Below are 56,162 nucleotides of genomic sequence, written 5' to 3'. Positions count from 1 at the left end.
GACCCGTGGCGACATGTACGTCGAGGTCGGCGTCGAGACCCCGGTCAACCTGACCAAACGCCAGAAGGAGCTGCTCGAGGAGTTCGAGAAGGAGGGCAAGGGCAAGAAGACCAGCCCCGAATCCGAAGGCTTCTTCTCCCGCGTCAAGGAGTTCTGGGAAGACCTGACGGAGTGACGGCGGCTTCGGTCGGGCACTGATCCGCGATCAATCCTAAAGTCGTGGACGAGGACCATCCGAATGAAGGCGCACATCGTTCTGGCTCACCCGGAGCCGAAGTCCTTTAACGGACACCTGGCGGGCGTCACCGGGCGCGTGCTCGGGGCCGCCGGATACGAAGCCTCGCTGTCCGATCTCTACGCCATGGACTTCGACCCGCGCGAGGGGCCGCGGCACTACGGCACCCGCAAGGACGCGGCGGTGTTTCACACCCAGACCGAGCAGCGTTTCAGCGCGGACAAGGAAAGCCTGCCCGCGGACGTGAACGCGGAAATAGATCGCTTGGTCGGGTGCGATCTTCTGGTCGTGCACTTTCCGCTCTGGTGGTTCGGCATGCCGGCGATTCTCAAGGGCTGGATCGACCGGGTCTTCGTCTATGGCCGCATGTATCGCAGCACCATGCGGTACGACGCCGGCATCTGCGCCGGAAAGAGAATGATCGCCTGCGTCACCACCGGCGCGACGGAAGACAACTGCGCTCACGACGGCCGGGAGGGCGACACCCGCCTGCATCTCTGGCCGATCCTCTTCTGCTTCCGCTATCTGGGCTTCCAGGTCCTCGAGCCCGAGATCTTCCACGGCGTGGGCGGCGTCGCCTTCATCGAAGGCAAGGAAGGCGGCCTCAGCACCCTGGAGGCCTACACAGAACGCTGGGCGGCGGCGCTCGAGACGCTCTCCTCGCGCCCCCTGGTTCCCTACAACCGGGACCGGGACTTCGGCGAGAACAAGCGCCTGGTGCCGGGCGCTCCCGTCTACTCGCCCTTCATCCGCCACTAGCGCGGATCATGATTGGTCGGACCCACTCATGGTTCCGACCAATCATGTGAATCCGCTCTACATTCTAGAGTTAGAGCAGATTCACGCGATTGAATGGATCGCCCCGGGCGAGTCCATTCAATCACGATCTGCTCTGGCCGGACGCGGTCAAGCCCCCCTGCGCCGGCAGGTAGTCGTCTGACCACTTGAGCACGATGTTGTAGCTGATCGTGATCCGGGGCTGTTTGGTCAGGTTGGGGTGCACGAAGTGGTGCAGGAAGGCCGGCCACAGGAGAATCGTGCCGGCCTTGGGCCTCAGCGTGTACTCGGCCTCGATGTAGGGGTCCTGGCGGATCGCGGTCATGTTCACCGCGCCCCGCGGGTCGTAGAAGGTGATGCAGCCGGGGCGCAGGTCGCTGCGTGACCCGACCTCCGCCGGTCCCTCGGGCATGCTGACGTAGTAGGTGCCGCTGAGGTAGGCGTGGGGGTGGTTGTGGGCGTCGTGGTAGTCGCCCAGGCGGTTGACGTTGGCCCAGCCCTGGACCGTCCAGTTGATCGGGTAGCCGATGCCCAGGTGCTTGAAGTAGTCGATCGCGGTCTTGTCGATGCAGCCCTTCAGCCACTGGACCGCCGGGTGCTCCTGGGCGAAGAAGTTGCCCGCCAGATAGTCCGTGGTCATCTGGGCCCGGTCCCGGTCCAGCCGCTGGACCAGCTCGGCCAGGACCTGGTTGGCCGCCTCGTGGCCGGGCAGGGTCCGTTCCACGAAGATCGTCGGCCAGAGGCTGCGGAAGCCGCCTTCGTCGCTCCTTCCCGTCATGCCGTCGAGTGAACCCCGGCTTCGCCCGCCAGGCAAGGTGCGCCGCGGCGGCGGCCTTCCCTATTTTGTCATGCCCGGACTTGATTCGGGCATCCAGGGTTTGTTGGCGGATGCCCTGGATAGCCGGATCGAGTCCGGCTATGACAGATTGGGCAAACCAAGGGGGCCGGGGAGAGCATCATCATGACCATCGAGATCGGCATCGTCGGCTGCGCCGGGCACATGGGGCGGATGCTGCTTCGTTCCGTCCTCGAAACGGATGGCGCGGCGCTGGCCGGCGGCACCGAGGCGGCGGGCTCGCCCGCCCTCGGCCAGGACCTGGGCCTGCTGGCCGGTCTTTCCGCAACCGGAACGACCGTCGGCGAGGACCCGTCCGATCTTTTCGCCCGCGCAACGGCCGTGATCGACTTCACGGCGCCGACCGCCACCCGGCGCCACGCCGATATCGCGGCCGAAACAAAGACGGCGCTGGTGATCGGCACCACCGGAATGAGCGCCGAGGACGGCAAGGCGATCGCCACGGCGGCGGAACGAACGCCGGTCGTCTGGGCCGCCAACATGAGCCTCGGGGTCACTCTGCTGACCGAGCTGGTTCGCAGGGTCGCGGCCAGCCTCGACCCCGACTACGACATCGAGGTGGTCGAGATGCACCACCGGCGCAAGGTCGACGCGCCCTCGGGCACTGCGCTGGCGCTCGGCCGGGCCGCGGCCGAGGGCCGCGGCGTCGACCTGGAGGCGGTCGGCCAGCGGGTCCGCGACGGCCAGACCGGCCCCCGTCGGCGCGGCGACATCGGCTTCGCGGCGCTGCGTGGCGGCGACGTGGTCGGCGACCACACGGTGATCTTCGCGGCCGAGGGCGAGCGCCTGGAGCTGACCCATAAGGCCTCGAGCCGCGCGATCTACGCGCGCGGGGCGGTGACGGCGGCGCGCTGGGCCGTCGGCCAGCCGCCGGGGCTCTACTCAATGAAGGACGTCCTCGGCCTGTCCTAAGGTCAGACCGCCGGCGCCCTCGCCTCGACCAGGGCGCTGCGCAGGGCCTGGGCCAGCTCGAGCTTCTCGTCCGGCGTCAGGAAGGCGCCGATCACCAGGCTGCGGCCGTGGGACCGGAGGGTCAGCGGGCTGTTCAGCCGGGGCGGCTCTTCGATCATCACCTGCAGCCAGGTCGGCTGGAACTCCCAGCTGGCTTCCCGGCCCCGGTGGTCGACCCGGCGCACCTCGAGGCAGTCCGCCGTGAGGTGCAGGGACTCGTACATGCGGGCCTGGCGGTAGTTGAACCGGAAGGCCATGTAGATCAGCAGCACGTCGATGCCGAGGAAGCCGATCACCGGCCAGGCGCCGACCAGGAAGAACACCAGGCCGGCGCCGAAGCTGATCAGGCCAACCGCGGCCATCAGAATCACGAAACCCTGGGGCGGCAGGCTGCGGTGCGGCGTCATCAGCACGTCGAAATAGACGGGCGCGGCCTCTTTCTCGGCGTCAACTTCGGTCATGATCTAGATCAATATATAGAGCCCTAGGCGCCCGACAACAGCCCGTCGTGCCGCCGTACTTGGAGTTTACGTTCGCGTTGCTCGCCCGGTTCAAGGCCGGAATGCCTTGTTGCTCGACCGAGACGAGTGTCTAGATTTGCAGCATGAAGAAAAAGGACATCGCGGCGTTCTTCGACCGTCTCGCGGAAGCCATGCCCGCGCCCAAGGGCGAGCTCGAGTACGTCAATCCCTATACCCTGCTGGTCGCGGTCGCGCTCTCGGCCCAGGCGACCGACGTCAGCGTCAACAAGGCGACGCGCGGCCTGTTCCAGGAGGCGGACACCCCGGAGAAGATGCTGGCGCTCGGCGAGGGGCGCCTGAAGGAGCACATCAAGACAATCGGGCTGTTCAACACCAAGGCGAAGAACGTGATGGCGCTGTCGCGGATCCTGATCGAGGAGCACGACGGCCAGGTGCCGCGCGACCGGGCGGCCCTGGAAAAGCTGCCGGGCGTCGGGCGCAAGACCGCCAACGTGGTGCTCAACATCGCGTTCGGCGAGCCGACCATCGCGGTCGACACCCATATCTTCCGGGTCGCCAACCGCACCGGCTTGGCGCCGGGCAAGACCCCGCTGGCCGTGGAACTGGCCCTGGAGAAGGCCGTGCCGGCGGCGCGCAAGCTGCACGCCCACCACTGGCTGATCCTGCACGGCCGCTACGTCTGCAAGGCGCGCAAGCCCGATTGCCCGGCCTGTGTCCTGCGTGACCTCTGCCGCTTCAAGGCCAAGACCACGCTGGAGGCCGCGGCGCCCGCCGCGAAGGGCAAGAGGCGGAAGCCCGGCTTCGACTGGCACCGCGATCCGATCACGCGGCAGACACCGGTCACCGAGAGCTACAGGAACACCCAGAACGTCCGCCGTTTTCTCCAGTCGGTCTGCGGCGAGGACTTCGCCTTCGACCGCGCCTTCATGCGCTGGGTCAAGAACGGCAAGGACAAGACCATGGGCGAGGTCGCCGACGAGTGGCTGAGGCGTCAGACGCGGGCGGAAAGCCGCTGAGATCCTAGAGCGGATCATGTTTTGACGGAAACGCTTCGCGATTTCGACAAAGACATGTGAATCCGCTCGATATCGATCCGCTCTACAGAACGCAGCCCGGGCGGTGACGCTTTATTGAGTGGACATGACGGGCCCCGTCTGATTCCTTTCGCCGCGCCGCTTTCACCCCTTCTTCACCATTTGTTTAGAGCCGGATGACAAGAGACTATCCCCGACTCATGTCGCCCCGCCCCCGCGCAGCCATCTGGCGCCAAGTTCCGGGCGCGACGCTCTCGACATGGTGGACCAAACAGAGCCTGGCATAAGGATGGCGTTCGTCGACAAGCGACACAGCGATCACTTCCAGGGACCCCGCGCATGAGCAGATCGAGCACGCAGGTCCGTCGGCTCTGGGTGCCCCTGAAGCGCACGGCGTGGCGCTTCACGGCGGGCTGGCGGCCCTACCTCGAGGATCACGTCCCGGCCGAAGACCTCACGTTCTTGATGTACAAGAACGCGATCCCGTCGCTCGGCTTCTTCCTGATGCTCGGGCTCAGCGGGACCATCGCAACCCTCGGGCTCTTCGCGGACAGCGCGCCCGCGATCATCGGCGCGATGATCATCGCGCCGCTGATGGCCCCGATCGTCAGCGCCGCCTTCGGGATCGCCTGCGCCGACCGGAAACTCATCGTCCTCTCGATGCTGACCGTGGTCGCCGGTTCCCTGGTCGTGGTCGCGATCGCCTATCTCGGCGTGGAGTTCTTCGGGGTGCGGATCGCCGGCTCCGAGATTCTCGCCCGAACCTCGCCGTCCTACCTGGACTTCGGCGTCGCCCTCGCGGCGGGCTGTGCCGGCGCTTTCGCCCAGACCCGCCCGAGCATCGCCAACTCGATCGCCGGCGTCGCGATCGCGGTCGCTCTGGTGCCGCCCCTGGCGGTGACCGGCATCGGGCTCTCCCTCGGGAGCAAGGCGACCACCGAGACCGGGCTCTCGTTGAGCGAGTTCGGCCTCTACTCGGGCGGCGCCGACATCGCGGCCGGCGCCTTCCTGCTGTTCATCGCCAACTTCATCGGCATCCTGCTGGTGGCGGCCCTGGTCTTCGTCGCCCAGAGATACGGCAACTGGCAGAAGGCGCTTCTGCTGGTCGTCGGCATCGCCATCGGCTCCTTCATGCTCATGCCGGCGCTCGGCGGCGCGCTGCACGAAATCTACGTGGAGAACCGGGTCGTGCGCCTCTTCGTCAAGGGCGCGAGCCAAGACGCCGACGCCTTCTCCAATATGGCGATGGCGAAGATCGATCGGATCCACGTCTCCTACCGGGTCGGCGTCCTCTACGTGACGATCGACATGTTCGCGAGTCGGGAGAACCTGGAAGACGCGCAGGCGCGGCTCGACGAGTTCCGCCGGATCGTCGAGCAGGACATCGGCGAGCCCGTGGTCATCGAAGTGGACGTGGTGCCGATCGAGATCCTGCAGTTCCGCTCGGCGCCGTCGTTGCCCGAGTGAGCGGAGGCGAGGGGGCCTTTACCCCGCCGCGGAAAGCTGGCGAGCGCGCAGCAGTTCGTTGAAGCAGGACCGGGCGGCTGTCTTGTTGCCTTGGCTGTCGCGCGCCTCGACGTAGGTCACCGACTCGACGCCGTCGCGCTGGTAGAGCACCACGTCGAAGACGCAGGCCGGGCCCTGATATTGCCAGACCTGCGCCGGGGACTCCCGCCGGATCAGCTCGGGTTCGCCAAGGAGGGTGAAGATGCCCTGGCTTCCCAGGCCGATCAGGCGCTCCGGATCCCCGTCGAGGGCCGCCGCGCCGGTCCGGCCGCCGGTCTCGCCCGCGCCGGAGTCCCTCGAGGCCGCCTTGTTTTCCGTCAGCTTCGGCGGCACGGCTGGCACGGCGCTCTCGAAGTCGGCTCCGCGCTGATCGGACGGGCCGGACTCCGTGGCCGCGCAGCCGGCCATCAGCATCAGCCCGAGGGCGGCCGCGCCGAAGCGCCAAGGGGCGGTGCGGCTGAATAGCAGGGGTAAGCTCGAGGGTGCTTTCACGCCGGAGCCCTTTTCAGCAGAATCCATGGACGACGCAGTTTAGGTCCGAAAGCCCTTGAGAAAACCTAAAGCCGGCCCGGGTATCCCGCTTCGGCGCGATCTCAATTCACAAACTCCCAAACCCTTGATCACGGTCATCCTTCGACAAGCTCAGGATGAGGGTAAGTGATTGAAACATGTCGCCCTCACCCTGAGCTCGTCGAAGGGTGATGGTGCCAACGAGGCACCATTCCAGCATCCTGCTAGACGGCGCTCTTCCGCGGCGCCTCGGCTTCGGCGGGTTCCGCCCGGGCCTGCGTGCGTTGCGCCGGCTCCCGCGGAGGACTCTGACGCGCCGGCTCGGGCCGCGCCGTCGCCGTCCGCTGCTCCTGGGGCGCCGGTTCCTGACGCGCCGCCTCCGGCCGGACCTCTTCGCGCGGGGCAGGCGCTGCTTCGGCCTGGCCCGGCGCGGTTCGGCGCGCCTTCGCGCGGCCCGGCGCCTCGGTCAGTTCGTCGATCGAGCCGGACATCTTGCCGCCCCGCTCGACCTCCATCTCGTTGTAGCCCAGGGTGCCGACGATGTGCCCCGTGGCGCGCAGGAAGAGGCGGTCCGTGACGGTCAGATCGCCCTCGAAGCGGCCGCTGATCTCGGCCTGGGCGACCTCGGCCGAGCCTTTGAACACGCCGGTCTCGCCGATCTGAAGCAGGCGGCAGCCCTTGAGGTCGGCTTCGACCAGGCCTTCGACGACCAGCAACTCGCAGGACTTGATCTCGCCGGCCAGAGCGATGTCCCGCCCGACGACGAGCTTTCGGCTCTCGGTGGGCCGGCCTTGCGAGAACTCGCCGCGGGAACCGGGTAGCGCGTAGTCGGAGACGCGCCGCGGCGCATCGTAGGGCGCCGGCGACACGGCCTTCGTACGGGCCGAGGACCGGTCGGTCCCCGTTGCCTGTCCCGAGGCCGCGCCGGTCTTGCCGGAGGAGGGTCGCATATCTGTCTGCCTGCCGCTTGAAGCGTTCGGGGAGTTGCGCTTGCCGAACATGCCCTGCTCTTTCGTTTCGGCGTTGCCGCGGCGTTCCGGGTCCCGTGTCATGTCGACGCCGCGCCCCGCTGCCGCATGGTCTCGAAGAGGTGCACCATGAAACCGGTCGCGACGATCGGCGTGATCAGATTGATGATCGGCAGGCTCAGAAGAAAGGCGATAACAACCCCCGCAAGAAAAACCTTTCCGCGAAACTGCCGGCGCAACCTCGTGGAGTCCCGCGACTCCATTCGCCGTATCGACACCAGCTCGTAGTACTCCCGACCGAGAAGATAGCCGTTGAGCAGATAGAATACAAAAAGATTAGCTGGCGGCAGCAGCATCAGCACGAGGTAGAACGGCAGGGCCAGCAGGTTGAGCAGGATCGTCACGCCGGCGAAGCCCAGGGCGCCGCGCAGACTCTCCACCAGAGGTGGTTCCCGGGCTGGCGGCAGGCCTGGATAGTGCCGGCGCTCGACCGCTTCCGCGATGTCGTCGAGCAGGAAGCTCACCATGATCGTGGTGACCGCCGGGAATAGAAGAAAGCTGGCGATTAGCACGCCGGCGATCCCGGCCGCGGCGAACAGCCAGCTGACCACGTCGGCCAGCCAGGAGTCGCTGGCCAGCCAGTCGGACAGCGCGGACTCTGCCCAGGTCAGGCCCCACCAGGCGAGGATCCAGACGATGATGAAGAGGATGGCGGAGAAGACGAGGCCGCGCAGCATGACGCCGCGGAAGGCCGGGTCGGAAAGCTGGGCGAAGGCTTTGCTGAGGGCGGCGAACATGGCGTGCCTGATGTAGCCCGCGGTCGGCCGCCGGGCAAGAACGGAGAAGTCGCACGGCCGCGCGCGGGTCCTTGCCGCCGCGACACGCCGCATTATACTCCCGGCCGAGCCATCAGCCGATAACGGAACGCCATCATGAACGACCGCGCCGCCGACGTCGTCGGGATCGGGAACGCCATCGTCGACGTCCTGAGCCAGGCCGATGACGCGCTGCTCGAAGCGCAGGGCCTGCCCAAGGGCGCCATGACCCTGATCGACGGACCGCGCGCCGAGGCGCTCTACGGCGCCATGGGCCCGGCCCGGGAGATCTCCGGCGGCTCGGCGGCCAACACCATGGCCGGTCTGGCCTCGCTGGGCGGGCAGGCGGCCTTCATCGGCAAGGTTCGAAACGACCAGCTGGGCGGGATCTTCGGCCACGACATCCGCGCCGCCGGCGTCGCCTTCGACACGCCGGCCGCCACCGAGGGCGCGCCGACCGCGCGTTGCCTGATCTTCGTGACGCCCGACGCCCAGCGGACCATGGGCACCTTCCTGGGCGCCAGCGTCGGGCTGGGCCCCGAGGACATCGACGAGGAGACCGTGGCGGGCGCCAAGGTGACCTACCTGGAGGGCTATCTCTGGGACCCGCCCCGGGCCAAGGAGGCCTTCGTCAAGGCCGCCGAGGTGGCCCACGAGGCCGGCCGAAAGGTCGCCCTCACCCTGTCGGACCCCTTCTGCGTCGACCGCCACCGCGACGAGTTCCGCGACCTGGTCGACGGCCATATCGACCTGCTGTTCGCCAACGAGCAGGAGATCGCCTCGCTCTACAAGGTGGGCAGCTTCGACGAGGCGCTGGCGGCGCTGCGCGGCCGCTGCGAGCTGGCGGTCCTGACCCGCAGCGAGAAGGGCGCCGTGGTTCTGCAGGGCGACCACATCGAGTCCGTGTCGGCGGACGCGGTCGACCATCTGGTCGACACCACGGGCGCCGGCGACCTCTTCGCCAGCGGCTTCCTGTTCGGCTTCGTCAGGGGCAAGCCGGTCGGCGACTGCGCCCGCCTCGGCGCCCTGGCCGCCGCCGAGGTGATCTCCCACTTCGGCGCACGGCCCGAGCGTCCTCTGGCCGAGCTGGTGGTCGAGCGCGGCCTCTAAACAAGGGAACGGCGATGACCGACGCGGTCCGCAACCTGGCGATCATCGCCCACGTCGACCATGGCAAGACCACCCTGGTCGACGCCCTGCTGCGCCAGTCCGGCGCGATCCGCGAGAACCAGGCGGTCGACGAGCGGGCGCTGGACAGTAACGACCTCGAGCGCGAGCGCGGCATCACGATCCTCGCCAAGTGCACCTCCATCCTGTGGAACGACCTGCGCATCAACATCGTCGACACGCCGGGCCACGCCGACTTTGGCGGCGAGGTCGAGCGCATCCTCTCGATGGTCGACGGCGTCCTTCTGCTGGTCGACGCGGCCGAGGGCCCCATGCCCCAGACCAAGTTCGTCACCATGAAGGCGCTGGCCTTGGGCCTCCGCCCGATCGTCGTGGTCAACAAGGTCGACCGGCCGGACGGGCGGCCCTACGAGGTGCAGAACGAGGTCTTCGACCTCTTCGCCGCGCTGGACGCGAGCGACGAGCAGCTCGACTTTCCGACCGTCTTCGCCTCGGCCAAGCAGGGCTGGGCGATCCGCGAGCTGGACGGCGCGCGGGACTCGCTTGATCCGCTCTTCGAGGTCATCGCCGAGGTCGTGCCGCCGGCAGAGGGCGATCCCGAGGAGCCCTTCGCCCTGCTCGCCTCGATCCTCGACTACGACCCCTATCTCGGCCGGGTCCTGACCGGCCGCATCCAGGCTGGCCGCGCCAAGGTCAACATGCCGGTAAAGGTGCTCGGCGCCGACGGCCAGGAGATCGAAAAGGCGAGGCTGACCAAGCTGCTCGCCTACCGGGGCCTCGCCCGCACGCCGGTCGAGGAGGCCGAGGCGGGCGACATCATCGCCGTGGCCGGCCTGGGCGCCGCCACGGTGCCGAACACGATCTGCGCGCCCGAGGTGACGCAAGCGATCGCCGCGCGGCCGGTCGACCCGCCGACGCTGGCCATGACCTTCTCGGTCAACGACTCGCCGCTCGCCGGCAAGGCGGGCAGCAAGCTGACCAGCCGGGTGCTGCGCGACCGCCTGGCGCGCGAGGCCGAGGGCAACGTCGCGATCCGCATCGAGGAGAGCAAGGACAAGGACTCCTTCGAGGTCGCCGGGCGCGGCGAGCTGCAGCTCTCGGTGCTGATCGAGACCATGCGGCGCGAGGGCTTCGAGCTCTCGATCAGCCGGCCGCGGGTCATCTTCGAGACCGACCCGGCGAGCGGCCAGCGCCTCGAGCCCCTGGAGGAGGTCCAGGTCGACGTCGACGAGGCCTACTCCGGCGTGGTCGTCGAGAAGCTGAGCGAGCGCCGCGCCGAGATGACCGACCTGCGCCCCTCCGAGGGCGGCAAGGTGCGGATCACCTTCCTGGCGCCGTCGCGCGGCCTGATCGGCTACCTGGGAGAGTTCCTGACCGACACCCGGGGCACCGGCGTGATGAGCCGGCTGTTCCACAGCTACGGTCCCTACCGCGGGCCGATCCAGGGCCGGCGCAACGGCGTGCTGATCTCGAACAGCCAAGGCGCCGCCGTGGCCTATGCCTTGTGGAACCTGGAAGAGCGCGGGCCGCTCTTCATCAAGCCCGGCGCGGCGGTCTACGGCGGCATGATCATCGGCGAGCACAGCCGCGGCACCGATCTCGAGGTCAACCCGCTGAAGGCCAAGCAGCTGACCAACATCCGGGCCGCCGGCAAGGACGACGCCGTGCGCCTCTCGCCGCCGCGCGCCATGTCCCTGGAGCAGGCGATCGCCTATATCGAGGATGACGAGCTGGTCGAGGTGACGCCCGACGCGATCCGGCTGAGAAAGCGCCTCCTCGACCCCCACGAGCGCAAGAAGCAGAGCCGGCTCAAGGATGCCGGCTGACGCCATTGCGCGTTCTGCGTCCTCACCCTTCGACAGGCTCAGGGTGAGGGTGACTCTTATCAAAAAGTTCACCTCATCCTGAGCCTGTCGAAGGATGACCGTGGGCAAGGACTCCCTATCGACTCAGCAGCCGGCTGGCGGCCAGACCCGGAATTGGGGCGAGGCCCTCCGGGTCTATCGCCACCCGCGCGTTCTGGTGATGCTGTTCCTCGGCTTCTCGGCCGGGCTGCCGTTCCTGCTGATCTTCTCCACGCTGTCCTTCTGGCTGCGCGAGGCCGGCATAAGCCGGACCGAGATCGGCTTCTTCTCCTGGGTCGGCATCACCTTCTCGATCAAGGTACTCTGGGCGCCGGTGATCGACCGCGTGCCCCTGCCGCTGCTGACCGCCCGGCTCGGGCGCCGCCGCAGCTGGATGCTGCTGGGGCAGATCGGGATCGCTGCCGGCCTGGTCGGGATCGCGCTGACGGATCCCGGTGACCACGTCCTCCGGGTGGCGGCCTTCGCCTTTCTGGTCGCCTTCTCCGCCGCGACCCAGGACGTCTCGATTGACGCCTACCGGATCGAGGCGGTGGAGCGCGGCTACCAGGGGGCCATGGCCGCGACCTATCAGCTGGGCTACCGCGTCGCGCTGCTGGTCGCCGGTGCCGGCGCGCTCTATCTGGCGGAGTTCTTCTCCTGGCCCTTCGCTTACGCGGTGATGGCCGGCTGCATGCTGGTCGGCTTCGCCACCGTGCTGCTGATCAGCGAGCCCGAGGCGCCGGTCGACGCGGCGACGCGGCGCCGCGAGCAGGAGCTCTCGCGGCGCCTGGCCGGGGCGGCGGGCGGCACCTGGGCCGGCATCGCCGCCTGGTTCTCCGGCGCGGTGATCAGCCCCTTCGTGGACTTCTTCGTCCGCAACGGGCGCCTGGCGCTGGCGATCCTGGCGTTGATCGCGCTTTACCGCCTCAGCGACATCACCATGGGCATCATGGCCAACCCCTTCTACTACGACCTCGGCTTCTCGAAGTCCGAGGTCGCCAGCATCACCAAGATCTACGGCCTCGGCATGACCATCGTCGGCGCCTTCCTCGGCGGACTCCTGGTCGCCCGCTTCGGGATCGCCCGCCCGCTCCTGCTGGGCGCGATCCTGGTCGCCGCGACCAATCTCGTCTTCGCCTACCTGGCGACCGTGGGCTACGACCTGGAGCTCCTGGTGCTGACCATCAGCGCCGACAACCTGGCGGGCGGCCTGGCCGGCTCCGTCTTCATCGCCTATCTTTCCAGCCTGACCAACACGGCCTACACGGCGACCCAGTATGCCCTGTTCTCGTCGCTCTTCACCCTTCCGGGCAAGCTGCTCGGCGGCTTTTCCGGTATCATCGTCGACGCCCAGGGCTACGTCTTCTTCTTCAGCTACGCCGCGGCCCTGGGGCTGCCGGCGATCCTGCTGGTGCTCTTCGTCGCCCTGCGGCGGGCCGAGCGGGTAAGCGAGGCATCATGAGCGATCCGCGCATCGAGATCTTCGCCGGCGACATCACCACGCTGGCGGTCGACGCCATCGTCAACGCGGCCAACGAGCGCCTGGCGCCCGGCGGCGGTGTCTGCGGCGCGATCCACCGCGCCGCCGGCCTGGAGCTGGCCCGCGCCTGCGGAAAGATCGGCCGCTGCCCGACCGGCGAGGCGCGCATCACGCCGGGGTTCGAGCTCCCGGCCAATCACGTGATTCACGCCGTCGGCCCGGTCTGGCGCGGCGGCGGCGAGAAGGAGCCGGCCCTGCTGGCCGAGTGCTACCGCAATTGCCTGGAGCTGGCCCGGGAGAGCGGCATTGCCTCGATCGCCTTTCCGGCGATCTCGACCGGTATCTACGGCTTTCCCCTGGACCAGGCGACCGACATCGCGGTGACCGAAGTCGAGGTCTGGCTTTCCGAAGAGCAGGGTATCGAGCGTGTGATCTTCGCGGTCTTCGGCGATGAGGCGGAGCAGGCCTACCGGGCGCGGCTCGGCGCCTAAAGCTCCGGCCGGTCGAGCGCGTAGCCGGCGGAGCGCACGGTGCGGATCAGGTCGATCTGCTCCCCGGCGTTGATTGCCTTGCGGAGGCGCCGGATGTGCACGTCCACCGTGCGCAGCTCGACATAGACGTTGCGGCCCCAGACCGCGTCGAGCAGCTGTTCCCGGCTGAACACCCGTCCTGGATGCTGCAGGAGATGACGCAGCAGGCGGAACTCGGTCGGTCCCAGATGGACCTTCCGCCCGCCGCGCTCCACCCGGTGCGTCGAGAGGTCCATGATCAGATCCTCGAACACCAGAACCTCCGAGGTCAGGCCCGGCTGGGTGCGGCGCAGGGCGGCCCGGATCCGCGCGATCAGCTCGGCCGGCGAGAAGGGCTTGGTGACGTAGTCGTCGGCCCCGCTTTCCAGACCGCGCACCTTGTCGCTCTCCTCGCCGCGCGCGGTCAGCATGATGATCGGCGTGTCGCCCAGATCGGGCATGCGGCGCATGCGGCGGCAGACTTCGACGCCCGACATCAGGGGCAGCATCCAATCCAGCAGGATGAGGTCCGGCGTCTCCTCCTTGGCGACGATCAGGGCTTCCTCGCCGTCGCTCGCGGAGACGACCCGGAAACCTTCGCGCTCCAGGTTGTAGTGCAGGAGGGTGACGAGCGCGTTCTCGTCCTCGACCACCAATATCATCGGCTTCATAGCGGCAGAATATCCGTCCACTGTCGTTTCAGGTCCCTGTCTGCGGCGGGTCGATGCCCGCCAGGCTGGTGCTGTCGGCCACGGGGCGGTCGAAGGTTAGGGGCTCGCCCTTGACCAGGTAGTAGACGTACTCCGCCATGTTCGTGGCGTGGTCGCCCATGCGCTCGATGCTGCGCGCGATGAACAGTAGATGGGTGCAGGGCGTGATGTTGCGAGGGTCCTCCATCATGTAGGTCAAGGTCTCGCGGAACAGGCTGGTATAGAGCGCGTCCACCTCCTCGTCGCTGTTCCAGACCTCGATCGCCTTCTCGGCGTCGTGCTTCACGTAGGCGTCGAGCACCGTTTTGATCTCGAGCTGAACCAGCTGGGCCATGCGCGGCAGGCTGTGCACCGGCGCGATGACCGAGTGGCGCGCCAGGGTCCGCGCCCGCTCGGCGACGCTGCAGGCATAGTCGCCGATCCGCTCCAGGTTGTTGGAGATCTTGAGTGCCGACACGATCTCCCTGAGGTCGATCGCGACCGGCTGGCGGAGCGCCAGCAGACGCATCGCCATCTTGTCGATCTCATGCTCCATCTGGTCCAGCTCGCGGTCACGCGCCAGGAGCGTCGTCGCGGCGTCCGCGTCCCGCTGGACCAGGGTCTTGATCGACGCCGCCACCTGGCTCTCGGCGAGGCCGCCCATCTTGACAATGGCGTGGCGCAGATCTTCGAGCTGGTTATCGAAGGACCTGACGATGTGTTCGTTCGCTTGGCTCATCGGCTGCCTCGGATCCTAACCAAATCTGCCCGTGATGTAGCCCTGGGTCCGGTCATCCTTGGGGTTGGTGAAGATCTCCTCGGTATTCCCGTGCTCCACCAGGGTGCCCAGGTGGAAGAAGGCCGTCTTCTGGGATACCCGCGCCGCCTGCTGCATCGAGTGGGTCACGATGACGATCGTGAAGTTCTCCCGGAGCTCGTCGATCAGCTCCTCGATCTTGGCGGTCGCGATGGGGTCGAGCGCCGAACAGGGCTCGTCCATCAGGATCACGTCGGGGCTGACGGCGATCGCCCGCGCGATGCAGAGGCGCTGCTGCTGGCCGCCGGACAGACCCGTGCCCGGCCCGTCGAGACGGTCCTTGACCTCGTCCCAGAGCCCCGCCTTCTGCAGGCTGATCTCGACCAGCTGCTCCAGGTCGCCGCGCTTCTCGGCGATGCCGTGGATCTTCGGGCCGTAGGCGACGTTGTCGAAGACTGACTTGGGAAAGGGATTGGGCTTCTGGAACACCATGCCGACCCGGGCGCGCAGCTGAACCACGTCGACCTTTTCTGAATAGATGTCGTCGCCGTCAAGGTCGATCCTGCCGGTGACCCGGCAGCCTTCGATCACGTCGTTCATCCGGTTGAGGCAGCGCAGATAGGTCGACTTGCCGCAGCCCGAGGGGCCGATCAGCGCCGTCACCTCGTTCGGCAGGATGTCGATGTCGACATCGACCAGCGCTTGCTTGTCGCCGTAGTGGACGTTGACCCCCTTGCTGACGAACTTGGGCGGGTTGGCCCTCATGTCCGGGGCCGTTTCGACCGCGACGGCTGGATGGTCGTCTGTCAGGCTCATGACTCGCTCCTCCTCTTCGTTACCAGCGCCGCTCGAAACGCTTCCGCAGGAACACGGCCAGCGCATTCATTGCCACCAGGAAGGTCAAGAGGACCATGATGGCGGCCGAAGTCCGCTCCACGAAGGCCCGCTCCGGGCTGTCGGCCCAGATGTAGATCTGCACCGGCAGGACCGTCGAAGGGTCGGTGAACCCGCCGGGAATGTCGACGATGAAGGCCACCATGCCGATCATCAGCAGCGGGGCGGTCTCGCCCAGGGCCTGCGCCAGCCCGATGATCGTGCCGGTTAGGATGCCGGGCATGGCGAGCGGCAGCACGTGGTGCCAGACCACCTGGTGCTTGGAGGCGCCGACGCCCAGAGCGGCCTCCCGGATCGACGGCGGCACCGCCTTCAGGGCGGCGCGAGCCGCGATGATGATCGTCGGCAGAGTCATGAGCGCGAGCACCATGCCGCCGACCAAGGGCGCCGACCGGGGCATGCCGAAGACGTTCAGGAAGACCGCGAGGCCGAGCAGGCCAAACACGATCGACGGCACGGCGGCGAGGTTGTTGATGTTGACCTCGATCAGGTCGGTGACGCGGTTCTTGGGCGCGAACTCTTCCAGGTAGATCGCGCTCAGGACGGCGATCGGGAAGGACAGCATGAAGGTGACGAAGAGCGTCAGCATGGAGCCGACCGCGGCACCCCAGATGCCGGCCTGCTCCGGCTCGCGGCTGTCGCCGGCGCTGAACAGCCGGCTGTTGAACTTGGTCTCCACCTGCCCCCGGGATTCCAGCACCTCGAGCCAGGCCAGCTCCCGGTCCGACACGATGCGGTCGCTCTCGGGCACCTCGCGCGAGATCTGCCCCTTGATCACGCCGTCGATCTTGGCCGAGGCCGCCAGCCAGACCGTCTGGGTCGTCCCGATCAGGTCGGGGTTGTTCTTGACCAGGTGGCCGAGCTCGAAGGGCGATCCCGTGGAGACCAGCCGGCGGAGATTGCGCTTGTCGCGCCGACCCGTCACCTCGGGGAACACCTTGGTCAGGGCGTCCCGGATCAGCGGCGCGTAGTTGGCCGAGGCCAGGACCTCCGGATCGCGCTCGCCGGTCGGGTCGATCACCTCGGGATCGAAGGTGATCTCCAGCGCGATCTCGGTCTGCACGAAGGCCGAGTAGCCCTTGGAGACGATGCTGACGATCAGGATCGCGAGAATGGCGACGGCGGCGAGGATCGCCGCGGCGCCGTAGGCGCGGAACCGGCGTTCCGCCGCGTAGCGCTTGCGAACGCGTGCCGGCGAGAGCTCCTGCGCCGTGGGCAGGCGGCCGTTGAGCGCCCCGCCGGTGAGAGCCCCGCCGTTGAGACTGGCGTCAGTCATACTTCTCTCGGTATTTGCGGACGATACGGAGCGCGACGACGTTGAGCGAAAGGGTCAGCACGAAGAGCACCAGGCCGAGGGCGAAGGCGGCCAGCGTCTTGGCGCTGTCGAATTCCTGGTCGCCGACCAGCAGGGTGACGATCTGGACCGTCACCGTGGTGACCGCCTCCAGCGGGTTGGCGGTCAGGTTGGCCGCCAGGCCGGCGGCCATGACGACGATCATGGTCTCGCCGATGGCGCGGCTGACCGCGAGCAGGACGCCGCCGACGATGCCCGGCAGCGCCGCCGGCATGATGACCTGCTTGATCGTCTCGGACTTGGTCGCGCCCAGCGCATAGGCCCCGTCGCGCAGGGTCTGGGGCACGGCGTTCATCACGTCGTCCGACAGGGACGATACGAAGGGGATGATCATGATCCCCATGACCACGCCGGCGGCCAGGGCCGATTCCGAGGCGACCGTCAGGCCGATCGCGTCGCCGGTGTTGCGGAAGAAGGGGGCGACGGTCAAGGCGGCGAAGAAGCCGTAGACCACGGTCGGCACGCCGGCCAGGATCTCGAGCATGGGCTTGGCCGTGGCGCGGATCTTCGGCGGGGCGTACTCCGACATGTAGATCGCCGACATCAGGCCGATCGGCACCGCGACCGCCATGGCGATGAGGGTGATCAGCATCGTACCGGCGAACAGCGGAATCGCGCCGAACGAGCCCGAGGCGCCCACCTGATCGGCGCGCAGGGCGGTCTGCGGGCTCCAGTGCAGGCCGAACACGAACTCGTACCAGGGCACCTTGGTGAAGAACCGCCAGGCCTCGAAGAAAAGCGAGAGCACGATGCCGACCGTGGTCAGGATCGCGATGGTCGAGGCGATAACCATCAGCACGGTGACCGCCCGCTCCACCTGGTTGCGGGCGCGCAGGCGCGGGCTGATCGCGCGCGCGCCGATCGCCAGGCCGGCGATGGCCGCCGCGAACGCGAGAAGGCTGCGCAGGTGCGCGCTCTGATCGAGCATCGCGACGTAGTTCTCTGCGGCCGTGATCACCTCGGGCGCCGGGTTGGCCGGCGGAATGTTGGCCAGCGCCAGATTCTTGATCTGGCTCATCAGGAGGCGGATCTCGCTCTCTTCCAGGTCCTGCGTCAGCGGCGCGATGTTCGCGCGCAGCATGAGATCCACGACGTAGGACTCGAAAATGAGCCAGAGGCCGACCAGGAAGAAGGAGGGCAGCGCGGCCCAGAGGGCGACGTAGAAGCCATAGTACTGCGGCCGCGAATGAAGCGCCGCGCTGTGGCCGCTGCTCACCGAGAAGGCCCGCCTTCGGCCCAGCCCGTAGCCGATCGAGCTGAGCGCGAGGAGCACGACGATCACCAGCAGGGTGGAGGACATATCAATGAACAGCTATCCACCAAAAAATCACGCGAAGGTGGAACCGCACGCCGGGGCTAGTCTCCGCCGGCGCGCGGTTCCCGATCGCGTTACATGCTGAGCGGCTGCAAGGAGCTGGCCGAAGCCGCGACCGACTTGCGGTCCGCTTCGGGCAGGGGGATCAGGCCCTTGTCGACCAGGTAGCCGTCCGGTCCCCACGCCTTGTCGCTGGTGAACTCGGCGACGAACTCGGCGATGCCCGGCACGACGCCCACGTGCTCCTTCTTGACGTAGAAGTAGAGCGAGCGGGACACGCCGTACTTGCCGCTGGCGATCAGCTCGAAGGTCGGCTCGACGCCGTCGACCATGGCGCCCTTGATCTTGTCGCCGTTCTGGTCGAGGAAGCTGAAGCCGAAGATGCCGAGCGCCTTCGGGTTGGCCTCGAGCTTCTGGACGATCAGGTTGTCGTTCTCGCCGGCTTCGATGAAGGCGCCGTCCTCGCGGATCGCGTGGGCGACCGACTTGAAGGCCTTCTTGTCCTTCTTGCGCATGTCCTTGAGCATCGGGAAGGCCTTGGCGCCGCCCTCCATGGCGAGCTCGACGAAGGCGTCACGGGTGCCGCTGGTCGGCGGCGGGCCGAGCACCTCGATCCGCGCGTTCGGCAGCGAGGAATCGATCTCGTTCCAGGTCTTGTAGGGGTTGTCGACCAGCTGGCCGTCGACCGGAACTTGCTTGGCCAGCGCCATGAAGATCTGCTTCTTGGTCAGGCTGAGGGCCGGGGCCGACTTGGCGTTGGCCAGCACGATGCCGTCGTAGCCGAACTTGACCTCGGTGATGCCGATGCCGGCCTTGGCGCACTTCTCGAACTCGGAGGACTTGATCCGGCGCGAGGCGTTGGTGATGTCGGGGTGCTCGAGGCCGACGCCGGCGCAGAACAGCTTCATGCCGCCGCCCGAACCGGTGCTCTCAACCACCGGGGTCTTGAACTTCGTCGTCCGGCCGAAGTTCTCGGCGACGGCCGTGGAGAAGGGAAACACCGTGGACGAGCCGACGATGTGGATCTGGTTGCGCGACTGCGCGGAGGCTTGACCGGTAGCCAGCACGAAAGCCGTCGCGGTTGCGACAGCGAGAGCGTGTTTGATCACGGGACCATCTCCGTCTGTATTCCATAATGAACGTCGGCCCCTCAGAGGGGCCGAACTCGGTGACGACGGAACGTAGTGACCGACGGCGATAGTAATATTGCAGCTTCGTTACAGTCTTATGACAATGAAGCCGAATATTCGCTCAATTATACTATATACATCAGTTAGTTAAGACGTCGTGGCTGCGGCTCATTCGGCCGCGACATCGTCCGCGCCTTCCGCCATGGGCAGGTATACCGTGAAGACCGACCCTTTCCCGACCTGGCTGCTGATATCCAGGATGCCCCGGTGGCGGCTGACGATGTGCTTGACAATGGCCAGGCCTAGCCCGGTTCCGCCAAGTTGCCGCGAGCGCGCTGTATCGACCCGGTAGAAACGCTCGGTCAGGCGCGGTATGTGCTCCGGCAAGATCCCCTCACCCTCGTCGGCGATCGCGACCGCCAGCGCCTTGCACTGCAGCTTCTGAGCCGCCTTCGGGGACACGGCGCCCGAAACCCGTATCTCGGTGCCGGCACGGCCGTATTTCAGGGCATTGTCGATCAGGTTCTGGAACACCTGGGTCAGCTCGTCGTAGTCGCCGGTCACGGCCGCCAGGTGCTCGCATTGGACCCGGATCACCATGTCCTTGTCCTTGGCCTTGAGTTCGAGGGTATTGGCCACCGAGTAGAGCAGACGTTCCAGGTTGACCCTGCCGTCGGGCAGCGCGTGCTCCTTCATCTCGATCCGGGACAGGGACAGCAGGTCCTCGACCAGGTGCTTCATGCGCTCGGCCTGGTCGTGCATGATGGTCAGGAACTGGGCCTGGGCCGCGCGGTCACCGCGCGCCGGCCCGTTCAAAGTCTCGATGAAGCCGAGCAGGCTGGCCAGCGGCGTGCGCAGCTCGTGGCTGGCGTTGGCCACGAAATCGGCGCGCAGGCGCTCGGCCCGCTTGATGCCGGTCTGGTCGTGCAGGGACAGGATCGCGATGGTGCCGTCTGGCGCCGGACCGGGCAGGCCGGCGACCCGCGCCAGGTAGTGGTACTCCAGGCGACCGGGCACGGAGAACTCGACGATCCGTCCGTTGCCCCCGGCCAAGACCTCGTCGGCGGCCTCTAGCAGGGCCGGGGCCCGGAATACTTCGCAGAGATCACGCCCGGGCAGATCCCGGCCGAGCGATTTGGTCACGGCGGCGTTCACCCGGACGATTCGCCGCTCGCGGTCCAGCATGATCAGGGGATCGGGCAGGCTCTCGAGGATCGCCTCGTTGCCGGTCACCACGTCCTCGAGCTGACGGCGCTTCACCCTCTGGTGCTCGATGATCTGCTCGATGGTCGTATCCAGTCCGGCGCAGAGCGTCGCGCTCGTGCCCGGCAGGGCGCGCCGCGACTCCCCCTCGGCGTCGCTTCGCGCCAGCGCCTGGAGGCTCGAGCGCAGGGCGTCGATCCGCTGGAAATGAAACCAGGCGCCCATGCCGCCCGCGACGACGAGGCCCAAGAGCGCGGCGAGGCCGACCCCCGGCGCGACCCCGCCGAACAGGGCCAGGGCGAGCACGACGGCGGCGCCGGGCCCGATCATCCAGGCCAGCGCGACGAGCCGTCGCGAGAGGATCGATGAGCGAGGGTCCATGAGGGTCGACGCGCGGTCCCGGTACAGGCTCTCAATGTCGCCGATGCCTGACCCGCCAGGCAAAGCGGGCGCATGTTACCGCTTCCCGCAGCGATCGCACAATCCATCGACCTGCGGCGCTCCCCGCAGGCCCGCGGCGGTGAATGCGAGATATCTGCTACGGCTTGGTTTTGGTCTCGATCGCTTCGTGGGCGACCAGGGCGGCCGCCGTGACCAGGTCGTTGACGTTGGCGCCGAGGGGCACGATCTGCGCCGGCTTGTCCAGCCCGATCAGGAGCGGGCCGATGATCGTCGCGCCGCCGATCCGCTGCAGCAGCTTGGCGCCGATGTTGGCGCTGTGCAGACCGGGCAGGATCAGCACGTTGGCCGGACCCGAGAGGCGGCAGAAGGGGTAGAGCTGGCGCTGCAGCTCGGTATCGAGCGCGACGTTGGCCTGCATCTCGCCGTCGTACTCGAAATCGACGTCGCGCCCGTCGAGCAGCTCGACAGCCTCGCGCAGGTGGCGCGTCTTCTCGCGCAGGGGGTTGCCGAAGTTGGAGAAGCTGAGAAAGGCGACGCGGGGCTCGTGGCCCATGGCCCGGGCGTGGGCCGCGCTCTGGATCGCGATGTCGGCGAGCTGGGCCGGGTTCGGTTCCTCGTGCACCGAGGTGTCGGCCAGGAATACCGTGCGGTCCCGGGCGGCGACGATCGAGAGCCCGAAGATCCGGTGGCCGGGCTGCGGATCGAGTGCCCGCGCGATGTCCTCGTAGGCGACCCGGAAGCTGCGGGTCAGGCCGGTCACCATGGCCTCGGCCTCGCCGAAGGCGACCATGCAGGCGGCGAAGACGTTGCGGTTCTGGTTGACCATGCGCTGGCAGTCGCGCAGCAGCTTGCCCTTGCGCTTCAGGCGCTCGTAGACGTAGTCGCGGTAGCGCGCGTTCTGGTCCGACTTGCGGGCGTTGTGGATCTCCAAGCCTTCGGCCTCGACGCCGATCGCGGCCATGGTCTCCAGCACGATCTCTTCGCGCCCGACCAGGATCGGCGTGCCGTAGCCCGCCTGGCGGAAGGCCAGGGCCGCCCGGATCGTGGTCGCCTCCTCGCCCTCGGCGAAGACCACCCGCTTGGGGTTGCGCCGCACCTTCTCGAAGATGTTCTGCAGGCTGGCCGCGGTCGGGTCGAGCCGGGCCGAGAGCTCGTGCTCGTAGGCTTCGAGGTCGTCGCGCGGCCGCGCCGCCACGCCGCTGTCCATGGCGGCCTTGGCGACCGCCTTGGGCACCGCCGCGATCAGGCGCGGGTCGAAGGGGGCCGGGATGATGTAGCCGGGCCCGTAGCGCAGCTTCTGCCCGGAATAGGCCTCGGCCACCTCGTCGGGCACGTCCTCGCGCGCCAGCTCGGCGAGCGCCTCGGCGGCGGCGATCTTCATCTCCATGTTGATCGTGGTCGCCCGCACGTCGAGCGCCCCGCGGAAGATGTAGGGAAAGCCCAGCACGTTGTTGATCTGGTTCGGATAGTCTGAGCGGCCGGTGGCCATGATCGCGTCGTCGCGCAGGGCAGCGACCTCCTCGGGCGTGATCTCCGGATCGGGGTTGGCCATGGCGAAGATGATCGGCTTGGGCGCCATGGACCGGATCATGTCGTTGGTGAAGGCGCCCTTGGCGGAGAGGCCGAAGACCACATCGGCGCCGTCCAGCGCCTCGGCCAGGCTGCGCGCCTTGGTGTCCGCCGCGTGGGCCGACTTCCACTGGTTCATGCCCTCGCCGCGGCCCTTGTAGATAACGCCGCGGGTGTCGCACATCACCACCTGGTCGTGCGTCATGCCCATGGCCTTCAGCAGCTCGGCGCAGGCGATGCCGGCGGAACCGGCGCCGTTGATCACCATGCGGGTTCCGGCGAGCTTGCGGCCGGTCAGGTGCAGCGCGTTGATCAGCCCGGCCGCCGCGATGATCGCGGTGCCGTGCTGGTCGTCGTGGAACACCGGGATGTCGAGCAGCTCCTTCAGGCGCTGCTCGATCACGAAGCACTCCGGCGCCTTGATGTCCTCCAGGTTGATGCCGCCGAAGGCGGGCCCCAGGTAGCGCACGCAGTCGACGAAGGCATCGACCTCCTCGGTCTCGACCAGGAGGTCGATGCCGTCGATGTCGGCGAAGCGCTTGAACAGAACCGCTTTGCCCTCCATCACGGGCTTGGAGGCCAGCGCGCCCAGGTTGCCGAGCCCGAGCACGGCCGTGCCGTTGGAGATCACGGCGACCCGGTTGCCCTTGGTCGTATAGTCGTAGGCCAGGTTGGGATCGCGGTGGATCTCGAGGCAGGGCGCGGCGACGCCCGGCGAGTAGGCGAGCGAGAGGTCGCGCTGGGTGGTCAGCGCCTTGGTCGCGACGACCTCCAGCTTGCCCGGGCGGTCCTGGGCGTGAAGGTTGAGCGCTTCACGTTTCAGCGCCTCCTCGGCGCCGCCGGCGGTTTCGTCGTTCATTTCCTGGACCTCTCGCGCCGAACGCGGGTGCGGCGGCCTTCTTGTCGGGCGGCGCCGCGCGCCTTGTCCGCGCGACCGATGTTAGAGAGCGGGGCGGAGTCCGTCAAAGGGCGGGCAAAGGGCGGCCGTGCCGCCGCCGAGTCCGCGCGTGCCTGTTCACCCGCCCGGCGCGCGCCGGTGGGTGTGCAGGTCGGCGGCGTTGTGGCGCGCCATGATCTGCCGCGCCTCGGCCTCGTGCTCGGGCGTCGCCACCGCGACCCAGAGCAGCAGGGCGCCGCCCTCCAGCGCCCGGGCGAAATCGTCCGTGTGGGGCGTCGCCCTGATCTCGGCCAAGAGCTCGCGCAGCGCCACGCCGGTCAGTCCCGCCGCCACGGCGGCGGCGATCGCCATGCCGACCGGGCCGGTCGCGATCGCGATCAGGCCCGCGGTGGTGATCGGCCCGACGTACTTCACCTCGCCGACCAGGCCGGCCAGCGTCTCCTGCCAGGCCTCGCGCGGCGACTTGCTGGCCGAGAGCGACTCGTGGGTGTCGAGCACCGAGAGGTCGCTGCGCTCGAAGCCGGCGGCGCGCAGGCCCTCGACCGCGGCGCGGAACGACTCCTGGTCGGCGAAGCGGCCGACGAGCTCCAGGGTTTCGCCCGCCGCCGCGGGCTGGTCTCCGTTCGAATCCGACATCGCGCCAATTACCTCCGATGCTTCGAGCCGCCGGCTGCCGGCGGCTCGTCCTCCGCTGCCCTTGCCGGGCTTGACCGGGCAATCCAGGATCGCCTCTATTGATACCAGACTGGACCCCCGGGTCGAGCCCGAGGGCGACAAGGTGCCGTTTCCAAAGGCCTGATAGTTGCAGCCGCCGCCTATCTGGAACCCAGCGTGTCCGAACCCCTGAAGCCGCCATCCTCGACGCCAGCCGGCGGCGCGGGGATTCCCGCCGGCGCCAGCCCGATGATGGCGCAGTATCTGCGCATCAAGCAGGAGCATGCCGAGGGCCTCCTGTTCTACCGCATGGGCGACTTCTACGAGCTGTTCTTCGAGGACGCGGTCAAGGCCGCGGCCGCGCTCGACATCACGCTGACCCGCCGCGGCCAGCATAAGGGCGAGGACATCCCCATGTGCGGCGTGCCGGTTCATGCCGCCGAGGCCTATCTCTCCAAGCTGATCCGCCAGGGCTTCAAGGTGGCGATCTGCGAGCAGGTCGAGGACCCGGCCGAGGCCAAGAAGCGCGGCAGCAAGGCTGTGGTGAAGCGCGAGGTGGTGCGCCTCGTCACTCCCGGCACGATCACCGAGGACGAGCTGCTCGAGTCGCGGGCCAACAACTTCCTGCTGGCCGTGGGCGACGTGGGCGGCGAGCTGGGCCTCGCCTGGCTGGATCTCTCCACCGGCGCGTTCCAGACTCAGGGCGCCGTGCCCCGCGATCTGGCCGCGGCGCTGACCCGGCTCTCGCCCGGCGAGGTCCTGGTGCCCGAACGCCTGCTCCAGCATTCGGAGCTAAAAGAGCTCTTCGGCCAGTGGAACGCCGCGCTCTCGCCGCTGCCCTCGGCCCGTTTCGACAGCGCCAACGCAGAGCGCCGCCTCGCGGCCTTCTACGGCGTCGCGGCGCTGGACGCCTTCGGCGACTTCTCGCGCGCCGAGCTCTCGGCCGCCGGGGCGCTGCTCGACTACGTGGAAATGACCCAGAAGGGCCAGCTGCCCCGGCTCGCGCGCCCCGAGCGCCTGGCCGCCGGCGCGGTCCTGGAGATCGACGGCGCCACGAGGCGCAATCTCGAGCTCACGCAGACCCTGTCGGGCGCCCGGAAGGGCAGCCTGCTGGCGGTGATCGACCGCAGCGTGACCGGCGCCGGCGGGCGCCTCCTGGCCGGGCGCCTGGCCGCGCCGCTGACCCAGCCCGAGGAGATCGCGCGCCGCCTCGACATGGTGCAGTACCTCCTGGAACAGACCGCGTTGCGGTCCGACTTGCGAATCGCCCTGAAAGCCTGCCCCGACCTGGAACGGGCGCTCTCGCGCCTCGCGCTGGGGCGCGGCGGCCCTCGGGATCTGGCCGCCGTGCGCGATGGCCTGACCCAGGCCGCGGCCCTGCGCGCGCTGCTCTCCGCAGAGAGCTTCCCGCCGCTGCCCGAGGGTCTGGCGGCGGTCAAGGCAGGGCTCGGCTTTCACGAAACCCTGGTCGAGCGCCTGACAAAATTCCTCGCAACGGAGTTGCCCCTGCAGGCGCGAGACGGTGGCTTCATCGCGCCCGGCACCTCGCCGGAGCTGGACGAGTTGCGCGGCCTGCGCGACGAGAGCCGCAAGCTGATCGCCGGCCTTCAGGCCCGCTACGCCCAGGAGACCGGCGTCGCCTCGCTCAAGGTGCGGCACAACAACCTGCTCGGCTACTACATCGAGGTGACCGCTCAAAACGCAGGTAAGCTAACGACGGCTGGGGTCGAGTCCCAATTCATCCACCGACAGACCATGGCGAACGCTATGCGTTTCACCACGGTGGAGCTGGGCGAGCTGGAGCGGAAGATCTCGACCGCCGCCGAGCGGGCGCTGGCCCTGGAACTCAAGCTCTTCGAGGACCTGGTGGGCGAGGTCCTGGCGCGCGCCGAAGATATCGCGCTGGCCGCCCGCGCGCTCGCCGAGCTCGACGTGACGGCGGCGCTGGCCGAGCTGGCCGAGGAGCGCCGCTGGTGCCGGCCCGTGGTCGACGAAAGCACGGCTTTTGCCATACAGGGCGGCCGCCACCCCGTGGTCGAGGCCGCGCTGGAGGCGGGCGAGGGCCAGCCCTTCGTCGCCAACGACTGCGACCTCGCCGAGGCCCAGCGGATCTGGCTGGTGACCGGCCCCAACATGGCCGGCAAGAGCACCTTCCTGCGCCAGAACGCGCTGATCGCGATCCTGGCGCAGACCGGCAGCTACGTCCCGGCGCGCGCGGCGCGGATCGGCGTGATCGACCGCCTGTTCAGCCGGGTCGGCGCGGCCGATGACCTGGCGCGCGGCCGCTCCACCTTCATGGTCGAGATGGTCGAGACGGCGGTCATCCTGAACCAGGCGACGGCCCGTTCCTTAGTCATCCTGGACGAGATCGGCCGCGGCACCGCCACCTTCGACGGCCTCTCGATCGCCTGGGCCTGCGTCGAGCACCTGCACGAGGCCAACCGCTGCCGCGCGCTCTTCGCCACCCACTACCACGAGCTGACCAGCCTGACCGCGCGCCTCTCCGCGCTCTCCTGCCGCTCCATGCGGGTCAAGGAGTGGCAGGGCGAGGTGGTCTTCCTGCACGAGGTTGCCGCAGGCGCCGCCGACCGCAGCTACGGCATCCACGTCGCCAAGCTGGCCGGCCTGCCCGCCGCCGTGGTCCATCGCGCCGAGGAGGTGCTGAAGATCCTGGAGCAGGGCGAGCAGGCCGGCTCCCTCTCCCGCCTGGCCGACGACCTGCCGCTCTTCGCGGCGAGGCCCGAGGCACCGGCACCGCAGGCGGCCGGCCCCTCGGCGGTGGAGCAACGCCTGGCCGAGCTGAACCCCGACGAGTTCACGCCACGGAAGGCGCTGGACCTGCTCTACGAGCTGAAGATGCTGCTGGGGGAGTAGAGGGGGCTTAACGCGTGTTTTTGCTAAGGGACCCCCGATGCTGACGCACCCCATTTCGTCATGCCCGGACTTGATCCGGGCATCCAGGCGTTGGTTTACGGCGGCGACGATGGTGGTCGAACCAACCCCTGGATTCGCGGGTCACGCCCGCGAATGACAAAGAGGAGCACGATTGATTGGGGCCGCGACTTTCGGCTTCTACGCGACGGAAGCCTTTAGCAGCCAGACAGTCTCCAGGGCCGGGGCCTTGCCCTTCAGGCCGCCCTTCACCTCGGCGCTGGCGACCGGGGCGAGGGCGTAGTTCGCGCCGTGGACCCGACGCACCTCCGCTTCCTCGAGGGAGAAGGGCGGGCCGGGCATGATGGTCTGGTCGTATTCGAAGCACAGCAGGAGCTGCGGGGCCCCGCCGGTAAGGGCGTGGAGGTGGGCGGCGTAGGGCCCGCGCATCGCCTCGGGGAAGGCGACCAGGGCGGCGCGGTCGTAGACCGCGTCGACCGGGCCGAGCGCCGCGCGGGTGAGCGCGAAGATGTCGCCAACGAAGATGTCGAGATCAGGCGCGCGGTAGTGCAGAAGGTCGCCGGCTTCGGCGACCTCGGGCGCGACGCCCAGGTCTTCGAAGAGCTGGTCGACCGCCAGCTTGCTGAGCTCGGCGCCGGCGACCCGGTGGCCTTGGGCGAGCAGCCAGGCGATATCGCGGGTCTTGCCGCAGAGCGGCACGAAGACCCGGGCCCCTGGCGCCAGGCCGAGCGCGCGGAAGTTGGCGACCAGCATGGCGTTGCCGTCGCGCTCGTGAAAGCCGAGCTGGTTGGTCTCCCAGCGCTCGTGCCAGAAATCCGCTTCCATCGCCTCGCCTCCTCGCCCTTGGAACTGGACAGGACTTGGGCCGTGGTCGTCGGCGCTTCAAGAATCGGGAACTGGTCCGGGGCTGCCCCTTGCGCGTTCGCGCCCGCTGCGTGAAAAGATCCGCGGAAGCAACTTCGTGCCATAATGAGCCTATGGACGCCCTGACCAAAGAACGCCCGAAGCGGCCGCAGGCCGAACGGCGGCGCGGGATCATCGACCGCGCGGCGCTGTCGGCCGAGCTCGCCGCGCTGGCCGAGGCCGGGCTGCCGCCGGACCGGGAGCGGTCCGAGGTGCTCGGGCGCCTCAGGTCGGCGCTGGAGGCGGGGCGCGCCGAGGTGCGCCGGCGCTTCGAGGCCGGGGGCGCTGCCGCCGGCCCCGCCAGGCCCGGCAGCGGCGGGGCCAGGGCGGTCCGCGACAACTGCTTCCTGATCGACCAGATCCTGCGCGCCGCCTACGACCAGGCGGCCCGGCACTATCCGCTGGCCAACCCCTCCGAGGGCGAGCGCCTGGCCATGATCGCGGTCGGCGGCTACGGCCGGGGCGAGATGGCGCCCTACTCCGACGTCGATATCCTCTTTCTGCTGCCCTACAAGATGACCCCGCGCAGCGAGCAGGTGATCGAATCCGTGCTCTACCTGCTCTGGGACCTGGGCCTCAAGGTCGGCCAGGCGGTGCGCTCGCTGGACGAGTGCCTGCGCGCCGCCAAGGGCGACGTCACGATCCGCACGGCGCTGCTGGAGAGCCGCTTCCTCTGGGGCGACCAGGGGCTCTACCTGGAGCTCCGCCAGAGGTTCCAGAAGCAGTTCCAGGCGCGCGGCGCGATCGGCTTCATCGAGGCCAAGCTGGCCGAGCGCGACACCCGACATAGGCGGCAGGGCGATTCGCGCTACGCGCTGGAGCCCAACATCAAGGAGGGCAAGGGGGGTCTGCGCGACCTCCACACGCTGTTCTGGATCGCCAAGTACGTCTACAAGGTCGACGACCTCTCGCGCCTGGTCGGCCACGGGGTCTTCACGGCGCGGGAATACCGCCGCTTCACCAAGGCCCAGGACTTCCTCTGGACCGTGCGCTGCCACCTGCACTACCTGGCGGGGCGGGCCGAGGAGCGGCTGACCTTCGACCGCCAGATCGCGGTCGCCGAGCTCATGGGCTACCGCGACAAGGGCGGGGCGCGCGGCGTCGAGCGCTTCATGAAGCAGTACTTCCTGGTCGCCAAGGACGTCGGCAACCTGACCCGCGTGTTCTGCGCCGCGCTCGAGGCCGAGCACAGCCGGGCGGCGCGCTTCCGGCTGCCGAGCCTGATGAGCCGGCGCCGGATCTCGGGCTTCAAGGTCGAGGGCGAGCGGCTCAGCGTCGCCGGCCCCGAAGTCTTCGCCGAGAAGCCGGTCGAGATGCTGCGCATCTTCAAGGTGGCCCAGGACCACGACCTGGACATACACCCCCGGGTGCTGCGCTGGATTGCCCAGAGCCTCAACCGGGTCGACGAGGCGCTGCGCCGCGACCCGGCGGCCAACCGCATCTTCATGGAGATCCTGACCGCCGAGAAGGACCCCGAGCCGGCGCTGCGCCGCATGAACGAGGCCGGCGTCTTCGGCCGCTTCATCCCCGACTTCGGCCGGGTCGTCGCCCTGATGCAGTACAACATGTACCACTCCTTCACGGTCGACGAGCACACGCTCTTCGCGCTCGGCATCCTACACGGCATCGAGCGGGGCCGCCTGGCCGAGGAGGCGCCGATCGCCAGCGAGGTGGTGCACAAGGTGCTGAGCCGCCGGGTGCTCTATCTCGCGGTCTTGCTGCACGACATCGCCAAGGGGCGGCCGGGCGACCACTCCGAGCTGGGCGCCAAGGTGGCCGAGAGGCTCGGCCCGCGCCTCGGCCTGAGCGACGAGGAGACCGAGACCGTCGCCTGGCTGGTGCTGCACCACCTCGCCATGAGCGATACGGCCTTCAAGCGCGACATCGACGACCCGCGCACGATCGAGACCTTCGGCGACCTGGTGCAGTCGACCGAGCGGCTCAACCTGCTCCTGGTGCTGACCGTCGCCGACATCCGGGCGGTCGGCCCCAACACCTGGAACAACTGGAAGGCGGCGCTGCTGCGCGAGCTCTACTGGCGCACCGAGGAGTACCTCTCCGGCGGCCTGACCACGGAGGGCCGGCAGCGGCGGGTCAAGGCCGCCAAGGAGGCCCTGAAGGACCGCCTGACCGGCTGGACCAAGAAGGACGTCGCTGCCCACCTGGCGCGGGGCTATCCGCAGTACTGGCTGTCCTGCGACACCGACACCCACCAGCGCCACGCCGAGATGGTCCGGGCAGCCGAGCGCGAGGGGCGGGCGCTCACCGTCGAGACCCGGCTGGACAGCTACCGCGCGGCGACCGAGGTCACGGTCTACGCCTCGGACCACCCGGGGCTGTTCAGCCGCATCGCCGGCGCGCTCGCGGTCGCCGGCGCCTCGATCGACGCCGCGCGCATCTTCACGCTCCGGAACGGCATGGCGCTCGACAGCTTCTACGTCCGCGACGCCACCGGCGGCCCCTTCGAGCGTCCCGACCGCCTCGCCAAGCTGAGCGCCTCGATCGAGCAGATCCTGGCCGGCCGCCTGCGCCCCGACCGCGAGCTGGCCCAGCGCCGCTCGACCCTGCCGAGCCGCTACCGCCTGTTTCAGGTTCAGCCCCGGGTGCTGATCGACAACAAGGCGAGCGCCGACTACACCGTGGTCGAGGTCAACGGCCGCGACCGGCCGGGCCTGCTGTTCGACGTCACCCTGGCGCTGACCAAGCAGCAGCTGATCATCCACAGCGCCAAGATCTCGACCTACGGCGAGCGCGCGGTCGACGTCTTCTACGTCAACACCGCGCTGGGCGATAAGCTCGAGAGCGAGGCCAAGATCAAGCGGCTGCGCGAGCGTCTGCTCGAAGCGCTCGCCCAGCCCGACTGCCTGCCGGCCGCCAAGGAACCGGTGCGGGCGCGCCGCGCCGCCGCCCCCGACGCCAAGGTCAAGCCGCCCGTCACCAAGAAGCCCATCGCCAAGAAGGCACCGGCCAAGCCCCCCGCCGCAAAACCAAAGCCCAGGGCCCGCCGGAAGACCGCCGCCGCGTCCTGATCCCGCCACAGTTTGCGCATCATCCCGTCAGAGGGTAAGAGCCCTTGATCACGGTCATCCTTCGACAAGCTCAGGATGAGGACGCTTTTCTGGGAAGCGAATCACCCTCACCCTGAGCCTGTCGAAGGGTGATGGCGCCGCATAGGGCGCTGCTCGCCTGTCCATACCGAAGCGGTTCCACTTATGGCGCTTCTCAAGAACATGCTGACGGTCAGCGTCTGGACCGCGGGCAGCCGGGTCCTCGGCTTCGTCCGCGATATCCTGATCGCCCAGACCCTGGGGACCGGTGTCGTCGCCGACGTGTTCTTCGTCGCCTTCCGCCTGCCCAACCTGTTCCGCCGCGTGTTCGGCGAGGGCGCCTTCAACGCGGCCTTCGTGCCGCTCTTCGCCCGGCGCCTGGAGCAGGAGGGCGAGGCCGCGGCCCGGGACTTCGCGGAAGAGGCGCTCGCGCTGCTCACCCTGGTGCTGATCGTCCTGACCGTCGTGGTGATCGTCACCATGCCCTGGTTCATCGTGGTGATCGGCTCGGGCTTCCTGCAGGACGAGGCGAAGTACGCGCTCGGCGTCGAGCTCAGCCGGATCACCTTCCCCTATCTCATGTTCATCGCGCTGATGGCGCTCTACGGCGGGGTGCTGAATGCGCTCTACCGCTTCAAGGCGGCGGCCGGGGCGCCGATCCTCCTCAACGTCTTCCTGATCGCCGCCCTGCTGCTGGTCATTCCCTTTGTCGGCAACGAAGGCCCGGTGCTGGCCTGGACCGTCACCCTGGCTGGCGTCGCCCAGTGCGCCGTGGTCGCGGTCGCGGCCTGGCGCGCCGGCATGAAGCTGAGGCTACGCCGCCCGCGCCTGACCCCGGGCATGCGCCGGCTGCTGGCCCTCATGGGGCCCGGCCTGCTGGCCGCCGCCGTGCTGCAGATCAACCTCCTGGTCGGCACCAACATCGCGACCTTCCAGGAGGGCGCGGTCTCCTTCCTCTACTACGCCGACCGCATCTACCAGCTGCCGCTGGGGCTGATCGGCATCGCCTTCGGCATCGTCCTGCTGCCCGACCTGTCGCGCAAGCTGCGCGCCGGCGAAGACGCCGAGGCCATGGCGAGCTTCAACCGCGGCGTGGAGTTCTCCCTGCTCTTCGCCCTGCCGGCGGCGGTCGCGCTGGCGGTGATCGCCAAGCCGATCATCGTCGTGCTGTTCCAGCACGGCGCCTTCGGGCCGGCGGCCAGCGAGGCCACCGCCGTGGCGCTCGCGGCCTTCGCGCTCGGCCTGCCCGCCTACGTGCTGGTCAAGGTGCTGCAGCCGGGCTTCTTCGCCCGCGAGGACACCAAGACGCCGCTGATCTACGGCGCGGTCTCGGTCGCCACCAACATCGTCCTGGCGCTGCTGCTGTTCTTCCCGCTCGGCTGGGGCCACGTCGGCCTGGCGCTGGCGACCGCCGCGGCCGCCTGGGTCAACACGCTCCTTCTGGGGCTCCACCTCGGCAAGCGCCGCCACCTGGTGTTCGACGCCCGGCTGATCCGGCGGATTCCGCGGATCGTTCTGGCCAGCGGGCTCATGGGCGCCGGGCTCTGGGCCGGCGCCGAGGCGCTGCAGGGCTGGCTGGCCGGCGCCCTTTGGTCCAAGGCGGCCGCGCTGGCGATGCTCGTGGCCGGCGGGCTGGCGCTCTACGGGCTGCTCGTCCTGCTGCTCCGGGCGGCCAGCCTGTCCGACGTCCGCGGGCTGGTCTCCCGGCGCCCTTGACCGCCTCCGGCCCAGCGGCGATAACCGCGCGGCTTCGCCAGAAGTCAGGCAGGAAAAGCGGCGCGGGGGCCATGAAGCGGATCTTTTCGGGCGTGCAGCCCACCGGCAATCTTCATCTCGGCAATTACCTGGGCGCGATCCGCAACTTCGTCGCGCTGCAGGGCGACTACGAGTGCATCTACTGCGTGGTCGATCTGCACGCCATCACCCAGTGGCAGGACCCGGCCGAGCTGCGCCACAGCACCCGCGAGGTGACGGCCGGCTTCCTGGCCGCGGGCGTCGATCCCGAACGCTGCATCGTATTCAACCAGAGCCAGGTCCCGGCCCACGCCGAGCTGGCCTGGATCTTCAACTGCGTGGCGCGCCTCGGCTGGCTCAACCGGATGACCCAGTTCAAGGAGAAGGCGGGCAAGAACCGCGAGAAGGCGAGCGCCGGGCTCTACGTCTACCCTAACCTCATGGCCGCCGACGTGCTGGTCTACAAGGCGACCCACGTGCCGGTCGGCGAGGACCAGAAGCAGCATCTCGAGCTGATGCGCGACATCGCCCAGAAGTTCAACAACGACTTCGGCGTCGAGTTCTTTCCCCTGACCGAGCCGCTGATCCTGGGCGCCGCCACCCGGGTCATGAGCCTGCGCGACGGCAGCAAGAAGATGAGCAAGTCCGAGCCCTCGGAGATGAGCCGGATCAACATGACAGACGACGCCGACGCGATTCGGAAGAAAATCCGCAAGGCGACGACCGACCCCCACCCCTTGCCCGGGGCCGAGGTCCTGGACGAGAAGGGGGCGTTCAGCTCGGCCTTCCGGGCCGAGCGGCCCGAGGCCTGCAACCTGCTCGGCATCTACGCGGCGCTCGCCGAGCGGACCGAGGCCGAGGTGGTCGGCGAGTTCGAGGGCGCCCAGTTCTCCCAGTTCAAGGCGGTCCTGACCGACCTGGCGGTCGCCCGCTTCGGGCCCGTGGGCGCCGAGATGAAGCGGCTGGTCGGCGACCCGGCCGGCGTCGATGCGGTCCTCGCCGACGGTGCCGAGCGTGCCCGGGCGATCGCCGAGCCGATCCTCCAGGAGGTCAAGGACATCGTCGGCTTCCTGCGGCCCTGACGCCCGCCTGCGTAGAAAAGGCCGGGCTCCAGCCCGCGACCTGCTGAAACCATTGCAAAATTTCGGCCTCGCCCCCGGGCAGGCCATTGGCGTTCGCGATTCCAGGCAGTAAGCTTCCGGCCGGGTCCCGACGGGTGTTCCCGGCGGCTTCAGCCGCCGGGTCCGCGCCGGGGACAGCCCGCGCGTCTCGCTTGTTTGGCTTATCCGGCCGGTCAAAGCTCCGAACGATGCAGATCTATCTGCCGATCGCCGAGATGTCCGTGAACGCCTTCCTGCTGCTCGGCTTGGGCGGCGCGATCGGCTTTCTTTCCGGGCTGTTCGGCGTCGGCGGCGGCTTCCTCATGACCCCGATCCTGATCTTCATCGGCATCCCCCCGGCGGTCGCGGTCGGCACCGAGGCGAACCAGATCGTCGCCTCCTCGGTGTCCGGCGTGCTGGCTCACTGGAAGCGTGGAAACGTCGACTTCAAGATGGGCGCCATGCTGCTGGTCGGCGGTCTCCTGGGCTCGACCTTCGGGGTCTGGCTGTTCGCGCTGCTCAGGACGCTCGGCCAGATCGACCTGGTGATCAAGCTCAGCTACGTCACCTTCCTCGGCATCATCGGCGCGCTGATGTTCGTCGAGAGCCTCAAGGCGCTACTCCGCCACCGCGCCCAGGCGGCCTCCCGAGGCAAGCTGCACAAGCACACCTGGATCCACGGCCTGCCGTTCAAGATGCGGTTCCGGCGCTCCAAGCTCTACATCTCGGCGCTGCTGCCGGTCGGGGTCGGCTTCGTGGTCGGCGTGCTGGCCGCGATCATGGGCGTCGGGGGCGGCTTCATCATGGTGCCGGCGATGATCTACCTGCTCGGCATGCCGACCTCGGTGGTGGTCGGCACCTCGCTGTTCCAGATCATCTTCGTGACCGCCAACGTCACCTTCCTGCAGGCCTACGCCAACCAGACGGTCGACGTGGTGCTCGCCCTGCTGCTGCTGATCGGGGCGGTGATCGGCGCACAACTCGGCGCCAAGGCGGGGGCCAAGCTGCGCGGCGAGCAGCTGCGCATCCTGCTGGCCGCCATGGTGCTCGCGGTCTGCGCCAAGCTGGGGTACGACCTGACCATCACGCCCAGCGACCTCTATTCGATCGGGCGGATCGAATGAGACGGCTGCTCGCCCTCCTCGCGCTCCTGATCGCCCCCGGCGAGGCGCTGGCGATCGAGCCCCTGGTGGCCGCCCTGTCGAAGTACAACGTGGCGATCACGACGGATTTCACCGGCGACAACATCCTGGCGTTCGGCGCGATCAACCGCCCCGGCGACGTGGTCGTCGTGCTGCGCGGCCCGACCCGCCCGGTGGTCATGCGCCGCAAGGACCAGTTCTTCGGCATCTGGGTCAACGCCGCCGCCATGACGGTCGAGCAGGTGCCGGCCTTCTATGCGGTCGCCAGCTCGCGGCCGCTCGAGGAGATCGCGGCGCCGGAGGTGCTGCGCAGCCACGTCCTCGGGGTCGATCACCTGCGCGCGCGGCTCGAGCTGCCGCGCGCCAAGGCCTCGGAGAACATCCGGCGGGCTTGGAAGGACGCGGTGGTGCGCAATCACCAGCGGCTCGGCCTCTACCCCGAGGAGATCGGCGAGGTCGTGTTCCGCAGCGACCGGCTGTTCAGCACCTGGTTCGGGCTGCCCGCCAATCTGCCGACGGGGAACTATCAGGCCCATTTCTATCTTCTGGTCGACGGTCAGGTCGTCGGCGCCGAGATCCAGCCGCTGGCGGTCAACAAGGTCGGCGTCGAGGCGGAGATCTTCCGCTTCGCCCACGAATGGCCCGCGTTCTACGGGATATTTGCGATCGTCATCGCTCTGGTGGCAGGATGGTTGGCAGATGCCGCCTTTAGAAGGCCCTGACGCCGCATGACCGACGCCGCCGCGCAGAGCCATGACCGGATCTTTCTGGTCGTCGTGGACGACACCCAGGAGATGGCCGTCGCGCTGCGCTTCGCCTGCCGGCGCGCCAGCAACACCGGCGGCCGGGTCGCCCTGCTCTATGTCGTCGAGCCGAGCGATTTCCAGCACTGGATGGCAGTCGGCGACCTTATGCGCGAGGAGGCCCGCAACGAAGGCGAGCAGCTGCTGCAGCGCCTGGCGGCCAAGGTCAACGAGCTGACCGGCCAGCTGCCGGTCCTGCACGTCCGCGAGGGGACGCGCCGCGAGGAGCTGCTCAAGCTGATCGACGAGGACCCGACCGTGTCGATCCTGGTCCTGGGCGCCAACGTCGAGAAGCGCGGACCCGGCCCGCTTGTCGAGGCCCTGACCGGCAAGTTCGTCGGCAAGCTCAGGGTGCCGGTAACCATCGTGCCGGGCAACCTGTCGGACGAAGAGATCGACAGCATTGCCTGATCCGGGCCAGGGCCTGTTGACATTCACGGCGCGCTCCTGGCGGGAGCGCATTTGCGCCGGGGCCAGGAGCGGGAGGCGCCGTGGGGTAGCCTCCCACAAGGCCTTCCGCGACGCCGCCCCGGCGCAAATGCGCCCCGTCCCGAAGGGATCCGGCGAAATCGGCCTGCTGCCGCGTTGCTTGTCGTCGAATATGCTCGGCATGTCCTTCCTCCTCGCGCCTAACAGCAGGCCGATTTCACTCGGACCAGGAGCGCGACGTGAGTGTCAACAGGCCCTAGTCCATACTGTTGAGCAGCGCGTCGATGTCGTCCTGACTGACCCCTTCGTCCGGCAGGGCCGGCCCGCTCATCAGATGCTCGTCGGGCCTCTCGGGCTTGCCGTCGGCGCGCCCGGACGCCGCTGCGGACCGTCCCGCCGGGACGCCCTCGGCCTCGTGCCCGAAGGCTTCGAGCAGACCGCGAACCTTGTTCTCGACATGCTGCAGGGCGTTGACCACCTTGCTGATGCGCTGACCGGTGATGTCCTGGAAGCTGCAAGCTTCGTAGACCTTGGTGACCTCGTTGGTCACCTTGCCGGCGACCGCAGGGTCCATCTCCCCAGCCAATTCCTCGATCGTCTCGACCGCCTCGAAGATCGAGTTGGTCGCCTTCTCGGTCGAGCCGACGATCGCCTCGAGCTCGTCGGCCGCGGTCGGCAAATGCTGCGCGGTGATCTCGTCCGGGCGCAGCGCCGCGATCTCCGCCTTCACCTCGTCCAGGAAGCGGCCGAGCGCCTGTATCTCACGGTAGAAGTTCACATTGACCGCGGCCACGTCGCCCGTGACCGAGGACATCACGCAGCGCACCGCTTCGACGATGTCGCCGGGATCGATCTGATCGCCCTGGGGCAACAGGGTTTCGACGCGACGGTGCAGGTCGCTCACTGCGGGATCGACGGTCATCAGCGGGCCTTCCGGATGCGCGCGGCTAAGGAGATCAGAACTCGCCGACCACCGTGGTGAGCTTGGACTTGAGGGTCTCGGCGTTGAACGGCTTGACGATGTAGTTGCTCACGCCCGCCTGCTTGGCCGCCACCACGTTGTCGGTCTTGCTCTCGGCCGTGATCATGATGAAGGGCAGTCCGTTGAGCTTGCCGTCGGCGCGCACCTCTTTCAGCAACTCGAGCCCGGTCATGGGCTCCATGTTCCAGTCGGAAATCACCAGGCCGTAGGGCTTGTCCCGCAGTTTCTGCAGCGCGGCGCTCCCGTCGGTAGCCTCGTCGACGTTGTTGAAACCGAGCTGCTTCAAGAGATTCCTGATGATCCTCAGCATGGTCTTGTAGTCGTCCACGATGAGAATCGGCATGTTCAAATCGACCGCGGCCATCGGTTGCTCCTAAACCTGAACGGGATGGGTGCTTTTTCGAAAAAAGAGTTTTAGTTCTAAACAGTTAACATATTCTATCTAGTTGACTTTGCTGGCTCCTGCCCTCTTCGGCAAGTCGCGGCGCTGGGCCAGCTCGAGGGTAATCTCCTTGGCGCGCTCGGGATTCATCTGAGCCAGGATCGGGGCGGTCTTGCGCTCTTTCATGCGCTCGATCACGTCGAGCAGCACGACCATGTCGAGGCCTTCGAAGATCCGCGCCGCGTCCTTCGGCTTCATGCTCTCGTAGATCTTGACGAGGCTCTGCATCTGGGCCTCTTCCTGCTCGTCGTGGCGCACCAGCAGGGCTTCGATGGTTTCACGCAGCGTGTTGAGCTCACTGATTTTTTCATCGATCCGCTGCTCCGCGGCCTGGAGCAGGGCGCTGCGCTGCTCGAGCACTTGGACCTGCTGCTCGATCTCCGCCCGCCGCTCGGACAGGCGCTGCAGCAGGTCGATCTCTTCATCGCTCAGTGAAAAGACGTCGGTCGGCAGACGGGCGACCTCTGGGCGGCCCGGGTCCTCTTCTCGCGGCTTGCCGGCTTCGGTCGGGTTCGGCGCCGGTGTCGCGGCACCCGTCGTCTCCACAGCGCCCGGCGGCTCCGGCGCCCGGGTATCGGCCGCCGTCGCCCGGCTGAACTCGCCGATGCCGTCGACACCCTCCCAGATCGCGCCGACCTTGATCGCCAGCGTGACAGCGGCGGCGAAGATCAGCACCGGAATCAGGCGCAGTCTCATGCCGTCCTCCGAGTGCCGGCGCGAACAGGGGCGGCGCGGCGCATCAGCGCAGGCCGTGAAGCTTGCTCGACCGCCGGTCGGGCGGCACGAGCCCGGGCTCTATCGGCTGGTCGGCCGCCTCTGCAGCGGCATCCGGCGTGGCGCCGGCCCGCGCCGGCGGCACGGTCAGCCGATCGGCCAACTTGCCCGCGCGCTCGACCAGGAAAACCAGGTCGTCCGCGATCGATCGGCCCTCGCTGATCGACTGGCGAAGCTCGCCGCCGGTCTGGTCGGCGGTTTGACGGATCTCGGCCAGGCCGTTCTCGGCCCGCGACGTGGCTTGCGCGAAGCGGGCGATCAACTGCTCCATGTCCCGCTTCGACTCGCGCAGCGCGTTCAGCTTGCGGTTCAGGGTCCAGGCATAGGCGATGGTCGCGACCAGCAGGGCCGCGACCAGCAGATTGAGCACGAGGCTGACGTAGCCCATGTCCATGACCGCGATCACCCGTAGATCCCTGCCGCGGCCAGCCGGTTGGCGATCCGGACAGCGATGTTGACGCCCTTTCGCCCCATCTGGCCTTCGAACATGGAGATGTCGCCGCAGCGCAGCTTGATGCGCGAGTCGGGAGCGCAGTTGAGCTCGATCCGGGTCCCCTCCTGCCAGTTCATCACGTCGCCCAGACTTAGCTCGAACTCGTCGAGCACGGCCTGGATCGGCACCTCGGTCTGCCACAGCTCCATGGTCAGGTGGCTCTCCCAGATCGAATCCCGCCCGAACTTCTCGCCGATGAACATCTGCAGCAGAAGCTCGCGGACCGGCTCCAGGGTGGCGTAGGGAATCACCAGTTCCATCTTGCCGCCGCGGTCTTCCATGTCGACCCGCAGGCTGGCGACGATCGTAGCGTTGGCCGGCCGCGCGATGGTGGCGAAGCGCGGATTGGATTCCAGGCGCTCGAAGCGGAAGGTGACCGGCGAGAGCGGGTCGAAGGCGGTCGAGAGATCGCCCAGCACGACGTGCACCATGCGCTCGACCAGGTTCCGCTCGATGGTGGTGTAGGGCCGGCCCTCGATCCGCATGGCGGCGGTGCCCCGGCGCCCGCCGAGCAGGACGTCGACCACGGAGTAGATCAGCGACGAGTCGATGGTCATCAGGCCGAAGTTGTCCCACTCGTCGGCCTTGAACACCGTCAGCATTGCCGGCAGGGGGATCTGGTCGAGGTAATCGCCGAAGCGCGCCGAGGTGATCGATTCCAGGCTGACCTCGACGTTGTCCGAGGTGAAGTTCCGCAGCGAGGTCGACATCATCCTGACCAGGCGGTCGAACACGACCTCGAGCATGGGCAGGCGCTCGTAGGACACCAGCGCCGAGTTGATGATTGCCTGAATTCCGGAGAGATCGCCCATGTCGCCGCCGGCGCCGGTGTCCACGCCGAGCAGGCTGTCGATCTCGGACTGGTCGAGCACGCGGTTGGACGAGCCGGTCATGGCCGTCTCGTCGCCCTCCCCCTCCGTCATGGCCTCCCATTCGGCCAAGACAGCGGCCTCGTCGGTCTCCGCTCCCTGACTGTTGTCTTCGTCCGCCATGCGTCCCGAACTCGATGAACCTGCGGGGGGTGTCCGGTGGGTGCGCCTAGCGCCTCACTGGATCAGCATTTCCTTGAACAGCACGTCGCGCACCACGGCCGGGCGCGCCGCCGCGTTGACTCGGTAGAGCAGCTCCTCGCGGAGGCGCTGTATGCCGGCGGAGCCGCTGAGGTCCTCGACGCGCAGCTCCCGCAGGTAGACCTGGAAACTGTCGATGATCCGGGGCCGCACCCGGTCGAGATGGTCGATGTGGCTGTCGTCGGGCAGCTCCAGACTGACCGACAGCTTGAGGTAGGCCGACTTGCGACCGCCCACGTTCAGATTCACCAGGAGGTCGGGCAGCTTGTAGAAGTAGGAATCGTTGCCGACGAGCTCGGGGGGCGTCGAGGTTTCCGCCTCGGCCACCTGCTCGACCGCCGTCTCCGGCTTCAGCAGGGGATCGAGCAGGCCGGAGAAGTAGGCGCCCGCGACCCCGCCGACGAGCAGCAGGTTGGGCAGGATGCCTAAGAGGATCAGGACCTTCCCGCTGATGCCACCCTTCGGCTTGGCCTCGACTTCGAGACCGTCTCCGATATCCGTCGTACTCGTTTGATCGGCCACGAGAGCGATGTTCCGTCTAGACTAATCCGCTAGTAAGGGGAAAGTAACGGGCGCAAGTTAAGAACCCGTTTAGCATTCGGCGTCGCGGCGGCGATTGGCCGCGCCGGCCCGGCAAGACCTGCCGGGCAAGCACTGCCCGAAGCCCTCTGGGCACCCCGCTGACCGTTGCCAACCCCCTGATTTCTGCAACCTCTTCCTCTGGCACGAGACCTGCAAAGGCGAGGGCCATGCGGTGAATTGCCGTCGCCCGAATGAGAAAGAGGCGCAGAGAGAAAGAGATGGAGAATCCCGGCTACGTCGCCCTGTCCCGTCAGATGGTGCTGAGGCGCCAGATGGAGGCGGTGGCGCATAACCTCGCCAACTTGAACACGCCCGGCTTCAAGGCCGAATCCATGGTCTTCGTCGAATACCTGGAACGCACCCTGCCCCGGGAGAAGGTCAGTTTTGTTCAGGATATCGCGACCGTGCAGGATCTGCGCCCGGGGCCGGTCAAGGCCACCGGCAACGAGCTGGACCTGTCGATCCGCGGCGACGGCTACTTCGCGGTCGAGACGCCCGAAGGCGAACGCTACACGCGGGCCGGCCACTTCGCCTTGTCGCCGGACAGAGAGATCGTCAACTCGAACGGCTATCCCCTGCTGAGCGATGCAGGAACGCCCCTGACCATTCCCGACGACACGACGGAGATCGTCGTCGCGGACGACGGCACGGTCTCGACCGATGAGGGCGAGCTAGGGCGCATACAGCTGGTCCGCTTCGAGAACCAGCAGGCCCTGACCCGTCAGGAGAACGGGCTCTTCGGCGCCGGCGGGCAGGTCGCCGAGCCCGACGAGGATTCGGTCATCCAGCAGGGCACCCTCGAGGGCTCCAACGTGGTCGGCGTGGTCGAGATGACCAAGATGATCGACACCGTGCGCAGCTATCAGGCAGTGGCGCGGATGAGCAACGAGGAACACGAACGCCAGCGCCGGGCGATCAGCGCTCTGGCGCCCGTGCAAACCTAAGGAACCGAGGAGGAGACGCGGATGAATTCGCTCGATATCGCCGCCACCGGCATGCTCGCACAGCAGCTCAACGTGGAAGTCATTTCCAACAACATCGCGAACATGAGCACGACGGGCTACAAGCGCCAACGCTCCGAGTTCCAGGACCTGCTGTACCAGGACCTGAGGCGGGTCGGCTCGGAATCGTCGGACGCCGGCACGGTGGTGCCGGCCGGCGTGCAGCTGGGGCTCGGCGTGCAGCCGGCCGCGGTCTACCGGATCAGCGAGCAGGGCGCGATGAACATTACCGACAATCCCTTCGACGTCGCGATCAACGGCAAGGGCTTCTTCCAGGTCGAGCTGCCCGACGGCGACACCGCCTACACCCGCTCCGGCGCTTTCCAGCTCTCTGCCGACGGGGATCTGGTGACGGTTGACGGTTACACCATCCAGCCGGGCATCACGATCCCGATCGACGCCACCTCGGTCACCATCAATGACAACGGCCAGGTCTCGGTCACGCTCTCCGGCCAGGTCGCGAGCCAGCAGGTCGGACAGATCGAATTGGCCACCTTCGCCAACGAAGCCGGGCTGCAGGCGATCGGCGACAACCTGCTGCTGGAGACGACGGCCTCCGGTACGGCCACGATCGGCACGCCCGGGTCGACCGGCTTCGGATCGGTCAAGCAGGGCCTGCTCGAGGCGTCGAACGTCAACGTGGTCACCGAGATCACCGACCTGATCACCGCCCAACGGGCCTACGAGATGAACTCCCGGGTGATCCAGGCGTCCGACGAAATGATGCAGAGCGTCACCCAGCTTCGCTAGCGCCTGAGGGAAAGGACGAGTGGTGAGAAGATCGAACCAAGCGCCCAGCGGCAAGCGGCCGATCGCCGGCCTGCTGGCCCTGGCCCTGCTCGCAGGCGTGTCCGCGGCCGACGCCGCCGAGACGCCCGCCGGCCGTGTCATGCTGAAGCCCGAGGTCGAGATCGACGGGTCCCTGCTGCGGTTGGGCGATCTGTTCGAGCCCCTGCCACCGGAGGCCGACCATGCGATCGCCCGCGCGCCGGAGCCCGGCCGCAGGATCGAATTCGGCGCGCGGTGGCTGGCCGCGGTGGCCCAGGAGCACGGCATCGCCTGGCGCCCCGCAACGCGCTTCGATCGGGTGGTGGTGAGCCGGCGCAGCATCGCGATCGAGGCGCCGCAGATCCAGACTGCCCTGCACGCCACCCTCGGCCGCATGACCCCCGGCCAGGAGATCGCCGTCGCCCTCGACGACCCCACGATCGCGCTGCATCTGCCGCTCGGCAGCGAGGCCTCCCTCGGCATCTCGGCGCTCTCGTACAACCCGGCCAACGGCCGGTTTCGCGCCAAGGCCGTTTCGCCGGCGGACGGCGCCCCGGCGGTCGAGGCCACGGTGACCGGCCGCGCCGTTGTGATGGTCGAAGTTCCGGTGCCGCGCCGCCGGATCATGCGGGGAGAGATCATCGGCACCGACGATCTGGACTGGCGGCGGATCGCCGCCGACCGACTCGCCGCGGACGTGCTCGTCGACGCCGCTGCGGTGCTCGGCAAGAGCCCCCGGCGCGCGCTCAAAGCCGGCGAGGCGGTGCGGTCGGGCCAGCTGCGCGAGCCCGTGCTGGTGCCCAAGAACGCGCTGGTGACGCTCCGGCTGGCGACCGAACGCATGGTGCTGACGGCGCAGGGCCGGGCCCTCGAGCCCGGCACCAGGGGCGACGTGATCCGCGTCATGAACACCCAGTCGCGGACCATCGTCAACGGGACGGTGCTCGCCTCCGGCGCCGTGGCGGTGCCGCACCCCGCCGGCGCGCCGACGCAATAGGACCAGAAGGGAGACAAACCAATGACGCGGATAGAACTTCCCAGACGGCGCAGCCTTTCCCGCAGCCTGCTGCGGCTCGTTGTAATCGCCGCCGCGGGCGCCTCGCTGCAGGCCTGCACGGTGTTCGAGCGGCTTATCGCCATCGGCCAGGAACCCTCACTCAGCGAAATCGAGAACCCGGCGCCAATCGCCAACGATCGTCAGGTGCGCCTGCCCATGCCGGCGCCGCAGCCCGCGCCGCGCCAGGCCAACTCGCTGTGGCGCACCGGTTCGCAGCATTTCCTGCAGGATCAACGCGCCGCCGTGGTCGGCGACATCGTCACCATCAACATCGAGGTGTCGGACAACGCCTCGATCTCCAACCGGACCACGCGCGGCCGGGCCGCCTCGGAGGACGCTTCTCTGACCTCCCTGCTCGGCTACGAGGGGCTCCTGCAGAACTTCCTGCCGAACGGCGTCAATCCCCTCAGCCTCGTCGACCTGGACAGCGCCGGCAGCACCGAAGGCAACGGCTCCGTCGACCGGGGCGAGACGATCAACCTCAAGGTCGCCGCGCTCGTCACGCAGGTCCTGCCGAACGGGAACCTCGTGGTCGCCGGCCGCCAGGAGATGCGGATCAACTACGAGATGCGCGAGCTTCAGGTCGCCGGGGTCATCCGTCCGGAGGATATCACCTCGGCCAATACCATCGAGTTCGAGAAGATCGCCGAGGCGCGGATCGCCTACGGCGGACGCGGCCACATTACCGACGTGCAGCAGCCGCGCTACGGGCAGCAGCTCTACGACGTGCTCTGGCCGTTCTGACGCCACGCCTGTAGCGGATTCACCGGGTTGCGGACCGCTTCCGGCGAATCAGTCAGAGCCGGACCTGCTCTAGCTAGGGCGGCGTGACGGCGGCCGGGTCTGCGGAAAACAGAACTCCCGGCCGCAGGATCAGTCGTCGCGGTGGGTCCGCTCCTTGCGCTCGTGGCGTTCCTGCGCCTCGAGCGACAGCGTGGCGATCGGCCTGGCCTCCAGGCGGCGCAGGCTGATCGGTTCCGCCGTTTCTTCGCAGTACCCGTAGGAGCCTTCTTCGATGCGCTGGAGCGCCGCATCGATCTTGGCGATCAGCTTGCGTTCGCGGTCCCTTGTGCGCAGCTCCAGGGAGCGGTCCGTCTCGAGCGACGCGCGATCGGCCAGATCGGCTTCCAGCAGCCCCCCTTCTTGAAGGTGCTGCAGTGTTTCGCTCGATTCGTGCAGGAGTTCGTTCTTCCAGTTGGTCAGCTTCTGGCGGAAATAGGCTTGCATCCGCGTATTCATGAAGGGCTCGTCATCGCTCGGATGATAGCCGTTCAGACCGTTTCGAGTCTTGCCCTTGCTCATTTCTCAACCCCGATCCTGCCTGGAGTTCGCGCGCGGAGTATAAGAATTTCATGTTTGCTTTCAAGCACTACGAGAGGCGTGACGGGCCGATTTTCCGGCCGTGGCAGGACCGATGAAAATGCCCGGACGGGCGGGCGGCGCGAGGGGCCCCTGAGGCTCGGGAAATCGCCCCGGCAATCCCGCGGCGGGCCGGGTGGCGAGACGCCGTCGCGGTCCCCCTAGAGCAGATCCTGGTTTGACTGAATCGCCGGAGGCGATCCATCAAACCCGGTGAATCTGCTCTGAAACTTAGATGGAGAGCGGATCGGCAGGAAGGGCCTGGCGATCCGGCGCGATCAACCGATGGTTCCGGCGGAATGTGCTTAGCGGCCGCGCTTCGCGAGCTCGACCGCGACGCGCAGCTCGATCTCGTCGAGGACGGTGTCGAGGCGCGGGTCCTCGGTGGCGCCCTTGCGGGCCGCCGCCATTTCGCCCAGCCGCAGCAGGTTTTCCTGACTCACCGCGCCGTCCAAGAGCTCGAAACGCAGGCGATCGAGCGCCTCGAGCAAGGCCTGGCCATGGCGGGCCGCAGCTTCGCGGGACAGGCGGTCGCCTGGAACCTCCTGGAGGGCGAGGAGTGAATCGATCGTCGATGCGGCCGCCGGGGCGGTCGGCGCGGCCCCCTGGGCCTCGCCGGTTTCCAGAATCCCGGCGAACTCGCCCGGTTTTCCGGTTTTGCCGGCCGACTTCCGGCTCGGCTTCTCGATACGGCCGTTGGATAGAGAGCCTATCTTCATCAGGTGTCCCGCAGATAGCGACCCGGCCGCCGACGCGCGTCCGCCGCGACGGTGCGGCGATCAGGGTTAAAATGCCGTTAGCGCGGATGCCGCAGCAGCAGCAGGGCTCGGACCGGCCCAAAAGCGAATTAGACTATCCGCTTAGTAAGTATTTCTTAGTTTTTTCGGGTGACAGTGATAGTGGGCTCAAGAAGGGCTCACAAGAGGTTTGCGCTGTTATGACTGTCGCCGAAGCAACACTCGCGGGTTCAGCCGCCGCCAGCGTCAAGAGGACGCAGGCGAGCGCACGAGTCGAGGACTCGCGCGTGCGGGAAGCGCCCGCGCGCCCCGCAACGGCGGAACAGGTTGCGCCGAGCACCGCTGGCCGGCCGTCTGCGGGGGCATCCTCTCAGTCGCGCCTGGCATTCGACCAGGAGCTGTCGCGCGTTTTCGTCGAGATCGTCGATTCGGACTCGGGCGAGGTGGTGCAGCGCTTCCCGCCCGAGCAGATCGTGCGCTACTTCGCCGAGATCAGCGACGCCGCGGCCGAACCCATCGATACGGAGCGCACGGGCCTGGTGCTGGATCAGCTCGCCTGATCCCCGGCCAGGGCCGCCGGGCCCACCCCCAAACGAAACACCCGACCCGAACAAACCGGCGCCCTCGCCCCGGGGCGATGCCGGCTGACCGGCATTCGTCCCGCACCTGCGCCAGCAGTTCGCGATCCGGGTAAGTCTTGCCGGGCGCTTCTTGCCGAGCCAGCGGGCGACCCCGGTCTCGGCCCTACGGACATCCGGTCAACATATTGATATAATTCACCTTAAACAAGGAAGCGGAGCTGGCACGGCGTTCGCATCAGGAGCCCCGAGGAGAACCCTTTCGGAACAGGCTCGAGGAAAGACGCCGTGAGGACGAGTGCAAAGATCTGCAGGCTGACGTTCGGCGCCGGTGCCAGCCGGGCGTCGCTAGGGCTCGTTCTGGCCGCCCTGCTGTGGCTCGGCGCCTCGCCCGCCGCAGCCCAGGTCCGCATCAAGGATATCGCCGACTTCGAAGGCGTGCGCAGCAACCACCTGGTCGGCTACGGTCTGGTCGTCGGCCTGGACGGCACGGGCGACGATCTTGAGAGCGCGGTCTTCACCCGGGAGAGCCTGATCGGCATGCTCGAGCGCCTCGGCGTCTCGGCCCGCGACGACGACCTAGAAACCGACAACGTGGCTGCCGTCATGGTGACGGCCGACCTGCCGCCCTTCGCCCGACAGGGCCGGCGGATCGACGTGACGATCTCTGCCTTGGGCGACGCCCAGAGCCTGCTGGGGGGCACGCTGCTCGTCACGCCGCTGCTCGCGGCCGACGGCGAGGTCTACGCCGTGGCGCAAGGCTCGGTGGCCGTCTCGGGGTTCAACGCCGGCGGCGCCGCCGAGACGGTCAGCAAGGGCGTGGCCACGGCGGGCCGAATCCCCAACGGCGCCGTGATCGAGCGGGAGATCGCCTTCGATCTGGCGCAGATGCAGAGCATCAAGGTTTCCCTGCGCAACCCCGACTTCACCACCGCCCGGCGCATGGCCCAGGCGGTCAATCGTCGCCTCAAGACGCCGATCGCCCGGCAGCTCGACAACACGACGATCATGGTCGACGTCCCGAACGACTTCCCGGGCGGCACCGTCGGCCTGGTCACCGAAATCGAGCAACTGCGGATCACGCCGGACCAGGTCGCCCGGGTCGTGATCGACGAGCAGTCGGGCGTGATCGTGATGGGCGAGAACGTGCGCATCAGCACGGTGGCGATCGCCCAGGGCAACCTGACGATCCGCATCACCGAGACGCCTCAGGTCAGTCAGCCCAACCCCCTGGCCGAGACCGGCGAGACCGTGGTCGTCGACCGCACTCGCGTCCAGGTCTCCGAGGACGAGGAGAGACGCCTCGCCGTGCTCAACCGAGGCGTCAGCCTGCAGGAACTGGTCAACGGCCTCAACGCGCTCGGCATCGGCCCGCGCGACATGATCACCATTCTCCAGGCGATCAAGGCGGCCGGCGCCCTGCAGGCCGAGATCGAGGTGATGTGATGGCCGGCCAGCCGCCCATCACGTTACAGGCCGGCGCCGGCCAGGCACTGCGCGCTTCGGGGCCGGCCGCCGGCCCGGCCGGCGCCGGCAACAACCGCGAGGCGCTGCGCCGCGCCGCCGAAGAGTACGAAGCGCTGTTCCTGGCCGAGATGCTCGCACCGATCTTCGAGGGCATCGAGACCGAGGGCCTGTTCGGCGGCGGCTCGGCCGAGAAGATCTACCGCAGCCTCATGGTGCGAGAGTACGGCCGGTCCCTGTCCGAATCAGGCGGCGTGGGCATCGCCGACGCCGTTGAGCGCGAACTGCTTAAGCTGCAGGAGATCCAGCAATGAACGAACACCCAGCCACGACCGCCGAACCGCCGGCCGGCGAGGCCTTCGCCCAGGACCTGCGCCAGGCGGTCGACCGGATCACCCGGGTTCTCGAGCAGGAGGTTCCGCTGCTCAAGGCGCTGAAAAGCGAAGCGATCGAGGCCATGCTGGACGAGAAGCGCGCCGCCACAGAGGGCTATCTCACGCTGGCCGAGCGGCTGCGGGCCGCCCCGAAGCTGCTCGACGGGCTGGAGCCCGCCGCGCGCGAGGGGCTGCGCAGCGCCGCCGGCCGACTAGCCTCGGCGACCGAGGCCAACGCCCGGGCGCTTAGGGCCGGACTCGAGGCCAACGGCCGGCTGGTCAAGACCATCGCCCAGGCGGTCGCCGAGCAGAGCCTCGGCAACAACCGCTACCGGGCCGACGGCCGGCCGCGCAGCAGCGCGCCGCGCGGCGCGACGCCCGCCTGCTCGGTCAACAAAGTGCTCTGACGGATCGCGATCATGACGCTGGTGAATGCACTCTACTCGGCCATCACCGCCCTGCAGACGACGCAGTCGGCGCTCCAGGTCACCTCGAACAACATCGCCAACGTCAATACCGAGGGCTATACGCGCAAGAGCGCCCAGCAGCTGACCCAGGTCATCGACGGCCAGACTTTCGGCGTCGATCTGGGCCAGGCCCGGCGTTTCGTCGACGCCAGCCTACTGCGTCAGATCCGCGATCAGATCTCCGTCCTGACCGGAAACCAGGCGCAGAACGGCTTCCTGGAACGCACCCAGACGCTGTTCGGCACGCCCGGCAGCAACACGGCGATCAGCCACGACCTGGCCGAACTCGGGTCTGCGCTCGAATCTCTCGCCGCCGCGCCGAACGGCGTGGTCAACCAGAGCGAGGCGGTCGCGACGGCGCAGCGGCTCACCGAGAAGCTCAACGCGCTCAACGACCAGATTCAGGCGATGCGCCGCCAAGCGGACCAGGAGATCGCGGAATCGGTCAACAAGATCAACGACCTGCTTCAGGATCTGGACGACCTCAACGGGCGCATCGCCGAGGCCGACGCCTTGAACCGTTCGGCCGACGACCTCCGCGACGAGCGCGACCGGCTGATCGGCGAGCTCGCCGCCGAGATCGACATCCAGTACTTCGAGCAGGGCAACGGCACGACGGTGATCGCCACCACCACCGGGCGCATCCTGCTGGGCAGCCAGGCGACCAGCCTGAGCCACGCGGCGGCGGCCCAGGTCGCGGCGCAGAACACCCATCCAGGCTCGATCGACGGGATCAACCTGGGCGGCTCGGGGGTCGACATCACCGACGAGATCAGCGGCGGCCGGCTCTACGGCCTGATCACGATCCGCGACGACACCCTGGTCGACCTGCAGGCCGAGTTCGACCGCCTGACCGAGGTCCTGCGCGACCAGATCAACGCCGCGCACAACGACGGCACGGCCTTCCCGCCCCCCAGCCAGCTGACCGGGAGCCGGAGTGTGGCCGCGGCCGACGCCCCGCCGATGAGCGGGAACTTCCGGGTCGCCGTGCTCGACAGCGCGGGCGTCGTGGTCGAAAACCTCGACATCAATCTCGGCGGGATCGCCAACATCGGCGCGCTGGTCACCGCGATCAACGGCATGACCAACGCGACCGCCTCGATCAACGCGGACGGCCAGGTGGTGATTGCGGCGACCGGCGGCAACGCGATCGCGGTCAACGAGATGGACGGCCAGGTCACCACCGGGACCGCCACCCGGGGCATGGCGCACTTCCTGGGGCTCAACAACCTGCTGGACAGCGGCACCGACTACGACGTCGCCCTGTCCGACCGGGTTGCCAGCGACACGGCCGCGCTCGGTGTCGCCGGCACGATGGGGTTCAGCATCGGCGGCGCCACGACCAACGTCGCTTACGGCGCTGGCGACTCCCTGACGGACATCGTCGCCTCGATCAATGCCGCGGTCGGCGGCGCCAACATCACCGCGAGCGTGGTGAGCGAAGCCAACGGCTACCGCTTGGAGCTGATCGACGCCGACGGGGACAACTTCTTCCTCTCGGACAGCGGCGGACTGACCGGCCAGATCAATCTGCGGCCAGGCCAGGCGGGCACCGCCGGCCGGCTCGAGGTCGATCCCGACCTGCTCGCCACCCCATCGCTGATCGCCTACGCGGAACTCAGTCCGGCGGCCGGCCTAGCGGTCGGCGACATCGCGCTCGCCGCCGGCGATTCGGCCACCGCACGGGCTCTGGCCGACGTCTTCACCACCAATCAGACCTTCGCCGCGGCCGGCGGCCTGGCGGGCTCGGTCACGACCCTGAGCGACTTCGCGACCAGCATCATCTCGCTGAACGCGGCCAACGCCAACGCCGTCGCCGGTGACGTGGCCAGCGGGGAGAGCCTGGAGATCGCTCTCGAGACCCAGTTCGGCAGCCTGAGCGGCGTCAATCTGGACGAGGAGCTGTCCCAGCTAGTGATCCTGCAGAACGCTTTCGCCGCCTCGGCCCGGGTCACCACCACCGTCAGCCAGCTGTTCGACGAACTGCTGCAGATCGGACGCTAAGAGCTTTCAAGGATAACGGCCATGGAACGGATCTCGACCCTCGCCTACAACAACCAAATCCTGTTTCAGACCTTGAATAACGTGTCCCGCCTGCAGGAACTTCAGCTTCAGCTGGCGACGGACAAGAAATCCCAGGACTACGCCGGCATCCAGAGGGAAACCGTGGACCTGGTTTCCCTGGAGGTCAGGCTGACCCAGGCCGAGCAGTTCAACCGCACGATCCAAAGCGCCGATATTCGCCTGGAACTGATGGACACGGCGCTCGGCTCGATCGGCGACGTGGCCGTGGAGTCGCGCGACCTCTTCCTCAACGCCGTGAACGGACCGGGCACCTTCGATGGCAACCTGGCCGAGTTCGCCGCCGACTGGCGTTTCCTCACGGTCCAGTTCCTCAATACCCGCGGCGCCGACGGCTACCTCTTCGGCGGCACGCGGAGCGACCGTCCGCCGGTCGACCTGACCCAGCCCGCCTATGCGCCGGTCTCGCTGATCGAGAGCGACGGCACGACGGTCGACGAGACCTTCTACCAGTCCTATTACACCCAGGTGCTGGGCAACACGCTGCCCTTCGCCCAGGGCTCGTTCTACGATCAGATCTACTTCGACAAGAACGGCGTCGCGCCGGCCGGACCCCTGCCGGCGGATCCCGACAATCCGACCCTCAGCGAGTTCGTCGCCGAGGATCCCGACCTCTGGCAGTACTACGTAGACCGGCTCGACTCGGCCGCCATGCTGGCGACGCCGAAGCTGGACTACTACCAGGGCAACGACGAGCCCCAGGTCGTGCGGGCCGACGAGGATCTCGACGTGAGCTACGACGTCCGGGCGAACGAGCTGACCTTCCAGCAGGTGCTTATCGCCCTCGACGCCGTCGCCAATCTGCCGAACGGCGGCTCGACGGCCGACCCCTTCCAGAACGTGGTGATCGCCAAGGCCCGGGACATCCTGAACAGCGTCCTCGATCCTTTCTCGACCAAGGGCGTCGAGCTGGTCGACGACCAGCGGATCGAGGTCAGCCGCGCCCGCGGCACGCTCAACTTCGCCGCCGAGCGCAACGAGGCCTTCGTGGCCCAGGCCGAGGGCCTGATCGCCGACATCGAGGGGATCGACCGCGCCGAAGTCGTGGTCAAGATCCAGTCGAGCCAGACCGTTCTGGAAGCCTCCTTCGCCAGCCTCTCGCGGGTCCAGTCGCTGTCTCTGCTGCAGTTCCTCTGATGCCCCTTAGCCATGAGGCTTAGCTTAGTCTTAAATTGTTATTGGTAGTCTGGCGTCAGTGCCGCCAGAGGATCCGACTGGATGCTGACCAACCCGATCATCAGCCCTTTTCCCACCGCACAGGGCTCGCCTGTGGCGAAGCTGATTCGTGGTTCGGCCGGAGTCGGCAGCAGCTCGGGCGACAGCGGGGTGATCCAGGACCTTGTGCGGCTCTCTCTGGTCGCCGCCCGCCCGGCTTTCGAGCTCGATTTCAACAATGCCCAGAACCAAGCGCTGGCCCGGCTCGACGCCAAGATTCAGGAACTGCAGAGCACCAACTTCGGTTCCGGCAAGACAGCCCTGCTCAGGGTTAAGGCGGCCCGGCTCGAGCGGGAACTGATCGAACTGAGAGACTACAAGGAGAGAGTCAGCACCAATCGTCTGTCGGTAACCGATACCCTGGCCACCCTGTCAGATCTCCGCGGGCTGGCCGATTCGTCGACGGTGAGCGAGTTCGAAGCGAAGCGAACGGAGGTGCTCGACTCGCTGGACAGGCTGCTCACCGCCGTCAGAAGCCGCTTCGGCGCCCCTGACGGCCTGCGCAGCGCCAAGTCCGACGGCACCGACGCGATCTCCGGCATTGTCACCAATAACTTCGCCACCCCGACCGACATCCAGAACGCCCGGGACACGATCGACAAACTCTCGGCTACGCTGACCACCGCGTCGACGATCCTGGAATCGAACCAGGACGGGGCAACCAAGCTGATCAGCAGCGCGGAACGTGGCCTCGGCGACGCCAAGCAGAGGATCGAAGAGATCACGATCGCCGAACGCCGGGCCAGGATCGATGAGATTGAGGCCGAGCGGGACAAGGTGGCGCGGCTTCTGACCAACATTTCCCTGGCATTCGAGACCAGCCAGGCCTTCGGCTCCTTCATCGCCCAGAGCACCGTCCTGAAGCCGGACAACGACCCGGGATCGGTCCTGAACCTCTTCGCCTGAGCCCCCGAGACCTCGTAGAAACCTGACCGACCGGACCGGCAATATCTGCCGACCCGGCGGCAAGATATGCCGCCATCCCGGAAAAAATTTCCGTCCAGAATCAATAGGTTAAATTTGGTTAGCCAAACCGGCCCGCGACCGACCTGAGAGTGCCGCGGCGCCTGCCCTGGCATGGCCGTTGCAACGCCTGGAGCGGGTCAGAACGGCCCACGGACCAAGAAGGTCCGTTACATAGCTTCAGAATGGAGAACCAGAATGGTAGATGTCACCCTTTCGGCTGCGCAACGGAACACCGTTTTGCAGCTGCAGAACACCGTCAATCTGATCAACCGGACCAACGATCGTCTGTCCACCGGCCTCAAGGTGGCCAGCCCGATCGACGATGCCCGCGTGTTCTTTGAGGCGCAGGCGCTTTCCAACCGCGCCAACGACTTCAGCGAACGCCGGGACTCGATCGATCAGGGCGTCAGTGCGGTGTCCGGCGCCCTCGAGGCGACCGAGGCGATCGAGGCTCTGGTCCGTCAGGCCGACGGTATCGTGACCTCCGCCCGATCGGCGACGGGTTCGGAGCTGAGCTCGCTCGAGACCCAGTTCAACGAGGTCTTGGCCCAGATCGATGATCTCACGGCCGACACCACCTTCCAGGGCCTGAACCTGATCAACGGTACGGGCGAATCCCTTGATGTTCAGTTCAGCAATCTGACCACCAGCGTGCTGAACATTGCTTCGGTTGACCTGACCACCGCGTCAACCGGTCTGAACATCTCCTCGGGGGCGAACTTCACTGTCAGTTCCACCCTCGACTCGACCCTGGACGCCCTGGCGCTGCAGATCGACAACGCGCTCACCTCTCTGTCTGCTGAAGCGCAGACCCTGGGTTCCAACGTCGGTATTCTGCAGACTCGTCTCGACTTTACGGACAAGCAGGTCAACGTCCTCCAGGGTGCGGCCGACAAGCTCACGCTTGCCGACACCACCGAGGAAGGCGCCAACCTGGTGGCCCTGCAGACCAGGCAGCAGCTCGGTATCTCGGCCCTGGCCTTCGCGGGTCAGGCCGAGCAGTCGGTGCTGTCCTTGTTCCGATAGGATCGAACCAAGGATCCGACCCTTCAAGGGGGGCGCTTCGGCGCCCCCATTTTTTTTGCGCCGGTTCGGCGCGCGGTGTGGCGCTGGTGGACTTCACGGCACCGGATTGCCACTATCCCCGCCGATGGATCGCCGATCATCGAGAGCCTGCATGGCGCGCGCCAGCCAGCCAATCGCTACCGCTCGGATCAGCCTTGGTGCCGCGGTTCGGCGCGCGCTCGCGGCCGCCGCGCTGGCGCTCTTGGCCGCCTGCGGCCCGCGAATCGAGACCGAGCAGTACGCTTTTGACGTGCCGCGGCTCGACGGCCTGGCGGAAACGCCGGCGAACCAGGTCGCCCTGATCGACCTGACTCAGACCTTTCTTTCCGATACGCGCCTGTCCTTCAAGGACCAGGAGATTCCAGCCCGCTACGAGACGGTCCGGGTCGTCGCCATCAACGGGACCGCGGTTCCGGAGACCTCGGGCTACGGCGAGATATCGCCGGGCCTCCACGTCTTCGACCTGACACTCAGCTCTACGGAGCACCGGGTCGTCGAGCCGGCGGAGTCGAGCCGGTCTGGCGAGCCGTCGTTGGAGACCCTGGAATTCACGACCAAGCGGCGGCTCACGCTCAACCTGAAGCCGGCCGTCCTGCTGCGCTTCGATGCCGAGGGCCGGCCCCTTGTCGAACCGATCGAGCGCAGCCTTTTCGGCCCGGAGGGGGCATGCGAGCGCCAAGGTCTGCGGGACCGACTGTGCTGGAAGTGCGAGCGGGATGACGGCAACGCCACCTGCGTGCGCACGCTGCACCACGCGTTCTACGAGCTCGCCAGCTAGAGCAGATCCGAGTTTGATTGAATCGCCATAGGCGATCCGTCAAACCCGGAGAATCTGCTCTAACTCAATGATGTAGATCGGATTCACATGTTTAGAGGGAAGCAGGACCTGCTTCCCTCTAAACATGATCCCATCTAGGCGCGCGTAGTTCGACGTCGCCCCCGCGCTCGTGATAGCTTGCGCGCCGTCGATCGCGGCCGAGCGGCCGCGAGCCCGGGTGCCGGCTCGCACCCAAGCCCGGCGTTGCATCCTTCGAGATCGGGAGTCGATCCTTGCTGGCAGGTGATCATGCATGACGAGGGCCAAACACCGCCCCGGCTGCGGGGCCGGAGGCTCCTGGTCGAGCGCGCGGCGGAGCAGCTCGACGCCGGCGGGCGCCCCGCTGCGCTTCGGCAGGAGCAACCCCAATCCCGGAGCCGGACCTTCAGGCTGCCGCATGCGGGCGGCGTCGGCGCGGCCCGACCCGGGGATCAGGACGGGCCCCGCGCGCCCGCATCTCCCGGTCCGTCCGCGAAGGCCGAGACGCCGCGCGCCGGAGGCCGCAGAACGCTGCCCTGGATGCGCAAGCGCCGTAAGGCGCAGAGCTGAAGCCGGCTTCCGGGCCGGACCGCCGCGACAGGCCGGTCCGCGCGGTCGGCATGCTACAGTGGGCGGCCGAATCGACTGCATGGAGGTGGACTACCGTGAGATCGATACTGGTTCCGGTCGAGGATTGCGCGAGCCTGCAGGCCCAGCTCGAGACGGCCCTGGTGATCGCGGCCCGCTTCGGCGGCCACATCGACGGTGCCGCGCCGCGCGCCGTGTTCAACACCTATGCCCTCGGCGAGGGGGTCAGCGCCGCGGCGACCACCCTGCTGGACAGCGTCGAACAGGAAGAGACCGCGCGCAGCGAGCGGGCCCGCGCCGAGTTCCGCGAGTTCATGCGCGCGCACAAGGTCGCCTGGGGCGACCCAATGAAGCCGTCCGACCAGCCGACCGCCGAGTTGCTGAACGAGATGGAACCGGGTGACGAGGTGATCGGGCAGCTGGCCCGGCTCTACGACGTCGCCGTACTGGCACGCCCGATCCCCAAGTCGGCTGTGCCCCGCCCGGCGTTGCTGGAGACTGTCCTGTTCGAGAGCGGCCGGCCGATCATCGTCGCGCCGCCCGAGGGTCCGGAGAAGATCGGCGAGGTCGTGGTGATCGCCTGGAACGGCAGCACCGAGAGCGCGCGCACCCTGACCTTCGCGCGGCCCTTCCTGGATCGGGCGCAGCGGGTCGTCGTGCTGACCGTCGAGGGCGGCAGCGTGCCGGGGCCGAGCGCCGCCGACGTCGAGGCGGCGCTGAGGCGTTCCGGCATCGCGGCCGAGGCAACCACCATACAGCCGGAGGGCCGCACGACGGGCGAGGCGATTCTCGCGGAGGCGACCCGGCAAAAGGCCGACCTGCTGGTCAAGGGGGCCTACACCCACAGCCGGCTGCGCCAGATGATCTTCGGCGGGGCGACCAGTCACATTCTGGCGGAGGCCGATATCCCGGTCTTGATGGCCCACTGACCGGCACGCCGCCGGCGTCCCGGCACGCGACAGAGAGGAACGACCTCATGACCAGCGACGCCCAGCTGCCCTTCGAGCCAGCGATCGGACTGCTGAAGCGCTTGCAGACGCGGGAGGTCGGCGCCCGCGAGCTCCTGGAGCTCTACTGGTCCCGCGTCGAATCCTTCAATCCGGCGATCAACGCGATCATCGCCGACGACATGGCGGCGGCGCGCGTCGCGGCCGACGCGGCCGACGCCAGGCGGGCGCGCGGCGACGCCCTCGGACCGCTCGACGGCCTGCCGATGACGGTCAAGGAGTCCTTCGACCTTGCGGGCCTTCCGACCACCTGGGGCGAACCGGCCTTCAAAGAGAACATCGCGA

Annotated in this window: 54 protein-coding genes and 1 pseudogene (2 of these 55 cut by a window edge); 32 read left to right on the top strand and 23 right to left on the bottom strand. The window is 67.9% G+C overall.

Going from position 1 to position 56,162, the window contains the following annotated elements:
• Window positions 1-175, top strand: the 3' end of a protein-coding gene (gene dnaJ, locus QNJ67_01450; protein ID MDJ0607616.1) for a molecular chaperone DnaJ. 959 nt of this gene lie to the left of the window's left edge; only the last 175 of its 1,134 coding nucleotides appear in the window; its start codon lies beyond the left edge, outside the window; it ends in the stop codon at window positions 173-175.
• A gap of 63 nt (window positions 176-238) precedes the next feature.
• On the top strand, window positions 239-994 hold the full coding sequence (locus QNJ67_01445) for an NAD(P)H-dependent oxidoreductase (protein ID MDJ0607615.1): 756 nt from the start codon (window positions 239-241) through the stop codon (window positions 992-994).
• A gap of 121 nt (window positions 995-1,115) precedes the next feature.
• Here the strand turns inward: QNJ67_01445 and QNJ67_01440 are convergent, their stop codons facing one another.
• The gene (locus QNJ67_01440) at window positions 1,116-1,790 is read right to left on the bottom strand and encodes a TIGR02466 family protein (protein ID MDJ0607614.1); all 675 of its coding nucleotides are present in this window, start codon (window positions 1,788-1,790) and stop codon (window positions 1,116-1,118) included.
• Window positions 1,791-1,979: 189 nt separating this feature from the next.
• On the opposite strand from QNJ67_01440, the gene dapB reads away from it, so the two are divergent.
• Entirely contained in the window at window positions 1,980-2,780 is an 801-nt protein-coding gene (gene dapB, locus QNJ67_01435) for a 4-hydroxy-tetrahydrodipicolinate reductase (protein ID MDJ0607613.1), read from the top strand.
• 2 nt (window positions 2,781-2,782) lie between these two features.
• On the opposite strand, the gene QNJ67_01430 is transcribed toward dapB, so the two are convergent.
• On the bottom strand, window positions 2,783-3,280 hold the full coding sequence (locus QNJ67_01430) for a DUF2244 domain-containing protein (GenBank protein ID MDJ0607612.1): 498 nt from the start codon (window positions 3,278-3,280) through the stop codon (window positions 2,783-2,785).
• 143 nt (window positions 3,281-3,423) lie between these two features.
• Between QNJ67_01430 and nth the strand changes: the two are divergent.
• From nth to QNJ67_01415, 3 genes and pseudogenes are all read left to right on the top strand, one after another.
• Window positions 3,424-4,050: pseudogene (gene nth, locus QNJ67_01425) on the top strand (endonuclease III).
• A 3-nt stretch (window positions 4,051-4,053) separates the two neighbouring features.
• Window positions 4,054-4,317, top strand: coding sequence for a DUF6434 domain-containing protein (locus QNJ67_01420; GenBank protein MDJ0607611.1), 264 nt, complete (start codon window positions 4,054-4,056; stop codon window positions 4,315-4,317).
• A gap of 357 nt (window positions 4,318-4,674) precedes the next feature.
• A complete protein-coding gene (locus tag QNJ67_01415; protein ID MDJ0607610.1) occupies window positions 4,675-5,802 on the top strand; it encodes a DUF389 domain-containing protein in 1,128 nt (375 codons plus the stop codon).
• Window positions 5,803-5,820: 18 nt separating this feature from the next.
• On the opposite strand, the gene QNJ67_01410 is transcribed toward QNJ67_01415, so the two are convergent.
• From QNJ67_01410 to QNJ67_01400, 3 genes are all read right to left on the bottom strand, one after another.
• Window positions 5,821-6,333, bottom strand: coding sequence for a hypothetical protein (locus QNJ67_01410; protein MDJ0607609.1), 513 nt, complete (start codon window positions 6,331-6,333; stop codon window positions 5,821-5,823).
• A 242-nt stretch (window positions 6,334-6,575) separates the two neighbouring features.
• The gene (locus QNJ67_01405; GenBank protein MDJ0607608.1) at window positions 6,576-7,301 is read right to left on the bottom strand and encodes a polymer-forming cytoskeletal protein; all 726 of its coding nucleotides are present in this window, start codon (window positions 7,299-7,301) and stop codon (window positions 6,576-6,578) included.
• Between the two features lie 98 nt (window positions 7,302-7,399).
• Complete coding sequence (locus QNJ67_01400) at window positions 7,400-8,209, bottom strand: EI24 domain-containing protein (protein ID MDJ0607607.1); 810 nt, start codon at window positions 8,207-8,209, stop codon at window positions 7,400-7,402.
• A gap of 42 nt (window positions 8,210-8,251) precedes the next feature.
• Here QNJ67_01400 and QNJ67_01395 point away from each other — a divergent pair, with 42 nt between their 5' ends.
• From QNJ67_01395 to QNJ67_01380, 4 genes are all read left to right on the top strand, one after another.
• Window positions 8,252-9,244: an adenosine kinase gene (locus QNJ67_01395; protein ID MDJ0607606.1), complete on the top strand. Its 993-nt coding sequence runs from the start codon at window positions 8,252-8,254 to the stop codon at window positions 9,242-9,244.
• A 14-nt stretch (window positions 9,245-9,258) separates the two neighbouring features.
• Window positions 9,259-11,088 carry a translational GTPase TypA gene (gene typA / locus QNJ67_01390; protein MDJ0607605.1) on the top strand — a complete coding sequence of 610 codons (1,830 nt, stop codon included), beginning with the start codon at window positions 9,259-9,261 and terminating at the stop codon, window positions 11,086-11,088.
• Between the two features lie 100 nt (window positions 11,089-11,188).
• Window positions 11,189-12,568 (top strand): AmpG family muropeptide MFS transporter, encoded by a 1,380-nt coding sequence (locus QNJ67_01385; GenBank protein ID MDJ0607604.1) that lies wholly within the window; start codon window positions 11,189-11,191, stop codon window positions 12,566-12,568.
• Window positions 12,565-13,077, top strand: a complete 513-nt coding sequence (locus QNJ67_01380) for an O-acetyl-ADP-ribose deacetylase (GenBank protein MDJ0607603.1) — start codon at window positions 12,565-12,567, stop codon at window positions 13,075-13,077. The genes QNJ67_01385 and QNJ67_01380 overlap by 4 nt, the downstream gene beginning before the upstream one ends.
• Here the strand turns inward: QNJ67_01380 and phoB are convergent.
• From phoB to QNJ67_01335, 9 genes are all read right to left on the bottom strand, one after another.
• Window positions 13,074-13,766, bottom strand: a complete 693-nt coding sequence (phoB, locus tag QNJ67_01375; GenBank protein MDJ0607602.1) for a phosphate regulon transcriptional regulator PhoB — start codon at window positions 13,764-13,766, stop codon at window positions 13,074-13,076. The two genes, QNJ67_01380 and phoB, sit on opposite strands and share 4 nt — an antisense overlap.
• 28 nt (window positions 13,767-13,794) lie before the next feature.
• On the bottom strand, window positions 13,795-14,523 hold the full coding sequence (phoU, locus tag QNJ67_01370; GenBank protein ID MDJ0607601.1) for a phosphate signaling complex protein PhoU: 729 nt from the start codon (window positions 14,521-14,523) through the stop codon (window positions 13,795-13,797).
• 15 nt (window positions 14,524-14,538) lie between these two features.
• Complete coding sequence (gene pstB, locus QNJ67_01365) at window positions 14,539-15,306, bottom strand: phosphate ABC transporter ATP-binding protein PstB (GenBank protein ID MDJ0607600.1); 768 nt, start codon at window positions 15,304-15,306, stop codon at window positions 14,539-14,541.
• A gap of 70 nt (window positions 15,307-15,376) precedes the next feature.
• Window positions 15,377-16,711: a phosphate ABC transporter permease PstA gene (pstA, locus tag QNJ67_01360; protein ID MDJ0607599.1), complete on the bottom strand. Its 1,335-nt coding sequence runs from the start codon at window positions 16,709-16,711 to the stop codon at window positions 15,377-15,379.
• Window positions 16,704-18,089, bottom strand: a complete 1,386-nt coding sequence (gene pstC, locus QNJ67_01355; GenBank protein ID MDJ0607598.1) for a phosphate ABC transporter permease subunit PstC — start codon at window positions 18,087-18,089, stop codon at window positions 16,704-16,706. The genes pstA and pstC overlap by 8 nt, the downstream gene beginning before the upstream one ends.
• Before the next feature lie 89 nt (window positions 18,090-18,178).
• Complete coding sequence (locus QNJ67_01350) at window positions 18,179-19,210, bottom strand: PstS family phosphate ABC transporter substrate-binding protein (protein ID MDJ0607597.1); 1,032 nt, start codon at window positions 19,208-19,210, stop codon at window positions 18,179-18,181.
• A 192-nt stretch (window positions 19,211-19,402) separates the two neighbouring features.
• Window positions 19,403-20,818 carry an ATP-binding protein gene (locus QNJ67_01345; GenBank protein MDJ0607596.1) on the bottom strand — a complete coding sequence of 472 codons (1,416 nt, stop codon included), beginning with the start codon at window positions 20,816-20,818 and terminating at the stop codon, window positions 19,403-19,405.
• A gap of 157 nt (window positions 20,819-20,975) precedes the next feature.
• A complete protein-coding gene (locus tag QNJ67_01340; GenBank protein ID MDJ0607595.1) occupies window positions 20,976-23,267 on the bottom strand; it encodes an NADP-dependent malic enzyme in 2,292 nt (763 codons plus the stop codon).
• A gap of 156 nt (window positions 23,268-23,423) precedes the next feature.
• The gene (locus tag QNJ67_01335; protein MDJ0607594.1) at window positions 23,424-23,942 is read right to left on the bottom strand and encodes a hypothetical protein; all 519 of its coding nucleotides are present in this window, start codon (window positions 23,940-23,942) and stop codon (window positions 23,424-23,426) included.
• 267 nt (window positions 23,943-24,209) lie between these two features.
• Between QNJ67_01335 and mutS the strand changes: the two genes are divergently transcribed.
• Window positions 24,210-26,834 carry a DNA mismatch repair protein MutS gene (gene mutS, locus QNJ67_01330; GenBank protein MDJ0607593.1) on the top strand — a complete coding sequence of 875 codons (2,625 nt, stop codon included), beginning with the start codon at window positions 24,210-24,212 and terminating at the stop codon, window positions 26,832-26,834.
• 198 nt (window positions 26,835-27,032) lie between these two features.
• On the opposite strand, the gene tmpT is transcribed toward mutS, so the two are convergent.
• Window positions 27,033-27,677 (bottom strand): thiopurine S-methyltransferase, encoded by a 645-nt coding sequence (gene tmpT, locus QNJ67_01325; GenBank protein MDJ0607592.1) that lies wholly within the window; start codon window positions 27,675-27,677, stop codon window positions 27,033-27,035.
• A gap of 152 nt (window positions 27,678-27,829) precedes the next feature.
• Between tmpT and QNJ67_01320 the strand changes: the two genes are divergently transcribed.
• The 6 genes from QNJ67_01320 (at window position 27,830) to QNJ67_01295 (ending at window position 35,992) form a co-directional block, all read left to right on the top strand.
• Window positions 27,830-30,784 (top strand): [protein-PII] uridylyltransferase, encoded by a 2,955-nt coding sequence (locus tag QNJ67_01320; protein ID MDJ0607591.1) that lies wholly within the window; start codon window positions 27,830-27,832, stop codon window positions 30,782-30,784.
• Between the two features lie 183 nt (window positions 30,785-30,967).
• Window positions 30,968-32,518 carry a murein biosynthesis integral membrane protein MurJ gene (gene murJ / locus QNJ67_01315; protein MDJ0607590.1) on the top strand — a complete coding sequence of 517 codons (1,551 nt, stop codon included), beginning with the start codon at window positions 30,968-30,970 and terminating at the stop codon, window positions 32,516-32,518.
• A 71-nt stretch (window positions 32,519-32,589) separates the two neighbouring features.
• The gene (gene trpS / locus QNJ67_01310) at window positions 32,590-33,618 is read left to right on the top strand and encodes a tryptophan--tRNA ligase (protein MDJ0607589.1); all 1,029 of its coding nucleotides are present in this window, start codon (window positions 32,590-32,592) and stop codon (window positions 33,616-33,618) included.
• Window positions 33,619-33,845: 227 nt separating this feature from the next.
• A complete protein-coding gene (locus tag QNJ67_01305) occupies window positions 33,846-34,760 on the top strand; it encodes a sulfite exporter TauE/SafE family protein (GenBank protein MDJ0607588.1) in 915 nt (304 codons plus the stop codon).
• Window positions 34,757-35,500 (top strand): TIGR02186 family protein, encoded by a 744-nt coding sequence (locus QNJ67_01300; GenBank protein ID MDJ0607587.1) that lies wholly within the window; start codon window positions 34,757-34,759, stop codon window positions 35,498-35,500. The genes QNJ67_01305 and QNJ67_01300 overlap by 4 nt, the downstream gene beginning before the upstream one ends.
• A 6-nt stretch (window positions 35,501-35,506) precedes the next feature.
• Complete coding sequence (locus tag QNJ67_01295; GenBank protein MDJ0607586.1) at window positions 35,507-35,992, top strand: universal stress protein; 486 nt, start codon at window positions 35,507-35,509, stop codon at window positions 35,990-35,992.
• A 274-nt stretch (window positions 35,993-36,266) separates the two neighbouring features.
• Here the strand turns inward: QNJ67_01295 and QNJ67_01290 are convergent, their stop codons facing one another.
• From QNJ67_01290 to QNJ67_01265, 6 genes are all read right to left on the bottom strand, one after another.
• Window positions 36,267-36,932, bottom strand: coding sequence for a protein phosphatase CheZ (locus QNJ67_01290; protein ID MDJ0607585.1), 666 nt, complete (start codon window positions 36,930-36,932; stop codon window positions 36,267-36,269).
• Between the two features lie 34 nt (window positions 36,933-36,966).
• Complete coding sequence (locus tag QNJ67_01285; protein ID MDJ0607584.1) at window positions 36,967-37,356, bottom strand: response regulator; 390 nt, start codon at window positions 37,354-37,356, stop codon at window positions 36,967-36,969.
• A 78-nt stretch (window positions 37,357-37,434) separates the two neighbouring features.
• Entirely contained in the window at window positions 37,435-38,130 is a 696-nt protein-coding gene (locus QNJ67_01280; GenBank protein MDJ0607583.1) for a hypothetical protein, read from the bottom strand.
• A gap of 43 nt (window positions 38,131-38,173) precedes the next feature.
• On the bottom strand, window positions 38,174-38,614 hold the full coding sequence (locus QNJ67_01275) for a DUF6468 domain-containing protein (GenBank protein ID MDJ0607582.1): 441 nt from the start codon (window positions 38,612-38,614) through the stop codon (window positions 38,174-38,176).
• The gene (gene fliM, locus QNJ67_01270; GenBank protein MDJ0607581.1) at window positions 38,611-39,693 is read right to left on the bottom strand and encodes a flagellar motor switch protein FliM; all 1,083 of its coding nucleotides are present in this window, start codon (window positions 39,691-39,693) and stop codon (window positions 38,611-38,613) included. Before fliM ends, QNJ67_01275 begins: the two co-directional genes overlap by 4 nt.
• 54 nt (window positions 39,694-39,747) lie before the next feature.
• Entirely contained in the window at window positions 39,748-40,293 is a 546-nt protein-coding gene (locus QNJ67_01265) for a flagellar basal body-associated FliL family protein (GenBank protein MDJ0607580.1), read from the bottom strand.
• Window positions 40,294-40,571: 278 nt separating this feature from the next.
• Between QNJ67_01265 and flgF the strand changes: the two genes are divergently transcribed.
• Genes flgF through flgH form a run of 4 tightly spaced genes read left to right on the top strand, consistent with a single transcriptional unit; the run spans window position 40,572 to window position 43,923 of the window.
• Window positions 40,572-41,297: a flagellar basal-body rod protein FlgF gene (gene flgF, locus QNJ67_01260; protein ID MDJ0607579.1), complete on the top strand. Its 726-nt coding sequence runs from the start codon at window positions 40,572-40,574 to the stop codon at window positions 41,295-41,297.
• Between the two features lie 21 nt (window positions 41,298-41,318).
• Window positions 41,319-42,104 (top strand): flagellar basal-body rod protein FlgG, encoded by a 786-nt coding sequence (gene flgG, locus QNJ67_01255; GenBank protein MDJ0607578.1) that lies wholly within the window; start codon window positions 41,319-41,321, stop codon window positions 42,102-42,104.
• Between the two features lie 22 nt (window positions 42,105-42,126).
• On the top strand, window positions 42,127-43,119 hold the full coding sequence (flgA, locus tag QNJ67_01250; protein ID MDJ0607577.1) for a flagellar basal body P-ring formation chaperone FlgA: 993 nt from the start codon (window positions 42,127-42,129) through the stop codon (window positions 43,117-43,119).
• Between the two features lie 21 nt (window positions 43,120-43,140).
• The gene (flgH, locus tag QNJ67_01245; GenBank protein ID MDJ0607576.1) at window positions 43,141-43,923 is read left to right on the top strand and encodes a flagellar basal body L-ring protein FlgH; all 783 of its coding nucleotides are present in this window, start codon (window positions 43,141-43,143) and stop codon (window positions 43,921-43,923) included.
• Window positions 43,924-44,052: 129 nt separating this feature from the next.
• On the opposite strand, the gene dksA is transcribed toward flgH, so the two are convergent.
• Together dksA and QNJ67_01235 are read right to left on the bottom strand one after the other, a co-directional pair.
• A complete protein-coding gene (gene dksA / locus QNJ67_01240) occupies window positions 44,053-44,481 on the bottom strand; it encodes an RNA polymerase-binding protein DksA (protein MDJ0607575.1) in 429 nt (142 codons plus the stop codon).
• A gap of 362 nt (window positions 44,482-44,843) precedes the next feature.
• Entirely contained in the window at window positions 44,844-45,257 is a 414-nt protein-coding gene (locus QNJ67_01235) for a flagellar assembly protein FliX (protein MDJ0607574.1), read from the bottom strand.
• 218 nt (window positions 45,258-45,475) lie between these two features.
• On the opposite strand from QNJ67_01235, the gene QNJ67_01230 reads away from it, so the two are divergent.
• From QNJ67_01230 to QNJ67_01180, 11 genes are all read left to right on the top strand, one after another.
• On the top strand, window positions 45,476-45,835 hold the full coding sequence (locus tag QNJ67_01230; GenBank protein MDJ0607573.1) for a flagellar protein FlaG: 360 nt from the start codon (window positions 45,476-45,478) through the stop codon (window positions 45,833-45,835).
• 378 nt (window positions 45,836-46,213) lie between these two features.
• Window positions 46,214-47,299, top strand: coding sequence for a flagellar basal body P-ring protein FlgI (locus QNJ67_01225; GenBank protein MDJ0607572.1), 1,086 nt, complete (start codon window positions 46,214-46,216; stop codon window positions 47,297-47,299).
• The gene (locus QNJ67_01220; GenBank protein MDJ0607571.1) at window positions 47,299-47,631 is read left to right on the top strand and encodes a rod-binding protein; all 333 of its coding nucleotides are present in this window, start codon (window positions 47,299-47,301) and stop codon (window positions 47,629-47,631) included. The genes QNJ67_01225 and QNJ67_01220 overlap by 1 nt, the downstream gene beginning before the upstream one ends.
• The gene (locus tag QNJ67_01215) at window positions 47,628-48,098 is read left to right on the top strand and encodes a hypothetical protein (GenBank protein MDJ0607570.1); all 471 of its coding nucleotides are present in this window, start codon (window positions 47,628-47,630) and stop codon (window positions 48,096-48,098) included. Before QNJ67_01220 ends, QNJ67_01215 begins: the two co-directional genes overlap by 4 nt.
• A gap of 12 nt (window positions 48,099-48,110) precedes the next feature.
• Window positions 48,111-50,162: a flagellar hook-associated protein FlgK gene (gene flgK / locus QNJ67_01210; GenBank protein MDJ0607569.1), complete on the top strand. Its 2,052-nt coding sequence runs from the start codon at window positions 48,111-48,113 to the stop codon at window positions 50,160-50,162.
• 21 nt (window positions 50,163-50,183) lie between these two features.
• Window positions 50,184-51,377 carry a hypothetical protein gene (locus tag QNJ67_01205; protein MDJ0607568.1) on the top strand — a complete coding sequence of 398 codons (1,194 nt, stop codon included), beginning with the start codon at window positions 50,184-50,186 and terminating at the stop codon, window positions 51,375-51,377.
• Between the two features lie 81 nt (window positions 51,378-51,458).
• A complete protein-coding gene (locus QNJ67_01200) occupies window positions 51,459-52,361 on the top strand; it encodes a hypothetical protein (protein ID MDJ0607567.1) in 903 nt (300 codons plus the stop codon).
• 255 nt (window positions 52,362-52,616) lie between these two features.
• Window positions 52,617-53,447 (top strand): flagellin, encoded by an 831-nt coding sequence (locus tag QNJ67_01195; protein ID MDJ0607566.1) that lies wholly within the window; start codon window positions 52,617-52,619, stop codon window positions 53,445-53,447.
• Window positions 53,448-53,598: 151 nt separating this feature from the next.
• Window positions 53,599-54,264 carry a hypothetical protein gene (locus QNJ67_01190; GenBank protein ID MDJ0607565.1) on the top strand — a complete coding sequence of 222 codons (666 nt, stop codon included), beginning with the start codon at window positions 53,599-53,601 and terminating at the stop codon, window positions 54,262-54,264.
• Window positions 54,265-54,947: 683 nt separating this feature from the next.
• Window positions 54,948-55,799 (top strand): universal stress protein, encoded by an 852-nt coding sequence (locus QNJ67_01185; protein ID MDJ0607564.1) that lies wholly within the window; start codon window positions 54,948-54,950, stop codon window positions 55,797-55,799.
• 47 nt (window positions 55,800-55,846) lie between these two features.
• Window positions 55,847-56,162: the 5' portion of an amidase gene (locus QNJ67_01180; protein MDJ0607563.1), read on the top strand. Its footprint extends 1,166 nt past the window's final position; 316 of the gene's 1,482 nt are visible here — the first part of the coding sequence; it begins with the start codon at window positions 55,847-55,849; its stop codon lies off the right edge, out of view.

Source organism: Kiloniellales bacterium (genome assembly GCA_030064845.1).
In the GTDB taxonomy this organism is placed as follows: Bacteria; Pseudomonadota; Alphaproteobacteria; order Kiloniellales; family JAKSDN01; genus JASJEC01.
This window is presented reverse-complemented; position numbering and strand designations above follow the sequence as displayed.

Excerpts from the sequence above, each read along its gene's own strand:
- pstA (MDJ0607599.1), bottom strand. The coding sequence starts at position 16,711 with ATGACTGACGCCAGTCTCAACGGCGGGGCTCTCACCGGCGGGGCGCTC.
- QNJ67_01340 (MDJ0607595.1), bottom strand. The coding sequence starts at position 23,267 with ATGAACGACGAAACCGCCGGCGGCGCCGAGGAGGCGCTGAAACGTGAA.
- QNJ67_01295 (MDJ0607586.1), top strand. The coding sequence starts at position 35,507 with ATGACCGACGCCGCCGCGCAGAGCCATGACCGGATCTTTCTGGTCGTC.
- QNJ67_01200 (MDJ0607567.1), top strand. The coding sequence starts at position 51,459 with ATGCTGACCAACCCGATCATCAGCCCTTTTCCCACCGCACAGGGCTCG.
- QNJ67_01190 (MDJ0607565.1), top strand. The coding sequence starts at position 53,599 with ATGGCGCGCGCCAGCCAGCCAATCGCTACCGCTCGGATCAGCCTTGGT.
- flgH (MDJ0607576.1), top strand. The coding sequence starts at position 43,141 with ATGACGCGGATAGAACTTCCCAGACGGCGCAGCCTTTCCCGCAGCCTG.
- QNJ67_01405 (MDJ0607608.1), bottom strand. The coding sequence starts at position 7,301 with ATGCGACCCTCCTCCGGCAAGACCGGCGCGGCCTCGGGACAGGCAACG.
- pstB (MDJ0607600.1), bottom strand. The coding sequence starts at position 15,306 with ATGAGGGCCAACCCGCCCAAGTTCGTCAGCAAGGGGGTCAACGTCCAC.
- QNJ67_01400 (MDJ0607607.1), bottom strand. The coding sequence starts at position 8,209 with ATGCGGCGTGTCGCGGCGGCAAGGACCCGCGCGCGGCCGTGCGACTTC.
- phoB (MDJ0607602.1), bottom strand. The coding sequence starts at position 13,766 with ATGAAGCCGATGATATTGGTGGTCGAGGACGAGAACGCGCTCGTCACC.
- QNJ67_01195 (MDJ0607566.1), top strand. The coding sequence starts at position 52,617 with ATGGTAGATGTCACCCTTTCGGCTGCGCAACGGAACACCGTTTTGCAG.
- dksA (MDJ0607575.1), bottom strand. The coding sequence starts at position 44,481 with ATGAGCAAGGGCAAGACTCGAAACGGTCTGAACGGCTATCATCCGAGC.
- flgG (MDJ0607578.1), top strand. The coding sequence starts at position 41,319 with ATGAATTCGCTCGATATCGCCGCCACCGGCATGCTCGCACAGCAGCTC.
- tmpT (MDJ0607592.1), bottom strand. The coding sequence starts at position 27,677 with ATGGAAGCGGATTTCTGGCACGAGCGCTGGGAGACCAACCAGCTCGGC.
- QNJ67_01305 (MDJ0607588.1), top strand. The coding sequence starts at position 33,846 with ATGCAGATCTATCTGCCGATCGCCGAGATGTCCGTGAACGCCTTCCTG.
- QNJ67_01300 (MDJ0607587.1), top strand. The coding sequence starts at position 34,757 with ATGAGACGGCTGCTCGCCCTCCTCGCGCTCCTGATCGCCCCCGGCGAG.
- QNJ67_01290 (MDJ0607585.1), bottom strand. The coding sequence starts at position 36,932 with ATGACCGTCGATCCCGCAGTGAGCGACCTGCACCGTCGCGTCGAAACC.
- flgF (MDJ0607579.1), top strand. The coding sequence starts at position 40,572 with ATGGAGAATCCCGGCTACGTCGCCCTGTCCCGTCAGATGGTGCTGAGG.
- QNJ67_01380 (MDJ0607603.1), top strand. The coding sequence starts at position 12,565 with ATGAGCGATCCGCGCATCGAGATCTTCGCCGGCGACATCACCACGCTG.
- QNJ67_01285 (MDJ0607584.1), bottom strand. The coding sequence starts at position 37,356 with ATGGCCGCGGTCGATTTGAACATGCCGATTCTCATCGTGGACGACTAC.
- QNJ67_01280 (MDJ0607583.1), bottom strand. The coding sequence starts at position 38,130 with ATGAGACTGCGCCTGATTCCGGTGCTGATCTTCGCCGCCGCTGTCACG.
- flgK (MDJ0607569.1), top strand. The coding sequence starts at position 48,111 with ATGACGCTGGTGAATGCACTCTACTCGGCCATCACCGCCCTGCAGACG.
- QNJ67_01235 (MDJ0607574.1), bottom strand. The coding sequence starts at position 45,257 with ATGAAGATAGGCTCTCTATCCAACGGCCGTATCGAGAAGCCGAGCCGG.
- QNJ67_01440 (MDJ0607614.1), bottom strand. The coding sequence starts at position 1,790 with ATGACGGGAAGGAGCGACGAAGGCGGCTTCCGCAGCCTCTGGCCGACG.
- pstC (MDJ0607598.1), bottom strand. The coding sequence starts at position 18,089 with ATGTCCTCCACCCTGCTGGTGATCGTCGTGCTCCTCGCGCTCAGCTCG.
- QNJ67_01345 (MDJ0607596.1), bottom strand. The coding sequence starts at position 20,818 with ATGGACCCTCGCTCATCGATCCTCTCGCGACGGCTCGTCGCGCTGGCC.
- QNJ67_01415 (MDJ0607610.1), top strand. The coding sequence starts at position 4,675 with ATGAGCAGATCGAGCACGCAGGTCCGTCGGCTCTGGGTGCCCCTGAAG.
- murJ (MDJ0607590.1), top strand. The coding sequence starts at position 30,968 with ATGGCGCTTCTCAAGAACATGCTGACGGTCAGCGTCTGGACCGCGGGC.
- phoU (MDJ0607601.1), bottom strand. The coding sequence starts at position 14,523 with ATGAGCCAAGCGAACGAACACATCGTCAGGTCCTTCGATAACCAGCTC.
- QNJ67_01395 (MDJ0607606.1), top strand. The coding sequence starts at position 8,252 with ATGAACGACCGCGCCGCCGACGTCGTCGGGATCGGGAACGCCATCGTC.
- QNJ67_01320 (MDJ0607591.1), top strand. The coding sequence starts at position 27,830 with ATGGACGCCCTGACCAAAGAACGCCCGAAGCGGCCGCAGGCCGAACGG.
- fliM (MDJ0607581.1), bottom strand. The coding sequence starts at position 39,693 with ATGGCGGACGAAGACAACAGTCAGGGAGCGGAGACCGACGAGGCCGCT.
- trpS (MDJ0607589.1), top strand. The coding sequence starts at position 32,590 with ATGAAGCGGATCTTTTCGGGCGTGCAGCCCACCGGCAATCTTCATCTC.
- QNJ67_01215 (MDJ0607570.1), top strand. The coding sequence starts at position 47,628 with ATGAACGAACACCCAGCCACGACCGCCGAACCGCCGGCCGGCGAGGCC.
- mutS (MDJ0607593.1), top strand. The coding sequence starts at position 24,210 with ATGATGGCGCAGTATCTGCGCATCAAGCAGGAGCATGCCGAGGGCCTC.
- QNJ67_01445 (MDJ0607615.1), top strand. The coding sequence starts at position 239 with ATGAAGGCGCACATCGTTCTGGCTCACCCGGAGCCGAAGTCCTTTAAC.
- QNJ67_01205 (MDJ0607568.1), top strand. The coding sequence starts at position 50,184 with ATGGAACGGATCTCGACCCTCGCCTACAACAACCAAATCCTGTTTCAG.
- typA (MDJ0607605.1), top strand. The coding sequence starts at position 9,259 with ATGACCGACGCGGTCCGCAACCTGGCGATCATCGCCCACGTCGACCAT.
- QNJ67_01230 (MDJ0607573.1), top strand. The coding sequence starts at position 45,476 with ATGACTGTCGCCGAAGCAACACTCGCGGGTTCAGCCGCCGCCAGCGTC.
- QNJ67_01430 (MDJ0607612.1), bottom strand. The coding sequence starts at position 3,280 with ATGACCGAAGTTGACGCCGAGAAAGAGGCCGCGCCCGTCTATTTCGAC.
- QNJ67_01335 (MDJ0607594.1), bottom strand. The coding sequence starts at position 23,942 with ATGTCGGATTCGAACGGAGACCAGCCCGCGGCGGCGGGCGAAACCCTG.
- QNJ67_01220 (MDJ0607571.1), top strand. The coding sequence starts at position 47,299 with ATGGCCGGCCAGCCGCCCATCACGTTACAGGCCGGCGCCGGCCAGGCA.